The 55,187-nt window shown below is 63.1% G+C and carries 61 protein-coding genes and 1 riboswitch (2 of these 62 running past the window's edge); of the genes, 37 read left to right on the top strand and 24 right to left on the bottom strand.

Annotation, left to right across the window (positions count from 1 at the left end; all coding sequences use genetic code 11):
• From metK to SPISAL_RS01580, 17 genes are all read left to right on the top strand, one after another.
• Positions 1-463, top strand: partial view of a methionine adenosyltransferase gene (gene metK, locus SPISAL_RS01660; protein ID WP_016352738.1) — the 3' portion only. It extends 698 nt beyond the left edge of the window; the window shows 463 of its 1,161 coding nt (coding positions 699-1,161); its start codon lies off the left edge, out of view; it ends in the stop codon at positions 461-463.
• Positions 464-480: 17 nt separating this feature from the next.
• Positions 481-567, top strand: a riboswitch (S-adenosyl-L-homocysteine riboswitch).
• Positions 568-584: 17 nt separating this feature from the next.
• The gene (ahcY, locus tag SPISAL_RS01655; protein WP_016352737.1) at positions 585-1,997 is read left to right on the top strand and encodes an adenosylhomocysteinase; all 1,413 of its coding nucleotides are present in this window, start codon (positions 585-587) and stop codon (positions 1,995-1,997) included.
• Between the two features lie 19 nt (positions 1,998-2,016).
• Positions 2,017-2,721 carry a 16S rRNA (uracil(1498)-N(3))-methyltransferase gene (locus tag SPISAL_RS01650; RefSeq protein WP_041389127.1) on the top strand — a complete coding sequence of 235 codons (705 nt, stop codon included), beginning with the start codon at positions 2,017-2,019 and terminating at the stop codon, positions 2,719-2,721.
• Between the two features lie 8 nt (positions 2,722-2,729).
• A complete protein-coding gene (locus tag SPISAL_RS01645) occupies positions 2,730-3,914 on the top strand; it encodes an MFS transporter (protein WP_016352735.1) in 1,185 nt (394 codons plus the stop codon).
• Between the two features lie 33 nt (positions 3,915-3,947).
• Entirely contained in the window at positions 3,948-4,907 is a 960-nt protein-coding gene (gene gshB / locus SPISAL_RS01640; RefSeq protein ID WP_016352734.1) for a glutathione synthase, read from the top strand.
• Between the two features lie 52 nt (positions 4,908-4,959).
• Positions 4,960-5,376: a Holliday junction resolvase RuvX gene (gene ruvX, locus SPISAL_RS01635; RefSeq protein WP_016352733.1), complete on the top strand. Its 417-nt coding sequence runs from the start codon at positions 4,960-4,962 to the stop codon at positions 5,374-5,376.
• A complete protein-coding gene (pyrR, locus tag SPISAL_RS01630) occupies positions 5,373-5,885 on the top strand; it encodes a bifunctional pyr operon transcriptional regulator/uracil phosphoribosyltransferase PyrR (protein WP_016352732.1) in 513 nt (170 codons plus the stop codon). Before ruvX ends, pyrR begins: the two co-directional genes overlap by 4 nt.
• Positions 5,882-6,850 carry an aspartate carbamoyltransferase catalytic subunit gene (locus SPISAL_RS01625; RefSeq protein ID WP_016352731.1) on the top strand — a complete coding sequence of 323 codons (969 nt, stop codon included), beginning with the start codon at positions 5,882-5,884 and terminating at the stop codon, positions 6,848-6,850. Before pyrR ends, SPISAL_RS01625 begins: the two co-directional genes overlap by 4 nt.
• Entirely contained in the window at positions 6,847-8,130 is a 1,284-nt protein-coding gene (locus SPISAL_RS01620) for a dihydroorotase (protein ID WP_016352730.1), read from the top strand. Before SPISAL_RS01625 ends, SPISAL_RS01620 begins: the two co-directional genes overlap by 4 nt.
• Positions 8,127-8,834 carry a hypothetical protein gene (locus SPISAL_RS08640; RefSeq protein ID WP_144060358.1) on the top strand — a complete coding sequence of 236 codons (708 nt, stop codon included), beginning with the start codon at positions 8,127-8,129 and terminating at the stop codon, positions 8,832-8,834. The genes SPISAL_RS01620 and SPISAL_RS08640 overlap by 4 nt, the downstream gene beginning before the upstream one ends.
• A gap of 25 nt (positions 8,835-8,859) precedes the next feature.
• Positions 8,860-9,567 (top strand): YggS family pyridoxal phosphate-dependent enzyme, encoded by a 708-nt coding sequence (locus tag SPISAL_RS01610; RefSeq protein ID WP_016352728.1) that lies wholly within the window; start codon positions 8,860-8,862, stop codon positions 9,565-9,567.
• Entirely contained in the window at positions 9,564-10,391 is an 828-nt protein-coding gene (gene proC, locus SPISAL_RS01605; RefSeq protein WP_016352727.1) for a pyrroline-5-carboxylate reductase, read from the top strand. Before SPISAL_RS01610 ends, proC begins: the two co-directional genes overlap by 4 nt.
• Before the next feature lie 2 nt (positions 10,392-10,393).
• Complete coding sequence (locus tag SPISAL_RS01600) at positions 10,394-10,972, top strand: YggT family protein (protein WP_016352726.1); 579 nt, start codon at positions 10,394-10,396, stop codon at positions 10,970-10,972.
• Positions 10,973-10,974: 2 nt separating this feature from the next.
• Positions 10,975-12,129, top strand: coding sequence for a homoserine O-succinyltransferase MetX (gene metX / locus SPISAL_RS01595; protein WP_016352725.1), 1,155 nt, complete (start codon positions 10,975-10,977; stop codon positions 12,127-12,129).
• Positions 12,126-12,728 (top strand): methionine biosynthesis protein MetW, encoded by a 603-nt coding sequence (gene metW, locus SPISAL_RS01590; RefSeq protein ID WP_016352724.1) that lies wholly within the window; start codon positions 12,126-12,128, stop codon positions 12,726-12,728. Before metX ends, metW begins: the two co-directional genes overlap by 4 nt.
• A gap of 12 nt (positions 12,729-12,740) precedes the next feature.
• Positions 12,741-13,181, top strand: a complete 441-nt coding sequence (locus SPISAL_RS01585; protein WP_016352723.1) for a DUF4426 domain-containing protein — start codon at positions 12,741-12,743, stop codon at positions 13,179-13,181.
• 4 nt (positions 13,182-13,185) lie between these two features.
• Complete coding sequence (locus SPISAL_RS01580) at positions 13,186-14,109, top strand: histone deacetylase family protein (protein ID WP_016352722.1); 924 nt, start codon at positions 13,186-13,188, stop codon at positions 14,107-14,109.
• Between the two features lie 222 nt (positions 14,110-14,331).
• Here the strand turns inward: SPISAL_RS01580 and zapE are convergent, their stop codons facing one another.
• Complete coding sequence (gene zapE, locus SPISAL_RS01575; protein ID WP_016352721.1) at positions 14,332-15,432, bottom strand: cell division protein ZapE; 1,101 nt, start codon at positions 15,430-15,432, stop codon at positions 14,332-14,334.
• Positions 15,433-15,576: 144 nt separating this feature from the next.
• Between zapE and ilvD the strand changes: the two genes are divergently transcribed.
• Positions 15,577-17,268 (top strand): dihydroxy-acid dehydratase, encoded by a 1,692-nt coding sequence (ilvD, locus tag SPISAL_RS01570; RefSeq protein WP_016352720.1) that lies wholly within the window; start codon positions 15,577-15,579, stop codon positions 17,266-17,268.
• On the opposite strand, the gene SPISAL_RS01565 is transcribed toward ilvD, so the two are convergent.
• Genes SPISAL_RS01565 through SPISAL_RS01555 form a run of 3 tightly spaced genes read right to left on the bottom strand, consistent with a single transcriptional unit; the run spans position 17,265 to position 18,998 of the window.
• Positions 17,265-17,840, bottom strand: a complete 576-nt coding sequence (locus tag SPISAL_RS01565; protein WP_016352719.1) for an SCO family protein — start codon at positions 17,838-17,840, stop codon at positions 17,265-17,267. The two genes, ilvD and SPISAL_RS01565, sit on opposite strands and share 4 nt — an antisense overlap.
• 46 nt (positions 17,841-17,886) lie before the next feature.
• Positions 17,887-18,705: a cytochrome c oxidase assembly protein gene (locus tag SPISAL_RS01560; protein WP_016352718.1), complete on the bottom strand. Its 819-nt coding sequence runs from the start codon at positions 18,703-18,705 to the stop codon at positions 17,887-17,889.
• Positions 18,702-18,998 carry an ORF6N domain-containing protein gene (locus tag SPISAL_RS01555; RefSeq protein WP_016352717.1) on the bottom strand — a complete coding sequence of 99 codons (297 nt, stop codon included), beginning with the start codon at positions 18,996-18,998 and terminating at the stop codon, positions 18,702-18,704. Before SPISAL_RS01555 ends, SPISAL_RS01560 begins: the two co-directional genes overlap by 4 nt.
• Positions 18,999-19,068: 70 nt before the next feature.
• Here SPISAL_RS01555 and sohB point away from each other — a divergent pair, with 70 nt between their 5' ends.
• Positions 19,069-20,082: a protease SohB gene (sohB, locus tag SPISAL_RS01550; RefSeq protein WP_016352716.1), complete on the top strand. Its 1,014-nt coding sequence runs from the start codon at positions 19,069-19,071 to the stop codon at positions 20,080-20,082.
• Here sohB and SPISAL_RS01545 read toward each other — a convergent pair.
• On the bottom strand, positions 20,051-20,302 hold the full coding sequence (locus SPISAL_RS01545; RefSeq protein ID WP_016352715.1) for a sulfurtransferase TusA family protein: 252 nt from the start codon (positions 20,300-20,302) through the stop codon (positions 20,051-20,053). The two genes, sohB and SPISAL_RS01545, sit on opposite strands and share 32 nt — an antisense overlap.
• A gap of 64 nt (positions 20,303-20,366) precedes the next feature.
• Between SPISAL_RS01545 and SPISAL_RS01540 the strand changes: the two genes are divergently transcribed.
• Positions 20,367-20,552, top strand: coding sequence for a hypothetical protein (locus SPISAL_RS01540; protein ID WP_016352714.1), 186 nt, complete (start codon positions 20,367-20,369; stop codon positions 20,550-20,552).
• Positions 20,553-20,574: 22 nt separating this feature from the next.
• Positions 20,575-21,585: a lipoyl synthase gene (lipA, locus tag SPISAL_RS01535; protein WP_016352713.1), complete on the top strand. Its 1,011-nt coding sequence runs from the start codon at positions 20,575-20,577 to the stop codon at positions 21,583-21,585.
• A gap of 20 nt (positions 21,586-21,605) precedes the next feature.
• Here the strand turns inward: lipA and cyoE are convergent, their stop codons facing one another.
• Genes cyoE through SPISAL_RS01515 form a run of 4 tightly spaced genes read right to left on the bottom strand, consistent with a single transcriptional unit; the run spans position 21,606 to position 24,896 of the window.
• Positions 21,606-22,559: a heme o synthase gene (cyoE, locus tag SPISAL_RS01530; protein ID WP_016352712.1), complete on the bottom strand. Its 954-nt coding sequence runs from the start codon at positions 22,557-22,559 to the stop codon at positions 21,606-21,608.
• Entirely contained in the window at positions 22,556-23,566 is a 1,011-nt protein-coding gene (locus tag SPISAL_RS01525) for a COX15/CtaA family protein (RefSeq protein ID WP_016352711.1), read from the bottom strand. Before SPISAL_RS01525 ends, cyoE begins: the two co-directional genes overlap by 4 nt.
• Entirely contained in the window at positions 23,563-24,153 is a 591-nt protein-coding gene (locus SPISAL_RS01520) for a hypothetical protein (RefSeq protein ID WP_016352710.1), read from the bottom strand. Before SPISAL_RS01520 ends, SPISAL_RS01525 begins: the two co-directional genes overlap by 4 nt.
• Entirely contained in the window at positions 24,150-24,896 is a 747-nt protein-coding gene (locus SPISAL_RS01515; RefSeq protein ID WP_016352709.1) for an SURF1 family protein, read from the bottom strand. The genes SPISAL_RS01520 and SPISAL_RS01515 overlap by 4 nt, the downstream gene beginning before the upstream one ends.
• A gap of 78 nt (positions 24,897-24,974) precedes the next feature.
• Between SPISAL_RS01515 and SPISAL_RS01510 the strand changes: the two genes are divergently transcribed.
• On the top strand, positions 24,975-25,190 hold the full coding sequence (locus SPISAL_RS01510; protein ID WP_016352708.1) for a twin transmembrane helix small protein: 216 nt from the start codon (positions 24,975-24,977) through the stop codon (positions 25,188-25,190).
• A 2-nt stretch (positions 25,191-25,192) separates the two neighbouring features.
• Here the strand turns inward: SPISAL_RS01510 and SPISAL_RS01505 are convergent, their stop codons facing one another.
• The 5 genes from SPISAL_RS01505 to SPISAL_RS01485 all read right to left on the bottom strand — a co-directional run bounded on the left by SPISAL_RS01505 (position 25,193) and on the right by SPISAL_RS01485 (position 30,246).
• Positions 25,193-26,053 (bottom strand): cytochrome c oxidase subunit 3, encoded by an 861-nt coding sequence (locus tag SPISAL_RS01505; protein ID WP_016352707.1) that lies wholly within the window; start codon positions 26,051-26,053, stop codon positions 25,193-25,195.
• Between the two features lie 149 nt (positions 26,054-26,202).
• The gene (gene ctaD, locus SPISAL_RS01500) at positions 26,203-27,777 is read right to left on the bottom strand and encodes a cytochrome c oxidase subunit I (protein ID WP_016352706.1); all 1,575 of its coding nucleotides are present in this window, start codon (positions 27,775-27,777) and stop codon (positions 26,203-26,205) included.
• Positions 27,778-27,807: 30 nt separating this feature from the next.
• Positions 27,808-28,674 (bottom strand): cytochrome c oxidase subunit II, encoded by an 867-nt coding sequence (gene coxB / locus SPISAL_RS01495; RefSeq protein WP_016352705.1) that lies wholly within the window; start codon positions 28,672-28,674, stop codon positions 27,808-27,810.
• 5 nt (positions 28,675-28,679) lie between these two features.
• A complete protein-coding gene (locus tag SPISAL_RS08635) occupies positions 28,680-29,261 on the bottom strand; it encodes a DUF2244 domain-containing protein (protein ID WP_016352704.1) in 582 nt (193 codons plus the stop codon).
• 85 nt (positions 29,262-29,346) lie between these two features.
• On the bottom strand, positions 29,347-30,246 hold the full coding sequence (locus SPISAL_RS01485; RefSeq protein ID WP_016352703.1) for a methyltransferase domain-containing protein: 900 nt from the start codon (positions 30,244-30,246) through the stop codon (positions 29,347-29,349).
• Between the two features lie 74 nt (positions 30,247-30,320).
• Here SPISAL_RS01485 and SPISAL_RS01480 point away from each other — a divergent pair, with 74 nt between their 5' ends.
• Positions 30,321-31,043 (top strand): ComFC family protein, encoded by a 723-nt coding sequence (locus SPISAL_RS01480; protein ID WP_144060356.1) that lies wholly within the window; start codon positions 30,321-30,323, stop codon positions 31,041-31,043.
• Here SPISAL_RS01480 and ubiA read toward each other — a convergent pair.
• From ubiA to gmk, 7 genes are all read right to left on the bottom strand, one after another.
• On the bottom strand, positions 31,040-31,921 hold the full coding sequence (ubiA, locus tag SPISAL_RS01475; RefSeq protein WP_016352701.1) for a 4-hydroxybenzoate octaprenyltransferase: 882 nt from the start codon (positions 31,919-31,921) through the stop codon (positions 31,040-31,042). The two genes, SPISAL_RS01480 and ubiA, sit on opposite strands and share 4 nt — an antisense overlap.
• Complete coding sequence (locus SPISAL_RS01470; protein ID WP_016352700.1) at positions 31,902-32,468, bottom strand: chorismate--pyruvate lyase family protein; 567 nt, start codon at positions 32,466-32,468, stop codon at positions 31,902-31,904. The genes ubiA and SPISAL_RS01470 overlap by 20 nt, the downstream gene beginning before the upstream one ends.
• A 12-nt stretch (positions 32,469-32,480) precedes the next feature.
• Positions 32,481-34,556 (bottom strand): ATP-dependent DNA helicase RecG, encoded by a 2,076-nt coding sequence (recG, locus tag SPISAL_RS01465; RefSeq protein WP_016352699.1) that lies wholly within the window; start codon positions 34,554-34,556, stop codon positions 32,481-32,483.
• Positions 34,557-34,559: 3 nt separating this feature from the next.
• Positions 34,560-34,952 (bottom strand): RidA family protein, encoded by a 393-nt coding sequence (locus SPISAL_RS01460; protein ID WP_016352698.1) that lies wholly within the window; start codon positions 34,950-34,952, stop codon positions 34,560-34,562.
• Positions 34,953-34,991: 39 nt separating this feature from the next.
• Complete coding sequence (locus tag SPISAL_RS01455) at positions 34,992-37,160, bottom strand: RelA/SpoT family protein (protein ID WP_016352697.1); 2,169 nt, start codon at positions 37,158-37,160, stop codon at positions 34,992-34,994.
• A gap of 10 nt (positions 37,161-37,170) precedes the next feature.
• Positions 37,171-37,515, bottom strand: a complete 345-nt coding sequence (gene rpoZ / locus SPISAL_RS09040) for a DNA-directed RNA polymerase subunit omega (protein ID WP_016352696.1) — start codon at positions 37,513-37,515, stop codon at positions 37,171-37,173.
• Positions 37,516-37,628: 113 nt separating this feature from the next.
• Complete coding sequence (gene gmk / locus SPISAL_RS01445) at positions 37,629-38,240, bottom strand: guanylate kinase (protein ID WP_016352695.1); 612 nt, start codon at positions 38,238-38,240, stop codon at positions 37,629-37,631.
• A gap of 74 nt (positions 38,241-38,314) precedes the next feature.
• On the opposite strand from gmk, the gene rph reads away from it, so the two are divergent.
• Genes rph through SPISAL_RS01425 form a run of 4 tightly spaced genes read left to right on the top strand, consistent with a single transcriptional unit; the run spans position 38,315 to position 40,986 of the window.
• On the top strand, positions 38,315-39,043 hold the full coding sequence (gene rph, locus SPISAL_RS01440; RefSeq protein ID WP_016352694.1) for a ribonuclease PH: 729 nt from the start codon (positions 38,315-38,317) through the stop codon (positions 39,041-39,043).
• Positions 39,044-39,045: 2 nt separating this feature from the next.
• Positions 39,046-39,660 (top strand): RdgB/HAM1 family non-canonical purine NTP pyrophosphatase, encoded by a 615-nt coding sequence (gene rdgB, locus SPISAL_RS01435; protein WP_016352693.1) that lies wholly within the window; start codon positions 39,046-39,048, stop codon positions 39,658-39,660.
• Complete coding sequence (hemW, locus tag SPISAL_RS01430) at positions 39,645-40,814, top strand: radical SAM family heme chaperone HemW (protein WP_016352692.1); 1,170 nt, start codon at positions 39,645-39,647, stop codon at positions 40,812-40,814. Before rdgB ends, hemW begins: the two co-directional genes overlap by 16 nt.
• The gene (locus SPISAL_RS01425; protein WP_016352691.1) at positions 40,807-40,986 is read left to right on the top strand and encodes a CPXCG motif-containing cysteine-rich protein; all 180 of its coding nucleotides are present in this window, start codon (positions 40,807-40,809) and stop codon (positions 40,984-40,986) included. The genes hemW and SPISAL_RS01425 overlap by 8 nt, the downstream gene beginning before the upstream one ends.
• 30 nt (positions 40,987-41,016) lie before the next feature.
• Here SPISAL_RS01425 and SPISAL_RS01420 read toward each other — a convergent pair whose 3' ends face one another.
• Positions 41,017-41,394 (bottom strand): SirB2 family protein, encoded by a 378-nt coding sequence (locus SPISAL_RS01420; RefSeq protein WP_016352690.1) that lies wholly within the window; start codon positions 41,392-41,394, stop codon positions 41,017-41,019.
• A gap of 174 nt (positions 41,395-41,568) precedes the next feature.
• Here SPISAL_RS01420 and SPISAL_RS01415 point away from each other — a divergent pair, with 174 nt between their 5' ends.
• Positions 41,569-41,832, top strand: coding sequence for a type B 50S ribosomal protein L31 (locus tag SPISAL_RS01415; protein WP_016352689.1), 264 nt, complete (start codon positions 41,569-41,571; stop codon positions 41,830-41,832).
• Positions 41,833-41,939: 107 nt separating this feature from the next.
• Positions 41,940-43,238, top strand: a complete 1,299-nt coding sequence (locus SPISAL_RS01410; RefSeq protein ID WP_016352688.1) for a citrate synthase — start codon at positions 41,940-41,942, stop codon at positions 43,236-43,238.
• On the opposite strand, the gene SPISAL_RS01405 is transcribed toward SPISAL_RS01410, so the two are convergent.
• Together SPISAL_RS01405 and SPISAL_RS01400 are read right to left on the bottom strand one after the other, a co-directional pair.
• The gene (locus SPISAL_RS01405; RefSeq protein ID WP_041389403.1) at positions 43,235-43,846 is read right to left on the bottom strand and encodes a hypothetical protein; all 612 of its coding nucleotides are present in this window, start codon (positions 43,844-43,846) and stop codon (positions 43,235-43,237) included. The genes SPISAL_RS01410 and SPISAL_RS01405 overlap by 4 nt on opposite strands.
• Positions 43,847-43,862: 16 nt before the next feature.
• Complete coding sequence (locus SPISAL_RS01400; RefSeq protein ID WP_016352686.1) at positions 43,863-46,271, bottom strand: penicillin-binding protein 1A; 2,409 nt, start codon at positions 46,269-46,271, stop codon at positions 43,863-43,865.
• A 61-nt stretch (positions 46,272-46,332) separates the two neighbouring features.
• On the opposite strand from SPISAL_RS01400, the gene pilM reads away from it, so the two are divergent.
• From pilM to gltB, 8 genes are all read left to right on the top strand, one after another.
• Positions 46,333-47,292 (top strand): type IV pilus biogenesis protein PilM, encoded by a 960-nt coding sequence (pilM, locus tag SPISAL_RS08880; protein WP_016352685.1) that lies wholly within the window; start codon positions 46,333-46,335, stop codon positions 47,290-47,292.
• Positions 47,276-47,821, top strand: coding sequence for a PilN domain-containing protein (locus SPISAL_RS01390; protein ID WP_016352684.1), 546 nt, complete (start codon positions 47,276-47,278; stop codon positions 47,819-47,821). The genes pilM and SPISAL_RS01390 overlap by 17 nt, the downstream gene beginning before the upstream one ends.
• A complete protein-coding gene (gene pilO / locus SPISAL_RS01385) occupies positions 47,812-48,774 on the top strand; it encodes a type 4a pilus biogenesis protein PilO (protein ID WP_041389124.1) in 963 nt (320 codons plus the stop codon). The genes SPISAL_RS01390 and pilO overlap by 10 nt, the downstream gene beginning before the upstream one ends.
• Complete coding sequence (gene pilQ / locus SPISAL_RS01380; protein ID WP_016352682.1) at positions 48,753-49,877, top strand: type IV pilus secretin PilQ; 1,125 nt, start codon at positions 48,753-48,755, stop codon at positions 49,875-49,877. The genes pilO and pilQ overlap by 22 nt, the downstream gene beginning before the upstream one ends.
• Entirely contained in the window at positions 49,874-50,407 is a 534-nt protein-coding gene (gene aroK, locus SPISAL_RS01375; RefSeq protein ID WP_016352681.1) for a shikimate kinase AroK, read from the top strand. Before pilQ ends, aroK begins: the two co-directional genes overlap by 4 nt.
• A complete protein-coding gene (gene aroB / locus SPISAL_RS01370; RefSeq protein ID WP_016352680.1) occupies positions 50,400-51,494 on the top strand; it encodes a 3-dehydroquinate synthase in 1,095 nt (364 codons plus the stop codon). Before aroK ends, aroB begins: the two co-directional genes overlap by 8 nt.
• Positions 51,487-52,659, top strand: a complete 1,173-nt coding sequence (locus tag SPISAL_RS01365) for a deoxyguanosinetriphosphate triphosphohydrolase (RefSeq protein WP_016352679.1) — start codon at positions 51,487-51,489, stop codon at positions 52,657-52,659. The genes aroB and SPISAL_RS01365 overlap by 8 nt, the downstream gene beginning before the upstream one ends.
• A 183-nt stretch (positions 52,660-52,842) precedes the next feature.
• Positions 52,843-55,187: the 5' portion of a glutamate synthase large subunit gene (gene gltB, locus SPISAL_RS01360; protein WP_016352678.1), read on the top strand. 2,119 nt of this gene lie beyond the right edge of the window; only the first 2,345 of its 4,464 coding nucleotides appear in the window; the start codon lies at positions 52,843-52,845; its stop codon lies off the right edge, out of view.

Genomic DNA, 55,187 nt, shown 5'->3' with positions numbered 1-55,187 from the left:
GACCGGCGGGCCGGTGGGCGACTGCGGGCTGACCGGACGCAAGATCATTGTGGACACCTATGGAGGCATGGCCCGCCATGGGGGTGGCGCGTTCTCGGGCAAGGACCCGTCCAAGGTCGACCGCTCAGCGGCGTATGCCTGCCGGTACGTAGCCAAGAACATCGTGGCCGCCGGCCTCGCGGACAAGTGCGAGATCCAGGTGGCCTATGCCATCGGTGTCGCCGAGCCGATGTCGATTTTCGTCGACACCTTCGGCACCGGCCGCATCTCCGAATCCCGCCTCGTGGAACTGGTGCGGGATCACTTTGATCTACGCCCCTATGGCATCCTGAAGATGCTGGATTTGGTTCGCCCCATTTATCAGGCAACGGCCAGTTTTGGGCACTTTGGCCGTGAAGAGCCCACGTTTACCTGGGAGCGGACCGACAAGGCGGAAACCCTGCGCAGTGCCGCAGGACGCTAGCCCCTAATACCTGTCCAGGGTTCGAGGAGCGCTGCACCCCGCTGACATCCGTCGGTGGGGGAGGCTCGAACACCGGACTTAAATAACAACGGCGCTCGACTGCACCACATGGAGTGAAGCCATGAACGCTGTCGTTGAGACTAAGCTTTCTGGATCAATTATCGCCGACGCGAGCCTGGCCCCGTTTGGCCGTCGCGAAATGGATATTGCCGAAACCGAGATGCCCGGCCTGATGGCGCTGCGCGAGAAGTACGCCGATGAAAAGCCGCTGAAAGGCGCCCGCGTGGCGGGGTCGATTCATATGACCATTCAGACGGCGGTCCTGATTCAGACCCTCGAGGCGCTGGGCGCTGAGTGCCGCTGGGCAAGCTGCAACATCTACTCTACCCAGGATCATGCCGCCGCAGCGATCGCTGAGGCCGGCACGCCGGTATTCGCCTACAAGGGTGAATCGCTGGAGGACTACTGGGAGTTCACCCACCGCATCCTCGAATGGCCCAATGGTGAGCCGAACATGATCCTTGACGATGGGGGCGATGCCACCCTGGCCGTCACCCTTGGCGCCCAGGCCGAACAGGATCCCTCCGTGCTCGATAATCCGGACAGCGACGAGGAACGCGCCCTTTTCGCCGCGATCCGTCGGCGGCTGCAGGAAAAGCCCGGCTTCTATGCCCGCACTCAGGCTGCGATCAAAGGCGTCACTGAAGAGACCACGACCGGTGCCAAACGGCTCTATGAGATGCAGCAGACCGGCGAGCTGCCCTTCCCGGCCATGAACGTCAACGACTCGGTGACCAAGACCAAGTTCGACAACCTCTATGGCTGCCGCGAGTCGCTGGTGGATGGCCTCAAGCGCGCCACCGACGTCATGATCGCCGGCAAGATCGCGGTGGTGGCCGGTTACGGCGACGTCGGCAAGGGCTGTGCACAGAGTCTGAAGGCACTGGGTGCCAGCGTCTGGGTGACCGAAGTGGATCCGATCTGTGCCCTGCAGGCGGCGATGGAAGGCTACCGCGTGGTCACGATGGACGAGGCTGCCAGCCAGGCCGACATCTTCGTCAGCGCCACCGGCAACTACAATGTGATCAACCACGATCACATGAAGGCCATGAAGAACGAGGCCATCGTCTGCAACATCGGGCACTTCGACAACGAGATCGACGTGGCCGGCCTGCGTCAGTACGAGTGGGAGAACATCAAGCCGCAGGTCGATCACATTCGCTTCCCCGACGGCAAGAAGATCATTCTGCTCGCCGAGGGCCGCCTGATGAACCTGGGCTGCGCCACCGGTCATCCGAGTTTCGTGATGTCGGCGAGCTTCACCAATCAGGTGCTCGCCCAGATGGCACTGTTCAACAACGACGGCAGCTACCGCAACGAGGTGTATGTGCTGCCGAAGGATCTGGACGAGGAAGTGGCCCGTCTGCACCTCGAGAAGATCGGGGCGAAGCTCACGACCCTGGCTAGCGAGCAGGCTGACTACATCGGCGTCCCGGTGGAAGGCCCGTTCAAGCCCGAGCACTATCGCTACTGAGCCCACCACACGCCTGTTTGTGACAGGCCTTCCCCCGATCGGGGCGGTCATGGACCTCCCCGATTCGGCGGTTCGACATCTACAAGCCCGTCGACTGCGCAGCGGTGACGGGCTTGTGCTTTTTGATGGCACCGGTGGTGAGTACACCGCAACCCTCGTCGATCTTCAGCGCCGTCGGGCCCAGGCGCGCATCGACGCTCATACGCCACGCGAAGCCGAGGCGCCCGTCGCCGTCACCGTGCTGCAGGGCATCAGTAAGGGCGAGCGCATGGACTACGCCATGCAAAAGGCCACTGAGCTTGGCGTCGCCCGCATCATCCCAGTAATCAGCGAGCGCTGCGTGGTCCGGCTGGACAGCGAGCGCTGGGCGAAAAAGCAGCGCCACTGGCAGGCGGTGGCCATCGCGGCCTGTGAGCAATGTGGGCGCAATCGCATCCCCTCGATTGATTCGCCGTGCTCTCTTGAGGCAGGGCTTGCCGAGGTGGACAGCCTCCCCGGTGTGATCTTTGACACCGAGGGTGACCGAGCCGCCCGCGACCTGAAGCCCACCGAACAGCTCGCCACGCTGATCGGGCCCGAGGGCGGCCTCGCCCCCGAAGAAATCCAGCGGGTCGCGGATCTTGGCTGGCAGCGTATTCGCCTGGGCCCCCGCATACTGCGCAGCGATACCGCCCCGGTCGCCGCGCTTGCGGTCATCCAGACCGTCATCGGCGATCTCGGATAGAGCCGACGATGACAGGACTGAGGCGCCGGCCGCTCGCCGTGATTGTGGTCGCTCAGCTTTTCGGCACCGCTTTGTGGTTCAGCATCAATGGGGTCTGGTTCTCATTGGCCGGGGAGTTAGGGCTGGGCGAGAGCGATCTTGGCCGGCTGACGCTGAGCGTCCAGGCGGGATTCATCGTCGGCACACTTGTCCTTGCGACCACCGGCCTCGCTGATCGATTTTCCGCCAGTCGGATTTTCGCCACGGCGAGCCTGCTCGGCGCGCTCACCAACGCGGGCTTCATCCTGACGGCGGCTCATGCCCCATGGGATAGCCTGCTCCGCTTCCTGACCGGGCTCTGCCTGGCCGGGATCTACCCCCTTGGCATGAAAATGGTGATCGCCTGGACGCCCGCCCACGCGGGCGCTGCTTTGGCCTGGCTGGTCGGCATGCTCACGCTTGGCACAGCCACACCCCATCTCATGCGGGGACTGACACTCGGCCTGCCCTGGGAGGGGGTCCTCCTGGGGGCATCCGGCCTCGCGATCGTAGGCGGCGGCCTCGTTCTGCGCCTGGGAGACGGCCCGCATCTCCCACCCACGGCCGGGCCACTGGCACTGCGGAGTGGGCTGGAAGCCCTGAGCGTGCCGGGCTTTCGGGCAGCGGCCGGAGGCTACTTCGGGCACATGTGGGAGGTTTATGCGGTCTGGATGCTGGTCCCGCTGTTCGTGGCCCGAGAAGTTGAGCGTCTCGGAGCGCCCGCCGAAGCCGTGCCGATCCTTTCCTGGATGATCATCGGAATCGGGCTCCTCGGCTGTGTCATCGGTGGCCGGCTCAGTCGCGACCGGGGGAGTGGCTGGGTGGCCAGCCGGGCGCTGGCCATCTCGGGCGGGCTCTGCCTGCTTTACCCAATATTCACCGCCCTTGGCATACCCCCGGTGCTGCTGATCGGTCTGCTACTGGTCTGGGGCCTGACGGTTAGCGCTGACTCACCACAGTTCTCGGCACTCGCTTCCGCAAGCGCGCCCACGCACCGCGTCGGCGCCTCGCTCGCCATCATGAACGCCATCGGCTTTGGCCTGACCATCCCCGCGATCGCCCTGACCAGTCATCTTTGGAGCGTGCAGGGACCCTGGGTGGCGCTTTGGCTTCTGCCCGGTCCAGTGCTGGGGCTCTGGGCGCTCAACCACAAAGCTGCGCGTCCGTTACACTGACGCGATTATTAACATCCGCGAGAGGAGCCACCCATGGCCTACCGCCTCGGGGTCGTCATGGACCCCATCGAAGGGATCACGCCGTACAAAGACACCACGCTGTCGATGCTGCTGGAGGCACAGCGCCGTGGCTGGGAGATCCGTTATCTGACCCTCGCTGATTTGTCCCTAAGAGACGGCATTGCGTATGGCAATGGTGCCCGGCTGGCAGTGCGCGACGACAACCATGACTGGTTTACCCTCGATGAGCGCGAGGATGAGCCCCTGGCCAACCTGGACGCGATCCTGATGCGCAAGGATCCGCCGGTGGACAGTGCCTATGTCTACGCCACGCACATTCTTGAGGTGGCGGAGCGCGCCGGTGCGCTGGTCGTCAACCGCCCCAGCGGGTTGCGCGATGTCCAGGAGAAACTCGCCATCGCCCATTTCCCCCAATGCTGCACACCCACGGTTGTTGAAATGCAGGCCGAACCACTCAAGGCCTTCATCAACGCCCAGGAGCGCGCCGTACTGAAGCCCCTCCACGGCATGGGCGGCGAGGCGATCTTCGTGGTTTACGCAGGCGACCCCAACACGAGCGTGATCATCGAGCAGCTCTCAGAGCGCGGCACCCGCTATGTCATGGCGCAACGCTACCTGCCGGAAATCAGCGACGGCGATCGCCGCATTCTGGTCATCGATGGGGAACCAGCGCCTTTCGCGCTGGCCCGGATGCCCGCGGCCGGCGAGAGCCGCGGCAACCTGGCCGCCGGCGGGCGTGGCGTTGCCTCGCCATTGACCGAGCGTGAGCAGTGGATCGTCGAACAGGTCAAACCCCTGCTCGCCGAGCATGGGATTCTCTTTGCCGGCCTCGATGTGATCGGGGGCTACCTGACCGAGGTGAACGTCACCAGCCCCACGTGCGTGCGGGAGATCGATGCCCAGCAGGGAACCAACCTCTCCGGTGACCTCTTTGCCGCGATCGAGCGCCGTCTGGTGGGACACCGCCGCTGAGCCCGATGGCCATGCTTGTCCCGCCACGGGTGCTGACGGATACTGCTCGCCCATGAGCAGCGCCAGTGCGACCTACCTGGGTTTTGACGCCGGCCAGCGGCGCCTCGGCGTGGCGGTCGGCGAGACAATCACGGGCCATGCCCGCGCCCTGACTGTACTGCCATGTCAGCACGGACAACCGGACTGGACGGCGGTGGATGAACTGATCCATGCATGGAAGCCCCACGCCCTGATTGTGGGCATGCCTTACCACGACGATGGCAGTGCCTCGGATAGCACCCGTCTCGCTGAGCGGTTTGCAGGCGAATTGGCGCGGCGAAGCGGCTGCAGTGTCCATCGCATTGACGAGCGCCTATCCAGCCATGCTGCGGCACAAGCCCTTGAAGCGCGAGGGGAGCGCACCGACGTGCTCGATGCCGAGGCAGCGCGTATTATTCTTGAGACTTGGATAAGTGAGCGGTCGTTGTGAACAACTCCCTCCCCGACATCGAACCCTTGCTGGCCAATCTGACCGATCAGGTGGGCGCCCTGATTGAGACTGAGGGCCGCGAGCGATGCGCACTCGTCGGTATTCATCAGGGCGGCGCCTGGCTTGCAGACGCCTTGCAACAGCGACTGGGCCTCCCGGGTGAGCCTGGCGCGGTGGATATCGCCTTTTACCGGGATGACCTCGCCCGCGGCGGCCTTCAAAGTGAAGTACGACCCACGCGCATGCCGCTCGATATCGACGATCGGATCATCATCCTTGTCGACGACATTCTCTACACAGGCCGGACCATCCGCGCCGCACTCAACGAGATTTTCGACTACGGCCGGCCCGCGGCCGTCCGCCTCGCCGTGCTGCTTGAGCGACCGGGTCGGGAGCTACCGATCGAGCCCGACATCAGCGCGCACCCTATCGAGTTGCCGCCCCGTCAGCGCGTCAAACTGCGAGGCCCGGATCCGCTACACCTCGTCATCGAGGAGGCGACGGCATGAGCGTGCAACTCGACGATCAGGGGCGGTTGCGGCATTTTCTGACAACGGAAGGGGTCGATCCGCAACTGCTCACGCAGATACTGGATACAGCCGAGTCCTTCTCGGGCGTGATCGGCAAGTCGGTGAAGACCGTTCCACTGCTGCGCGGCCGCACCGTCATCAACCTGTTCTTTGAATCGAGCACGCGCACGCGGACCACCTTCGAACTCGCCGCCAAGCGACTGTCTGCTGACGTACTGAACGTCAGCGTGGATACCACAACGACCAAGGGCGAAAGCCTGCTCGACATGCTCCGCAACCTCCAGGCCATGCAGGCCGATATGTTCGTGGTCCGGCATAGCGAGAGCGGAGCCGCCGAGTACTTCGCGCGTCATGTCGACCCGGGCGTTGCGGTTCTTAATGCCGGTGACGGCTGGCACGCACACCCCACACAGGCCATGCTGGATGCCTTTACCATTCGCCAGCACAAAGGCGCGTTTGAGCCCCTGCGGATCGCCATTGTGGGCGACATTCGGCACTCCCGCGTTGCACGCTCCCAGATTCATGCCCTCAACGGCCTCGGTGCCGGCGAGATTCGCGTGGTCGCGCCCAAGACGCTGCTGCCCGCCGACGTCGAAGCACTGGGGGTGCAGGTCTACACCGACCTGAGCGCCGGGCTGCGCGACGCGGATGTCGTGATCGCGCTGCGGCTTCAACGCGAGCGCATGCAGGGGGCCCTCCTACCCGGTGAGTCGGAATACTTCCGGCATTACGGACTGACCGAATCCCGGCTGGCCGTCGCACATCCAGAGGCGATCGTCATGCACCCGGGGCCGATTAATCGTGGCGTGGAGATCGATTCCGCCCTGGCTGATGGGCCACGGTCAGTCATCCTGGATCAGGTGACCAATGGCATCGCGGTGCGCATGGCGGTGATGACCATGGTGCTGGGCGTTGCCCCGGATAACGCGCGGGAGACGACATGAGCCGAATCCTGATTCGCGGTGGGCGACTGATCGACCCGGCGACAGAACGCGATGAAGTAGGGGATGTGGCGATTGCCGACGGGCGCGTCGTTGCGCTCGGCAACGAGGCGAACGACTTCTCGCCAGAGCGCACCCTGGATGCTGCCGGCCACTGGGTTATCCCGGGACTGATCGATCTGTGCGCGCGCCTGCGCGAGCCTGGCGCCACCCGCAAAGCCGATATTGCCAGTGAGGCCCGTGCGGCCGTGGCCGGTGGCATCACCACCCTGGCCATGCCCCCCGACACCAACCCGGTCATGGACACTCCCTCGGTCGTGGACCTCGTGAACCACCGGGCAGACATGGCGGGTGCCGCACGCATTGCACCCTTGGGCGCCTTAACCCAGGGGCTGGGTGGCGAGCAACTCTCTGGAATGGCCGCGCTTGCCGCCGCTGGATGTCCAGCACTAAGCGATGGTGGGCAGCCCGTCACCGACTCTCTGGTTCTGCGCCGTGCGCTCGACTACGCCAGCACTTTCTCCCTACCCGGCCTGCTCACTCCGGTCGATCCGGAGCTGGCCCAGGGCTGCCTCAGCGAAGGACCAACCGCCACGCGACTGGGCCTGCCAGGCATTCCCGCCGCGGCGGAGACGGCGGGGCTCGGCCGCCAGCTGGCCGTGGCCGGCGCGACGGGTGCCCGGGTGCATTTTGGCCGGATCTCCAGCGCAGACGGCGTGCGTCTGCTGGCCGGCGCGCTCCGCGAAAACCGGGCGCTGAGCGCCGATGCGGCCATTCATCAGCTCTTCCTGACCGAGCAGGACGCCATGGACTACGACCCGCGCTTCCATCTGGCGCCACCGCTGCGGGACATCGTTGATCGGGAAGCACTGCGTAGCGCGGTCGCTGAGGGCGTCATCAGCATCCTGTGCTCTGATCATCAGCCCCATGATCGCGATGCCAAGGATGGGCCGTTCTCAAGCACCGCGCCCGGTGCCTCTGGCCTTGATACGCTACTGGCGCTCGTGCTCCGGCTCGTCGAGGACCGGGTCCTCTCCCTGCATCAGGCACTGGCGACCGTGACCATCGCGCCGTCCCGGCTGCTTGGCCTGGAGGCAGGGCGTCTAACCGAGGGTGCGCCCGCCGACATCGCCGTGGTCGACCCGAACAAGCCGTGGTTCTGCAGCACAGAAACCCTGCGCAGCCGCGGCAAAAACTCGCCTTTCCTTGGCTGGGAATTCTCCGCACAGGTCCGCCATACCCTGGTGGGCGGCCGGCTTGTCCATTCGATTGCGGAGGCATGACCCCCGTCCGACTGATTGACGCAACGCCCGTAGCCGACGACTGGCGACTCATACGCCTTGAATGGCACGGAGCAGCGCCATCGCCAGGTCAATGGCTATGGCTGGACGCAGGGGGCGACCGACACTGTCTACCGGTGCGGGATGCCGACCCGCGGGAAGGCTGGCTGGCGGGCATTGTCCCAGGGGCCTTATCGCCCGAACGCCTGGGACCAGGCGTCATCGCGAACGTCTCAGCCATCCAGGGCGAGGCCATTCAGGTGTCAGGCGATGGCCCATTGATCATTCTGGGCGAGGACCTGGGGATTGGGCCTGCCCTTGCCTTTGCCGAGCGCCATGCCGAGCGAACACGACTGGCCTTGCTCGGCGGCCAATACGGTGTGCCAGCACGATTGGTGCCCTCCCGCTTTTATGTGCCCGCCCTTGCGGACGGGGCGATCGCGGGCATTGCGCCGCTGGAGCGCCAGGGTGTGGCCGCACGCGTCGCCCTTGGCCGTGATGACCGCCCGGGCGTCTACGAGGGCAGCGTTTTCGAGCTGCTAGGGCGTTATCTCAGTGAAACACCAGCTGAGTTTCGCCAGTCGCTGCAAATCATTGCCTGCGGGCCATGGAGCGCACTGGGTCAGCACCGCGCCGACCTGGCAGCCAGCGTGAGGCAGCTGCAGGTGGTCGAACTGCCCAGCGCTGTTCGAGATTCGACGCCGTGAACACTCCAGCCGTATCATTCCGGCAATGACTGATTTATCCGAACCCATTGCGACTCGCCTGGATGCCGTTCGCCAGCGGCTTCGTGCGGCCGAAGCGCAGTATGGTCGTCAGCCAGGGAGCGTGGCGCTGCTGGCCGTGAGCAAACGACAGCCGGTGGATGCCATTCGCGTCGCCCTGAGCCTCGGACAGCAGGCCTTCGGCGAAAACTATCTGCAGGAGGCCGTGGAAAAGCGGGCCCAGCTCGCCGATGAGACGATCGAATGGCATTTTGTCGGCGCCTTGCAGTCGAACAAAACCCGGGCCGCAGCCGAGGGCTTTGACTGGGTGCATGCCGTTGACCGGCTCAAGATCGCCCGGCGCCTCTCCGAACAGCGCCCCCAGCACCTTGCGCCGCTGCAGTGCTGCATTCAGGTTAATGTCAGCGGCGAGGCCAGTAAGGCGGGGGTTAAACCGAACGCGGTCAGCGAGCTCGCCCACGCGGTTGCCGCGCTACCGGGACTGCGGCTGCGTGGTCTCATGACGCTGCCTGAAGCGGTCGAATCGTTTGCCGAGCAGCGCTCGGCTTTTCGGCAACTGCGCGTGTTGCAGGAGCAGCTGATTGACGAGGGATTAACACTCGATACGCTATCCATGGGTATGTCTAACGATCTGGAGGCCGCCGTGGCCGAGGGTGCCACGCTGGTGCGCCTGGGCACCGCGGTTTTCGGACCCCGACCGGAGAAGTCATCGTGAGCGAGACGACCATTGCGTTTATTGGCGGGGGCAACATGGCCCGTAGCCTGATCGGGGGCCTGATCGCGGACGGTCACCCGCCGGCCGCCTTGCGGGTTGCTGAACCCGATACCGACCGCCGGGAACAGATGATCAGTGATTTCGGCATCCAGGGCTTTGAAGACAACGCCACCGCAGCGCGGGGCGCCGATGCTGTCATCCTCGCCGTTAAACCCCACACGATGGCTGATGTGGCCCGGGATCTGGGCAATCAGCTGCGTGACGCTGGCAGCGTCGTTATCTCCATTGCCGCTGGCGTCCGGACCACGGACATCGCCGACTGGCTGGGCGGTGACGTGCCCGTGATACGCGCCATGCCGAACACACCAGCGCTGGTGCAGACCGGTGCAACGGCGCTTTTCGCAATGCCAATGGCCACCGCTGACCAGCGCGACCTTGCCGAGACCACGATGCGCGCCGTCGGCCTGGTTGTCTGGCTGCCCGATGAACAGCAAATGGATGCGGTCACCGCGCTGTCGGGCAGTGGCCCCGCGTATTTCTTCATGACCATGGAGGTCATGCAGGCGGCCGCTGAACGGCTCGGTTTGACCGAAGAGACGGCCCGGCTCCTGACACTTGAAACGGCCCTTGGCGCAGCGCGAATGGCGCTGGAGAGTGCCGAAGATCCCGCCACGCTTCGGCGCCGGGTCACCTCACCCGGTGGCACGACCGCAGCCGCCCTAGAGCAGCTCGAACACGCCGATCTGGCAGCGGTCTATCAACGCACGCTTGACGCAGCAGCGGCCCGAGCCGCCGAGCTCGGCGATGAACTAGGGGCACAGTAACCATGGGATCCGGCTACCTCGCGACGCCACTGGCGTTTCTCGTTGATACGATCTTTAGCCTGTACATCATGGCGGTCATGCTGCGTTTCCTGCTCCAGTGGGCACGCGCGGATTTCTACAACCCGCTCTCCCAGTTCCTCGTTCGCATCACCCAACCGCTGCTCGCACCGTTCCGGCGGCTGATCCCGGGCTGGGGCGGCATCGATCTGTCTGCCGTTGTCCTGATGATTCTGCTGCAGATGCTGGGGCTTGCCGCGTTGATGGTGATCGCCGGCGTGACGCCACGGGTGGACTACCTTTTGCTGCGCACACCCGCAGAACTGATCAGCCTGCTGCTTAACCTCTACCTGGTGGCCATTGTTGTCCGGGCGATCCTCTCCTGGGTCAGCCCCAATGATTACAACCCGGCGACCACGGTTTTGCTCAGCCTGACCGAACCGGTGATCCGGCCGATCCGCTCGGTGCTGCCCCCGGTTGCCGGCGTTGACCTCTCGCCGTTGGCCGCGATCATCGCCATCCAGGTGGTGAAAATGCTGGTGCTCCCGCCGCTTGATCGAATCGCCCCCGGGCTGATGATGTAGCGATGGCGGCGACTCTGCCTGCAGACTCCGTCGGACGCGTCAGTCCACAGTCCGTCCGCTTCGACGAGCCGCTCCTGCTCGAATGCGGCCGCGAGCTGCCCGGCTATACGCTCGCCTACGAGACCTACGGGGTCCTCAACGCCGACGCCACGAATGCCATCCTGGTCTGTCATGCCCTGTCCGGTAACCATCATGCCGCGGGCTATGACAGCGAAGATGCGCGCAAGCCGGGTTGGTGGGAGGCGTGCATCGGTCCCGGCAAGCCACTCGATACCAACCGCTTTTTTGTGGTGTGCAGCAACAACCTCGGTGGCTGTCACGGCTCCACCGGGCCCACCAGTGAAGACCCTGCGACCGGACAAGCCTACGGTGCCGACTTCCCCCTCGTCACCGTGGGCGACTGGGTGCGCACCCAGGCACGCCTTGCCGATCACCTGGGCATCGAGCGCTGGGCCGCGGTGGCGGGTGGCAGTCTGGGCGGTATGCAGGCGCTGCAGTGGGCGATCGATCTGCCAGAGCGCATCGGGCACGCGATCGTCATCGCTGCCGCGCCGCGTCTGTCCGCCCAGAACATCGCCTTTAACGAAGTCGCGCGCCAAGCCATCCGCTCTGACCCCGATTTTCATGAAGGCCGCTACGCACTGACCGGTGACCGGCCGCGCACGGGGCTCATGCTTGCCCGCATGCTCGGGCATATAACCTATCTCTCCGAAGCCGCCATGGGAGAGAAATTTGGCCGCGAGCGTCGCGACGAACGCGGCGCGTTCGGATTTCACTACGGCGTTGAATTCGAGGTCGAGAGCTATCTGCGCCACCAGGGAGAGTCCTTTGTGGACCGCTTTGATGCCAACACCTATTTGCTTATGACCAAGGCGCTGGATTACTTCGATCCAGCCGCTGCCACCGGCGGTGATCTGTCGAAAGCACTCGCACGAACGACCGCACCCTTTTTCGTGGCCTCGTTTACCAGCGACTGGCGCTTTCCACCGGCTGCCTCTCACGAGATTGTTCGCGCCCTGCTCGATATCAACAAACGCGTCAGTTACGCGGAAATCGAGGCGGACCATGGTCATGATGCCTTCCTCATGCCGGTGCCGCGCTATCAAGAGGTCTTTGGCGCGTACATGAACCGCGTGGCCGAGGAGGTGGGGGCATGAGTCCACTGCGTGCCGACCTCGAAATCGTGGCCAACTGGGTCGAAGAGGGGCAGCGGGTGCTTGACCTTGGCTGCGGTGATGGCCTGCTACTGCGGCATCTGTTCGAGCAGCGCCGTGCCACCGGCTACGGCCTGGAAATTGACCCTGAAGGGATCAGCCAGAGCATTGCCAATGGCATTAACGTCATTGAGAGCGATCTCGATAAGGGCCTGGCTGATTTTGAAGACGATGCGTTCGATCAGGTCATCATGACCCAGACCCTCCAGGCGGTGCAGCGGCCTGATCAGCTTTTAAGCGAGATGATGCGGGTTGGGCGCACGGGCATCGTGACGTTTCCGAACTTTGCCCATTACCGGCTGCGCTGGCATATCGCCGTACGCGGGCGCATGCCCATGAGCGAGGCCCTGTCCTACGCTTGGTACGAAACGCCCAACATCCACTTCTGCACCATTCGTGACTTCGAAGCGCTCTGCGAGGCGCTGGGTATTCACATTATTGAGCGGCGCGTGTTATCTCATGATCTAAAGCGGCCTCTGATCGGCGGGTTCATGCCCAATCTGTTCGGGGAAATCGCGCTCTACCGAATCTGTCGTGCCTGATGGGAGGTGGCCATGACAACCATGCACCGGTTTCTGGTTCGATCGACTGCGCTGATGCTCCTCGCACTGGCGATCACGGCCAGTGCCCAGCGGGCAGAGACCTTTGATGACTACGAGGTGCACTACAACGCGATACCCACCGGATCGCTGAATCCGAGCGTTGCGGAAAGCTATGGAATACTGCGTAGCCGCACGAAGGCGCTGGTCATGATCACCGTATTGCAGGATGGCCAACCGGTGCCGGCCAGTGTCGAGATCGGGGTTCGCGACGATCGTGAAGACCTCCGTGATATCCCGGCGCAACGGGTCCGCGAGGACGATTGGGTCTCCTACATTGGCACCTTCGATTACGAACCTGATGAAAGCCTCAATTTCGAGCTCATGGTGAACCCGCATGGCCCGGGCGGACCCTACGCGGTGCGTTTTCGTCAGGCCGTGCCGGGCGTCGACTGAATCGATGTCCACCTGGTTGCTAACTCATGACGCGTGCCTGACTCATGACACCGGTCCAGGGCACCCCGAGCGTATCGAGCGTCTAAAAACCGTACTGGACAGCCTGGATGACCCGACCTTTGCCGACCTCCAGCGCCACGAAGCGGCGCTTGCCCAACCAGAGGCCCTCGCCCGGGTGCACGAGATCGACTACATCCAGACCATTCTGGACTGCGTCCCGCTTGAGGGGCGGGCACAGCTGAACGCTGACACCGTGGTTTCACCCGGCTCTGCTGAAGCGGCGCTGCGTGCCGCAGGCGCGGGTATCCAGGCGGTTGATGCCATCCAGACCGGCGAGGCGCGGCGGGTTTTCTGTGCGGTCCGTCCACCCGGGCATCACGCCGAGCCTGGTGAATCAATGGGGTTTTGTCTGTTCAATAACGTGGCCATTGCCGCCCGTCATGCGCAGGTCAACCATGGTGTTCAGCGCGTCGCCGTGGTCGATTTTGATGTCCATCACGGCAATGGCACACAGGCGATGTTCGCCAACATGCCTGGGTTGTTCTACCTTTCCCTGCACCAATACCCCCTCTTCCCCGGAACGGGCAGTCGCCAGGACAATCTGCCCGGCAACATCCTCAACCTCCCGTTGGCCGAAGGCACGGATTCGGCAGCCTACCGCCAGCAGTTTCATGGCGAGGCCATCGCAGCCTTGATCGACTTCGATCCGGAGTTGCTGATTATTTCCGCCGGTTTTGATGCGGCGGCCGAGGACCCGCTCGCCGGCCTGTCCCTGGGGGCCGACGATTTTGGCTGGATCACCGACGAATTGGTCGCGGTGGCAAATTATTGTTGCGGGGGGCACATCTGCTCAATGCTAGAGGGCGGCTATGACCTCGGAGCGTTGTCCCGTGGGGTCTCACAGCACGTCGCCGCGCTCTTACGGTAGGGCTTGACAGACGCGGTTATGCACATCTTTCAGCCAAAGAATCTTGCATGTGTGCGCTAACTTATTGATTGCTCACGTATGTTAGTAAATGACTGTTTTTATTGGCTTTTATGCTTTGGTTAAGAATTAGCCGATCTAACAGCACCCTTGTCATAACAACGCTTGCAGCGTTCATCCCCCCGATAGTCCACAGAGTTATCCACAGGCTTTGGGGACAAATGCTCAGGGTCGGTGCGGACTGCCCAGGTATTCGTATGACTGCATCTCCTGCAGGCGCGACACCGTGCGACGAAACTCGAATCGCAGGTGATACCCGCGATATAGCCAGTCGACATCCGCCGTCGCTGAGAGAATGAGTTTGACGCCGTGATCATAGAACTCATCGACCAGGGCAATGAAGCGCCGGGCCGCGTCCTCGCACTCCCGGTCCAGGATCGGCACCCCGGAAATCAGGACAGTATGAAACTGCCGGGCGATTTCCACGTAATCATCGGTATTGCGGGGGCCCTCACAAAGCGCCTCAAACCCGGCCCACAGCACGCCATCGCCCAAACCGCGAGCCGGGATCTGGCGATGGTTGATCGTTAAAACGGGCTCGGCATGCTCGCGCTCAGGGCAGAGCTGCTCGAAGCTATTGGCCATGGCCGCTTCTGCCCGGGCGTCTGCTGGCACATGGTAGATCGGCGCACGGCTGAGTAGACGCAAACGGTAGTCCGTGCCCCCGTCGACATTCAGCACCCGGGTCGTGCGCTCAAGCAAATCGATGGCCGGGAGAAACCGCTCCCGCTGCAAACCGCCTTCGTAGAGCCCGGATGGACTAACATTCGAGGTCGCCACCAGGGTGACGCCCGCCTCCACCAGGCCATGCAACAACCCGGAGAGAATCATTGCATCGGCGATATCACTGACAAAAAACTCGTCAAAGCACAGGACGCGGACTTCCTGTGACCATTCATCGGCCAGACGGCGCAAGGGATCCGGCTGTTCGCGAAGCACCCGAAGACGCTCGTGGGCGGACTGCATAAATCGGTGGAAATGCGCCCGACGCTTGCCGATGGAGGCCGGCAAACACTCGTAGAAGGTATCCATGAGATAGGTCTTGCCGCGGCCAACGCCACCCCAGAGATAAAGCCCCGGAACGACCGCGGGCTGACGCGATCGGCGAGAGAATAGGCCCTTGAGCCCATGGGACGACTTGCCGCGCTCGGCCAATAGCTGATGGTAGAGCTGATCCAGCGCCACCACGGCAGCCTGTTGCGCCGAGTCCTCAAGGAACCCCCCGTCAGTCAGGTCAGCAGCGTAGCGGGCACTCGGCGTGGTCACAGCAACCGTTCACGAAAAGCAGGCGTCTGCGGGAGAGTATGCCATGACTGGTGCTTGATCCGGACCCGCAATGATTGCCAGCGCGCCAGGAGTTTCGTATTTTGCCCGTTTGAACCGAACACCCATCCAGCCCGAGGAAAGACCATGGCCGACAATCGCCGCAGCCGCGTGACCACCGAGGGCCTCGCCCGCACTCCCAACCGCGCGATGATGCGGGCCGCCGGCTTTGGCGATGAGGACTTCTCCAAACCGATCGTCGGTGTCGGCAACGCGCACAGCACGATCACGCCCTGCAACCTCGGCATTGGTGCTCAGGCCGAGCGCGCCAGCGACGCACTGCGCAGCGCCGGGGCCATGCCGGTGATGTTCGGCACGATCACGATCTCGGATGGCATCTCGATGGGCACCGAGGGCATGAAGTACTCCCTGGTTTCCCGGGAGGTGATTGCCGACTCCATCGAGACGGTCTGCAATGGCCAGAGCCTGGATGGCGTGCTCGCCACCGGTGGCTGCGACAAGAACATGCCCGGTGCGATGATTGCGATCGCGCGCCTCAATATCCCAGCGATCTTTGTCTACGGCGGCACGATCAAGCCGGGGCACTACAAAGGCAAGGATCTCACCATCGTGAGTGCCTTTGAGGCGGTGGGTGAGGCGGCTGCCGGTCGGCTATCCGATGACGATCTCAAGGGCGTCGAAATGAATGCCTGCCCCGGCGCCGGCTCCTGTGGCGGGATGTATACCGCCAACACCATGTCGAGCGCCTTCGAGGCCATGGGCATGAGCCTGATGGGCTCCAGCACCGTATCGGCTGTCGATGAGGAGTCGCATACGGTCGCGGCACGATCGGCCGAGGTGCTGGTCGATGCGATCCACCATCAGCGGCTGCCCCGGGACATCATGACCCGCAAGGCCTTCGAGAATGGTCTGAGCCTGTTGATGGCCGTGGGCGGCTCAACCAACGCTGTGCTGCATTTCCTGGCCATCGCCAATGCCTGCGAGGTGGACCTGTCCATTGATGACATCGAGCGCATTCGGCGCCAGGTGCCGGTGCTTTGCGATCTCAAACCCTCCGGGCGCTATGTCACCAGCGAGTTCCATGATGTCGGTGGCACCCCTCAGGTCATGAAAATGCTGCTGGCCAAAGGCCTCCTTCATGGCGAGTGCATGACCATCACCGGCCAAACCATCGAGGAACTCCTCGCCGAGGTGCCCGAGACGCCGCCGGCTGATCAAGACATCATCCGAGGCTTTGACAACCCGATGTACCCCGAAGGCCATCTGGCCATCCTGCGGGGCAATCTGGCAGAAGGCGGAGCCGTCGCAAAAATCAGCGGCATTAAAAATCGGCGCATCGAGGGCCCCGCGCGGGTATTCGACTCTGAAGAGCTTGCGATGGAGGCCATCCTGGATGATCAGATTCGGGCCGGTGACGTCCTGATCATTCGCTATGAGGGTCCCGTGGGCGGCCCCGGTATGCGCGAGATGCTGGCCCCCACCTCGGCGATTATCGGCCGTGGGCTGGGTGACTCGGTGGGCCTGATCACCGATGGGCGGTTCTCCGGCGGCACCTACGGCATGGTGGTTGGCCATGTCGCCCCAGAAGCCGCAACGGGTGGCAATATCGGGCTGGTAGAGGAAGGCGACACCGTTGTGATCGACGCCGATCAGAATCTGCTGGAGGTGAAGGTGGACACGGCCACGCTGGATGCGCGGCGGGCCCAATGGACCCCCCGGCCACCGAACTACCGCCGGGGCGTGCTCGGCAAGTTTGCCAAACTCGTCAGCTCAGCCTCTTACGGCGCAGTGACTGACAAGGATCTCTTCGACCACTAGGAGCGGTCCCGCTGCTGGCCGATGCGCCGCAAATCAGCGGCCATTGCGGCCACGCTGTCCGAGGGACGGAACAGGGCGCGCGCTTCGCCTTTGGCGTCAAACACGTACATCGCACTGGCGTGCGACACGTTGTAGTCACCGAACTCGTTGGGCTCGTCATAACCAAAGGTGGCGCGATAGCGCTTCGTCAGCGTCTTGAGCGTCGGCACATCAGCCGTGGCGCCGGTCACCCGGTCACTGAAGAAATCGGTATAGCGGGCCAGCCGCTCCGGGTCGTCTCGGCCGGGGTCCACAGACACGAACAACACCTGCAACTCGCCATCCAGTGACGCACCCGCGGCCTCAGTGGCTGCCGCAATGCGGGCCATGGCCGTGGGGCAGACATCCGGGCAGTTGGTAAACCCGAAAAACACCACCGTCGGTGCGCCAGCAAAATCGGCCTCCGTAATGGTCTCGCCCGTCTCGCTTTGCAGCTCGAACGCCAGGGTGGGCAGCAGCCCCTCAATACCCTTGGTTTCGTAGTCTTCACCGCCACAGCCCGCCAACACCAGTGCCGCCAGCACCACAAACATACAGGCCCTGGCCCACGCGCGGCGGGGACGACAGGGGAACATCGAATCAGCGTCTCTCATCATCTCTCTCCAGGCGGAAGGCGAGGACAATCACCGCTGCGATAACACTCATCATGGCCGCAGGAATCCAGGTAATCAGCCCACCTATCTGCTGATCAAGCATCGGCGAGATGGGAAAGGCCCGACCGCAGACGTCATAAATCTCGAAGAGGTTCTGATCGCTAAAGGTGATGTAGGCGCCCAGCGCGATCTGCGGCGGCATGATAAGCGCCAGCACCAAAATCCGCTTGCCCGGTGACAGCCGCGGCGTCACGCCTTGGCCGCCGCGCTCGAAGATGAGCCACCAGAACAGCAGCCCATCCACCGCCATCGTCCAGTTCATGAACCAGTAGCGATCCACACTCAGCATGGCGTCGAAGTGGATCTCCGGAGTCAGCCAGAAGTAGATCAGCCCAACAAACAGGAACCCCGCGATGAACGGCTGCTGCAGCATCCGGTAGCCTAGCTTCAGCACGTGGAAAACCGGGGCAAGCCGGCCAGCCGGCCAGCGCCGCCAGGCGACGGGCATGGCGGTGGCGAACACGCTCGTTGGCATCGCCAGCGCAATCAGAAACGGACCCAGGTGATGCAAAATCAAATGCTGTAGGCGGTGAGCCGAAAACAGATACTGCGAGTAGTAATCGTAGTGCGTCTGGGTCACGAGATAGATAAGCCCGACGCCCACGAAATACGACAGCGCCGACCAGAACCCCGGGGTTGCACCGCGCAGCATGCCAGTGACGTAGATCACCACGGCAAGGACACAGGCGATAAATACCGGCGCAGAAGGCTCCCACGGCCTCAGCCATTCAATCAGCGTCATCATGATCGGGGAAGATTAGCAGTGGCCCGCATGCGGGCATAGGCCGTCTGCGTGAGGAGCACGATGACCTGACTACTGGCGTAGACGGCATCACCCGCGTGGAGCGCCGCCAGGATAGGCTCGTCTCCATGGGCGTCGAGTACAAAATAGTCCTGACCTTCCACCAGCTCGCCCCGTACCCGCTTAAACACCCGAAACGCCGTGCCCTTAACCGTGTCGTTCATGCGGTCGATCTGCCGCAGGGTGAGCACATCACAGCCACGATAGGAAAACGGTGTCGAAATGCACGGGTTCATGGATGACTCTAAGGCTTACCCCAGTGGCTGGCTCGCGTAGACTGTTGGGTTCGACGCAAGGAGACCACGAATGGAATTCATCCAGGATTATGCCCTTTTCCTCGCTCGGGTGCTTACCCTGCTGGTGGCGTTTGCCGTGGTGCTGGGCATGCTCGGCGGTATGGCGGGTAAGGGCCGCAACCGCCAGCGCGAGCGCCTGGAAGTCGAGCCGCTCAACCGCCGCTACAAAGACATGGCTGAGCGCATCGATCAGGGCGCGCGCAAGAGCGGCAAAGGGCTGCTGAAGCGCCTGCGCGACCGGCGCCAGCAAAAAACCCAGCGGGCCGGCGAGGGTCGGCTACCGCGCTTATTCGTGCTGACCTTCGAGGGCGATATTCGCGCCAGCGCAACGGAAGCCCTGCGCGAAGAGGTCAGCGCAGTCATCGCGAGTGCAAAGCGCGATGACGAGGTCCTCCTGCGGCTCGAGAGCCCAGGCGGCATGGTGCCGGGTTATGGCCTTGCCGCGAGTCAACTGGCCCGGCTGCGCGAAAAAGGCATCCGCCTCACCATTGCGGTGGATCGCGTCGCGGCCAGCGGCGGTTATCTGATGGCCTGCGTGGCCGATCGCATCGTCGCCGCGCCGTTCGCAATCATTGGCTCGATCGGTGTCGTGGGACAGCTACCGAACTTCCATGGCCTGCTCAAGCGCCACGACGTCGAATTTGAGCTACACACCGCCGGCGAGCACAAGCGCGATCTCACGGTCTTTGGTGAGAACACCGACGAGGGGCGAGCGCACTTTCGCCAGTCGTTGCAGGAAGTCCATAGCTTGTTCCGCAATCACATTGCGCGCTATCGCCCCCGCCTCGACGTCGATCAGGTCGCCACAGGCGAGCACTGGCTGGGAGAGCGGGCGCTGGAACTGGGACTGGTCGATGACCTCGGCACGAGCGATGACCTGCTGCTCGAGCGCCGCGAGCGCATGGAGCTGATTAGCCTTACCTATCACCCCAGTGTGTCGTTCCGCCGGCGCATGGCCATCGTATTCGAGTCGGTACTGGGGCGACTGGGTGTTAGCCCGGGCCTTTTCGAAGCCAGAAAGTAAATACGCCCTCAGCCTCGTCATAAGCGACGAGCTCATGCGCGCTACGATCGCAGAAGCCCTGAAAGTCGATCAGGGCATGCGGGTCTGTGGCACGGACGCGCAGTGACTCACCCTCGGTCATGTCGCGAAGCATTTGTTTTGTACGCAAAATCGGTAACGGACAGTTGAGCCCTCGGGCATCCAGATCCTGGTCGTAATCGACTTGTGACTCTGCGGCCATGGAGCGTGCCCCGCGTCGGTGCGTATACTGATCATTATACGGATTTGCACCCGGGAGAGGTGTAATGAGCGACGATCGCGACAAAGCACAAGGCAAGCAGAACGAGGACGGTTTTGATCCCCGGCCGGTCAGTGATGCCCAACTGCGCGAGGAGGTCTCGCGCGAGGAAGTTGAAGGCTACAAAGAAACCGCGGACAAGGCGCACTCGAACTGGTTTTCCGTAATGAACAATCCCTACGGCAAGGACTGAATTCCAGCAATGGGAGCCTCGCATGAGTGAACTCAAGGGCATCCCCGTCGTCGTCAGCAGCGGCCAGAAGGTCAGCAAGCCCAACGGCGTCCGGGCCATCAAAAACGGCATTAAAACGCAGCGTAATGCGGAACCGAGCGTCCGCGGGGACAAACCCGACTGGCTGCGGGTGAAAGTTCCGACGGGAGAGACCTACCAGAAGGTTCGCAAGACTGTCCGCGAGCACAAGCTGGCCACGGTCTGCGAGGAATCCATGTGCCCCAACATGGGCGAGTGCTGGAGTGCTGGCACCGCCACCATCATGCTGATGGGCGATGTCTGCACGCGGGCGTGCCGGTTCTGCTCAGTCGACACGGGCAATCCCCGCGGCTGGCTGGATGAGAACGAGCCCGCCGGTGCCGCCGAAACCGTCGAGCTCATGGGGCTGAAGTACGTGGTGCTGACCTCCGTGGACCGCGACGACCTGCCGGACGGGGGCGCGGGGCACTATGCCGCGTGCATCCGTGAAATCCAGCGCCGCAATCCCGGCACCGCCGTCGAGGCCCTCACCCCCGATTTCGACGGCCGCACCGAGGCGATCAATACGGTCGTCGACACGGGCCTGGAGGTCTTTGCCCAGAACGTCGAGACGGTGAAGCGCCTGACCCACCCGGTCCGCGATCCCCGCGCCGGCTATCAGCAAACACTTGATGTCCTGGCCCATGCCAAGGCCCGTCGGCCTGACATCCTGACCAAGACCAGTCTGATGCTCGGCCTCGGCGAGACCGACGAGGAGATTATCGAGACGATGGATGACCTGCGCGCCATCGGCGTCGACATCGTCACCTTCGGTCAGTATCTGCGCCCGACCATCAACCACCTGCCGGTGGATCGGTACGTGACCCCGGCGCAGTTCGAGCGCTTCCGCGAAATCGGTCTTGGCAAGGGATTCCTCGAGGTGGTCTCCGGCCCGCTGGTGCGCTCCAGCTATCGCGCTGACCGGGTCCTCGAGAAAAACAATGTCGGCCTCGACCGGGCCGCCGGCGAGGGCTGAGTACCCAGAAGGGTGCCCCGCTACCCGATGAACGGGCCGATGACGATCGGCAGGTAGGCATCAACCAGCAGGACGGCGAACAGCGCCATCAGATAGACAATGCTAAAGCCGAAGGAGCGCATCGGCAGCGACGGATCTTCCGGCCGCCGCAGCATGGCGATGCCGTAGTACAGATACCGGGCGCCGAGCACGAGCGCCCCGGCCAGATAGATCAGTCCGCTCATGCCCGTCGCAAACGGCAGCAACGTCACGCCCACCAGCAGCAGCGTGTAGAACAGGATCTGCCAGCGCGTGTACCGATCCCCATGGGTCACCGGCAGCATGGGGATGTCCACGCTGGCGTATTCTTCGCGCCGATGGATCGCCAGCGCCCAGAAATGGGGCGGGGTCCACACAAAGATAATCAGGAACAGCAACAGCGCGTGGGGATCGATGGTCCCTGTGACCGCCACCCAGCCGAGCACAGGCGGTGCCGCCCCGGCTGCCCCGCCGATCACGATGTTCTGCGGCGTCGCTCGCTTCAGATACAGCGTGTAGATGAAGGCATACCCGATCAGCGAGCCGAATGTCAGGTAGGCGGTGAGCGGGTTCACCGCGAAGAAGAGCAGGCCAAGCCCGGCGATTCCGAGCGTGCCGGCAAATGCCACGGCATGGGTGGTTCTCAGATGCCCTGTGGGCAAAGGACGGCCTTGGGTGCGCTTCATCCGCGCATCGACCCGCCAGTCGACCAGGTGATTAATTGCCGCCGCCGAGCCCGCCGCCAGCGCGATACCGAGATTCCCCACGATCAGCGCGTTCCAGGGCAGTGTGCCCGGACTCGCGAGCAGCTGACCGACAATGGCCGTAAAGACCATCAAAGCCACCACACCGGGCTTGGTCAGCTCGTAATAATCCCGCCAATGCTGGAGCAAATGCTGCAGCGGTGGGGCCTGATCGGCCGTCGGGTTGGAACCGGCTTCCAGCGTTCGACTCATGTTCGTCCAAGCGGTCGACTGAAGTGGGTAACGGTGACCAGCACCAGCATCAGCACTGCTGCCCCGGCATTGTGCGCGACCGCCAATGTTAGTGGCAAATTGTAAATCACGTTGCCAATACCAATGAGCACCTGCAGGGTCAGTGCGCCCACCACCGCCAGGCTGGCTCCGCGACCGACGCCACCCGCGCGCCACAACCCCCATGCCAGCAGCCCGAGCACGACCGTCGTCACAATGGCTCCGACACGGTGCACAAAGTGGATGGCCATGCGGGCCGGATGGTCCAGCACGCCGAACTCGTAGTTCTCCCCGAGGCCGCGCCACAACACAAACCCTTCCGCAAAGTCGATATTGTCAGGGAGATACTCACCCTGACTGCAGGCTGGGAAGTCGTTACACGCCAGCGCCGCGTAGTTGGTGCTGGTCCAGCCGCCTAGCGTGATCTGGGCAATCGCCACGACAAGCCCCGCCGCGAGCAGGGCGCTCAGACCACGCTTGCCAGCGAGCACGCCAGCCCCGGGCAGGTGATTACTTCGCAGGGTCACCCACCAGAGCAACGAGAGCGTGGCTAGACCGCCCAGCAGATGCGCGGTGACGACCGCCGGCTTGAGCTGCCAGGTGACAGTCCACATGCCCAGCGTGGCCTGAAATGTCACCAACGCCACCAGAAACAGCGGGAGCTTCCAGGGCTGGCCTGGGCGCCTGCGCTGCCGCCAGGCGAAGATGCCCAGCCCGCCGATCAGCAAGCCCAGCACACCGGCCACGTAGCGGTGAATCATCTCGCGCCAGCCCTTGCCGACATCCACCGGGGTATCCGGGAATGCGGCATTGGCGGCGGCAATCGCTTCGCTGGTGTTCGGGACATCCAGATGCCCGTAGCAGCCCGGCCAGTCCGGACAACCCAGGCCGGCATCAGTGAGCCTGACCCAGGCACCCAAGACGACGACACACAGCGTCACCGCGGTCGTGAACAGGCTCATGCGATAGAACCAGGGATGGGCGCTCATTCGGCGGTTGCCTCCTCTTGTGCACGACGCTCGGCCTCTTCCTTGGACAGGCGGAGCAGTTTCTCGAGATCATCCAGCAGCCCCGCACCATCGAGGGGCGCGGCATAGCGCATGACATGATAACCGCGGTAATCCACGATGTGCGCGGCCATCGCCGCGCCCTGATGGACATTCAGATCCGCCACGGTATCCGCGTCAGCCTCCATCACCCGGATGCCTTCGGGAATGGCGGCCGGATCAACCGGCCCGTCGGCCGGCTGCAGCAAGAGCAGCTGCACGCGATCGATGTCACGATCGAGGGCGATCCGGGCGCGCGACAACGTGTCCAGCCGCTGCTCGCAGTCATCACCGCAGGCGCTCGTTTGCGGCACGACGACAAGCCAGTCCCCAGCAAACTGCAACGGCTCGCCGCGCGCCGAGCGCCACTGGCCCGGCGAGAGCTGTTCCGCGGGCTGGACCAGGTCACCGTTGTTCGTAAACCCCGCGGGGCGCCAGTCCGTAAAGACCAGCACCATAGCCGCCAGCGTCGGGACGACAAACAGGGCTAACAGGACGGGGAGCTGCCAGCGCCCCTTGATCATCGTCATCCGTTTTTACCTCTTCTCGGCGCCCGTCGTGTATTCACGACAACCCAAATCGTGGTGAGCGCGAACGCCAGCGCAAACCACTGAAACGCATAGCCATCATGGCGCTCCGGGCCAAACCGCCAGGCATCGCGCACATCCCGACGCGCCACCGTGTCGGTTTTGAGTGACCCTTCAATGAGCAGATAATCATCAAGCGGATAATCCAACTGCTCATCCATGTAGTCCATGTCCATGTACTGAATCCGCCGAGGCCACTCACCGGGGTTATCAGAGGGCGCCCCTAGACGAATGCCCACGGATGGCCCACGACCAACACGACCCGTCACTGCATCCTCAGACTCAACCGGCGGCGGCGTCGGCAACGAATCCCGACTGCCGACGATGGGAATAAACCCGCGATCCACCAGCACAGCCCCGTCACGACCCTCAAGCTTGAGTGGTGTTAGCACCCGATATCCGACCTGGTCGTCTTTAACCCGATTATCCAGATAAAACTGGTGTTCCGTATCATATTCACCGGTCGCGCGAACCCGCCGGTATTCGTCGGCATCGAGTGTTGGTTTCACCGCACCCAGTTCGAGGACCGGCGCCCGGAAGGCCTCAGCCCGCTCTGCCAGTGATGTCCGCTTTTGCTCTGCTCGATCCATTTGCCAGAAACCCAGCGTCAGGAGCAGCGGCAATAACAGCGCATAAGCCAGTGTTGGCCAAAGCCTGGGAGCGAACACAAAGCCGGCAACACGCATCGTTTATTGGACCCTCGAATCGACTGAGCGTGCCGCCATTTTGTTTTACAATCGCTCAACGCCTACAAGGAAACTGACATGGACCTCGCCATTCGAATCGCCATTCTCGCCACGCTGCTCGTCATCCTCGCGAGTCTGGGCTCGGGGCTGTTCTATCTGATGAAAGACCGAGGTGAGTCACGCCGCACGCTCAACGCACTCACCCTGCGCATCGCCCTGTCGATCATTCTGTTTTTGCTGATCCTCCTCGGCTACTTCACCGGCGTGATCACACCCAATCAGGGCCCGATCTAGCGCTAGAGGATGTAGACGAAGATATACAGGCCAAGCCAGACCACATCAACAAAGTGCCAATACCAGGCAGCGCCCTCGAATCCGAAATGAGACGCGGGGGTGAAGTGGCCTTTCATGCAACGCAGGGTAATGACCAGCAGCATGATGGTCCCGATCACCACGTGCATGCCGTGAAAGCCGGTGAGCATGAAGAACGTGGAGCCGTAGATTCCCGTATCCATACGCAGGTTCAGATGCGCGTAAGCCTCGTAGTACTCATAGCCCTGAAAACCGGTAAAGATCACACCTAATGCCACGGTGAGCCACATGAAGGTGATCAACCGGGCGCGGTTGCCCTCTTTCAAGGCGTGATGGGCCACGGTGAGCGTCATGCCTGAGGTAAGCAGGATCAGGGTGTTGATCGTTGGCAGTGGCCAAGGCCCCATCGGCTGCCAGTCTGTCGCGGTGCTTCCCGGGCCCGCTGTCGGCCACTGCAGCGCGACCGAGTCCCAGAGCACCCGACTGGTGGCAGGATCTTCGCCTGAGAGCCAGGGAACCGACAGTGTCCGGGCGTAGAATAGCGCGCCAAAAAAAGCGGCAAAAAACATGATCTCGGAGAAGATGAACCAGATCATGCCCCAGCGCAGGGAGCGGTCGACCTGCGCGCTGTAAAGCCCCTTAACGCCCTCACGAATGACGTCGCCAAACCAGCCAACCACCATGGTGATCATGATGAGCGCGCCGGCGGTAAGGACCCATAGGCCGGTACCCATGCCCTCGAGATACATCGCAATGCCCACCACGAGGGTGGTGATGCCCACGCTACCTACAATGGGCCAGTTACTGCCGTGCGGGACGTAGTAGCTACCTTCTGCCTGCGCCATGCGCTGTGCCCTCTCTCCTCGCCCTGGCGCTAAAAGCGCTCCAGGAACACACCCAAGTAAATCCCTAAGACCACCAGCGCCAGCAGGAACACCGTCCAGCGGATCCGCCGCCGCGTTCGCCGATCAACATCACGATTGACGACCATTGATCACCGAACGACGGGCGGCGTATCGAAGGTGTGATGCGGCGCCGGCGAGGGCACTTCCCACTCAAGCCCTTCCGCGCCTTCCCAGGCCCGCGCTTCCGCTTTCTCGCCCCCGCGGATGCACTTAATGAGCAACCACACGAAGATGAGCTGGGCAAAACCAAAGCCGAAGCCACCGATGCTGGAAATCATGTTCCAGTCCGCAAACTGCACCGAGTAATCCGGAATTCGCCGGGGCATACCCGCCAATCCAAGGAAGTGCTGCGGGAAGAAAAGCACGTTCACAAAGATCACCGACAACCAGAAATGCCACTGGCCCAGCCGCTCACTGTACATATGCCCGGTCCACTTCGGCAGCCAGTAATAGGCCGCCGCCAGAATGGCAAACACCGCGCCAGTCACCAGCACGTAGTGGAAGTGGGCCACCACGAAATAGGTGTCGTGGTACTGGAAGTCGGCCGGGGCGATCGCGAGCATGAGCCCAGAAAACCCACCGATGGTGAACAGAAACACGAAAGCGAGCGCAAAAAGCATGGGCGTCTCGAACGTCATCGCGCCGCGCCACATCGTCGCCACCCAGTTAAACACCTTCACACCGGTCGGGACGGCAATGAGCATCGTGGCGTACATGAAGAACAGCTGGCCCGCCAACGGCATGCCCACCGTGAACATGTGATGCGCCCACACAATGAACGAGAGGAACGCGATCGAGGCGGTGGCATACACCATCGAGCTGTAGCCAAAGAGGGGCTTGCGCGCGAAGGCCGGGATGATTGTGGAGATAATCCCGAACGCCGGCAAAATGAGGATATACACCTCAGGATGCCCGAAGAACCAGAAGATGTGCTGGTAGAGCACCGGGTCGCCACCGCCCGCCGCGCTAAAGAACGTTGTCCCGAAGTACTGATCGGTGAGCAGCATGGTGATGGCGCCAGCGAGCACCGGCATCACCGCGATCATGAGATAGGCCGTGATCAGCCAGGTCCAGACGAAAAGCGGCATCTTCATCAAAGACATGCCGGGTGCGCGCATATTCAGAATGGTCGCGACGACATTGATCGAGCCCATGATCGAACTGATGCCCAGCACGTGAATCGCAAAAATCACGAACGGGAACGCGGTGCCTGTCTGCAGCATCAGTGGCGGATACATCGTCCAGCCGCCGGCCGGGCCACCCCCCGGCATAAACAGCGTGGAAAGGAGGATCGCGAAGCCAAAAGGCAGCAACCAGAAGCTCCAGTTGTTCATTCGGGGTAGCGCCATGTCCGGTGCGCCGACCATCAGGGGGATCATCCAGTTGGCCAGGCCAGTGAAGGCCGGCATGACCGCTCCAAAGATCATGACCAGGGCATGCATCGTGGTCATCTGGTTGAAGAAGTACGGATCGACAAGCTGGAGACCCGGCTGAAAGAGCTCTGCCCGGATAACCAGTGCCATCGCGCCGCCCACCAGGAACATGGCGAGCGAGAAGAGCAGGTACATCGAGCCGATGTCCTTGTGATTCGTTGTCACCAGCCAGCGTGTCCAGCCAGTGGCCTCTTCCGAATGATGTGCCTGTTCATGCGTTGTCGTGGTCATTGCACCCTTCTCCCCTTGGGAATGCTCTATCTACCGCGCTGCGAGCTGATCGCCCGCCTCGGCGTCCGTGTCTTCGGCATCAGCCGTCGTGGCCGCGGCGTCCTCACCGCCGTGGCGTTCAGCGAGCCAGCGGTCAAATTCATCCGGCTCAACGGCCTCAATCACGATTGGCATAAAGCCATGATCGCGGCCGCAAAGCTCTGCACACCGGCCGCGATACACGCCCGGCTCTTTAATTTCGGTCCAGGTTTCATTCACGAAGCCGGGAATGGCATCGCGCTTCCAGCCAAGGTCCGGCACCCACCACGAGTGAATGACATCCGCGCCGGTAATCTGGAACTTAATGCGGGTGTCGACTGGCAGGACCAGGCGCTGGTCAACATTCTGGAGGTAGTCGGGCACCGACGCGGGCTGGATCTCGGAGCCCAGCTGCCGGGCCCGGTCACTGTCCTGATCGAGCCGACTGAGGAACTGGACGTCCTCATCCATGTACTCGTAACCCCAGAACCACTGATAACCCGTCACCTTGACCGTCATCTCGGTATCTGAGGTGTCCTCAAAGTCGACCAGCACCATGGTGGCCGGAACAGCCATCGCGACGAGGATGCCGAGCGGGATGACCGTCCAGACAATCTCCACCGCGGTGCTGTGGTGGAATGTGGCCGGCTTGACGCCGCGGGATTTCCGATGCCGGAAGATGGAGTAGAACATGGCACCGAATACGCCAATGCCAATGACCACCGTGATAGTAAAGATGGTCATGTGCAGACCGAAGATCTGCTCACTGGACTCGGTCACGCCCCGGGTCATGTTGATCAGACTGTAGTCGGCAGCTGCCGGCAGTGGCATCGCCATCAATGCGGCCGCGAGCGTTATCAGTCCTCTCCATCCGGTCATCTTATTCATCCTGTTCTGTCCCCCAGACTATGCGAGGCCCTGATAACGGGCGCTATGACCGCATCCGATTCGTGAGTCGCCGGCGCCGCGTCGTCCCGTCCCCAACTGGCCATTGGCCCGATACAGCGACTGAGCTCGCGCGCCAGGCTACGGCGCTCCTCCGGCTCCAGAAACTCGCCCAGTGTAACCTGTTGGTCCCGCGAGCGCAGCACCAGCTGGGTGTGCTCCCAGCGCCGGGGCAGACGCTTCAGAACCACCTCGGTCCAGGCGCGATCCAGCTCCCACTGATGCTCGGCCCGACCTCGGCCTTTTTCAATTCGGATGGCACCGCCATCCACCTGAATGACCTCGCGATCCAGTGATCGGCGCGCGGACACGTATAACCCGGCCCACAGTGCCAGCAGCTCAATGCCAGCAAATGGCAGCACAGGCCAAAACCCAAACCAGGTGCAGGTCAGCGCAATGGCTAAGCAGACAAAACTGATGCCGGCGAATACCCGCATTGTCTGCGACCAATCGGGGGCGACGTTGGGCGCCAGTACAAAACGGCGCCCATGGCCAGTCTCGGTCGTTGACTGCGTTGTCATGTCAGCGCTCCGGTGGCTGGGCAAAATTGATTCGACTCAATTCTAGATAACTCCACGCTCGGAGGAAAGCGCCCGCTGACGGGATTTATTCGCGTTGGCGGCGAGGCACTGACAAACTATCAAGGGGGACCCGTACCTCGCCGCGATCACCCACCACCTGCTGCTGGGCATCCGTGCCCCAGGCATGCCCGTAGGCAATTTCCCAAGTTGCCGGCAGCCGACCGTCCGCATCCCGTTGGCGCTCATAAGCAGACACCATGGCCTGCCACTGACGGGGGGTTGTCAGTCCGCCGCGCCGGCCAGCAAGCGCATTCCGCAGTCCAAGCGCCTGCAGATCGTCCACCAGCGCCCGGACATCCGGGTAGGTCAGCGTGAAGTGCTCCATATCCATCACTGGATCAGCCAACCGCGCGCCCACCAGGGCGTCTCCGATGTCGTGCATATCCACAAAGCCATGCACATGGGGCGTGGCATCCACGTGCGCCCAGGCCGCTCGCAGCTCACCGAGGGTATCGGGACCAAAGGTGGAGAACATCAATACCCCGTCCGGGCGCAACACGCGTTGCAGCTCCCGAGCCGTCACCTTGAGATCCGGCACGCGGTGCAGAGCGAGATTGGAGAAAACCAGATCAAAGGTGTCATTGCCAAAGGGCAGGCGATCCAGCCCGCCACAGACGCCCGGCGACCGACGCCAGCGACCGCTGCGCTGCCGTGCCTGCGCGACGAGCGCCGCCGACAGATCCATCGCGATGTGGCGAGCCTTGGGGTAACGGGCTCGCAACGCCGGCCCGCTTATCCCGCTTGCGCAGCCCAGATCAAGCACTGACGTAGGCTGGACGCGCACGTAATCGAGCCGCTCCACCAGGCGTCGGCTCACCTCACGATGCAATATGGCCGCCTCATCGAAGCTTGCAGCCGCGTGTTCGAGCCGCCGGCGCAGCACGTGCCCATCAAGGGCCAGAGGGTCATCAGTTACTGCGTTCATCCCTGCATGCTGCCATATTGCCCGCCTGTCAGCCGACTGGCGTTTCGCAAACTTGCGCCAACGATAATGCGCGGGTGTCAAACCAACGACCAAGCCAAGACAACGCGCTGTTCTGGAAAGCGACGCCACGCTGGGCAACCTGGCTTGACCAGCTCTACAGCGGCCGCTGCCGTTTCTGCTCGGCCCCGGCAGCCAATCCTGATCTGTGCCCGGGCTGCCGCGAGGATTTACCCTGGATTACCGCCGCTTGTGAAACCTGCGCAATGCCGCTGGCTTCTGGCGCCCCACGGTGTGCTGGTTGTCTCACACAACCGCCGCCGTTTGATCGAGCGCTTGCCCTCTGGCGCTACAAACAGGGTATCGACACGCTGATCCGGCAATTCAAGCTCAACGGTGATTTGTCAGCCGGACGGATGCTGACGGGGCTCGCCGCGATGTCACTGGCGCGCCGCAATGTGCGATGCGCCGAGCCCTTGGTGCCGATGCCACTTCACCCGAAACGCCGTCGGACCCGCGGATTCAATCAGTCGGCGTTCATTGCCGAGCGACTGGGGCCCACCGTTGCCGACACACTCGCCCGACGTCAGCGCAACAGCCCGCCCCAGCGCGGCCTCATGGCTGCGGCACGCCAGCGCAATCTCCGCGATGCATTCGCGGTGCAGGGAGAACCACCCACCTGTGTCACGATCATCGATGATGTGCTGACCACCGGCGCAAGTGCTGGCGCCCTGGCGCGCTGTCTGAAAGACGCTGGCGTCAGCCGGGTCGAAGTCCTGGTACTGGCCCGGGCGATTTAAGCGGTCAGGGCGTAATGGGCCGCAAGCCCGGCGAAAACAACGCCGCCGTAGACATTGTTATTCAGAAACGCCCGAAAGCAGCCATCCCGGCTGCGGTCTCGAATGAGCCACTGTTGCTGGACAAACAGCAGCGAGGCCAATCCCAGCGCCAAGTAATAAATCACGCCAACCCCGGCAAGCCAGCCAATCAAGGCGAGCAACACAGTGAGCAACACCTGCAACAGGGCAATCACGACCCGGTCATAAACGCCGAACAGCACCGCCGTCGATTTGATCCCGATTTTGAGATCGTCATCCCGATCCACCATGGCGTATTGCGTGTCATAGATCGTGGCCCAGACGACCGCGGCGGCAAAGATGAACCAGGCGATCGGCGGCACCGTCTGGGTTTGCGCGGCGAAGGCCATTGGGGCCGCCCAACCAAAGGCCGCGCCCAGATGCACCTGGGGCAGATGCGTGTGCCGCTTCATGAACGGATACGTCGCCGCCAGCGCCACGGCCACCAACGACAGCCAGATGGTGAGCTGATTGAGCATCAGCACAAGCGCAAAGGCCACCAGACAAAGCAATACAAACAGCCCCAGCGCCTCGCGCTCGGTGACCTGGCCTGTCGTCAGCGGCCGGTGTCGGGTGCGCTTCACGTGGCGGTCAAAATCCCGATCCGCATAGTCATTAATGACGCAGCCAGCCGCCCGCATGACCAGTACACCGGCAACAAAAATCGCCAGTACGCCCAACCGTGGCACACCCTCAGCGGCAATCCATAACGCCCAGAGCGTTGGCCAGAGCAGCAGGAAGTTGCCGATGGGCCGATCCAGGCGAGCCAGCCGCGCATACAAGGCGAGTCGGTTCCTCCAGTCAGCGGTGGCTGTTGCCATCACCCAGCTCCTCCAGCAGTTCAGACAGAAACACCTCCGTGACCAGCAGCGGGCGCCCAGCGATACGAAAGACCGAGCGACGAGCCCAGACCGGTGTTCCACCACAATTAGCGGCACGGCGCCCCAATCGGCTGTGCAAGCCCACCGGCGCAATCTCAATCGCACCGCGGCGCACCGGGTAGCGCCCGAAAAGCAGGCTGCCGAGCGGCTGCCGACCGAGGCTGCGCAAGCGCCGCAACGGCCCCCTCAGGCTGGTCGCCGGAATGACACTGCGCGCATAAATCAGCGGCTGATTCGCCCCGCAGAGCAGGACCTCTCGAAGCCAGAGCGCGCCGCGCGAACCCGACTGCAGCCGCAGACGCTCATCTGGCCAGCCCCGGCTCCAGTCCTCGCGTATCACGCGCACGGCAAAGCCCTCACCCGCCAGATCGCGCAGCCGTCGGGTCAAAGACCCTGGCTCATCAATCCATGGCTTGAGTCGTCGCGGCACCGGTGTCGCCGTCGGAACGCCCCGTGGGCGCCAATGCCGCGCACCCGGCTCACTCATCCAGTTGTTCCTTCATACCTGTGCGTAACGCTCGCCGCCACCCACCCAGCGCTGGATCAGTTCCGTGGTCGCCTCGGGGTACTCGGCAAGCAATACCGGCGCAGCGGCCTGCACGTCGTCCAGCAGATCCCCGTCGCGAATCAGGTCCGCAATTCGATAGGCCAGCGCCCCAGTCTGCCGGGTGCCAAGTAGCTCACCCGGCCCGCGGATCTCAAGATCGCGGCGGGCGATGCGAAAACCATCATTGCTCTCACGCAGGATAGCGAGCCGCGATCGCGCCGTTTCACCCAGCGGGCCATGATACAGAAGCACGCAACTGCTCTGGGTCTCACCCCGTCCGACGCGGCCGCGTAGCTGATGCAACTGGGCAAGCCCCAGGCGTTCTGCATTCTCGATGATCATGAGTGAGGCATTGGGAACGTTGACGCCCACTTCGATGACCGTGGTGGCAACCAGCAGGTCAACGTCTCCGGCCTCAAACCGAGCCATCACGGCCTCTTTCTGGGCTGCGCCAACCCGGCCATGGACCAGCCCGACCCTCAGTTCCGGCAGCCATTCACCCAGGCGCTCAGCCGTTGCTTCGGCAGCCTCCGCCTCGAGCACTTCTGACTCCTCCACCAGCGTGCAGACCCAGTAGGCCTGCCGGCCCTCGCGACAGGCGAGCCGAATGCGCTCGATGACGTCCTCGCGCCGGGCATCGGGCAGGGCAACCGTGGTCACTGGCGTCCGCCCCGGCGGTAACTCGTCGATGACAGAGGTGTCCAGGTCAGCATAAGCCGTCATCGCCAGCGTCCGCGGGATGGGTGTCGCGGTCATGACCAGCTGATGCGGCTGCGTCTCGCCGCCCCCCTTATCACGCAAGGCAAGACGCTGATGGACGCCAAAGCGATGCTGTTCATCAATCACCACCAGGCCAAGCGCATGAAAGGCCACATTGTCCTGAAATAGGGCATGCGTCCCGATCACCACCTGAATCTCTCCGGCCGCGAGGGCGCTAAGGGTCTCCCGACGATGCGCCGCGCCGGCTCGCCCGGCCACCCAGCCCACGGTCATGCCCAGTGGCTCGAGCCAGGCCCGAAAACTTCGCAGGTGCTGCTCTGCCAATAACTCGGTTGGCGCCATGATGGCCGCCTGGTGGCCTCCTTCCACGGCCAGAAGGGCGGCCAGCGCGGCGATCACCGTCTTGCCGGAGCCCACGTCACCCTGTACCAGTCGCAACATCGGCCGGGGTGCTGCCATATCCCGACAGACCTCGCTGTACACCCGCTGCTGGGCCTGTGTAAGGGCAAACCCCAGATTATTCAGAAGCCTGGCGGGCAGGCCGCCATCCGCCGTCAGTCTGGGGGCTGGCGCGTGATCACGCTGCTCGGCGCGGAGACGCAACAAACTCAGCCGATGCGCGAGCAGCTCCTCAAAGGCCAGTCGGCAAACGGCTGGATGGTCACCGTCCAGCAGGGCCTGGGTGTCCGTATCGGCCGGTGGGGCATGGACCAGCCGCAAGGCGGTCTCCAGGGTAGGTAACCCCAGCGGATCACGCACGGATGCCGGCAGCCACTCGGCAATCAGCTCACTGCGCTCCAGCGAGCCCAGGATCGCCCGGCGCAGTGGTTGCTGATTAAGCCCTTCGGTCGTGGGGTACACCGGAACGAACCCGCCATCGGGAGGTGGCGCGTCCTCGGCAACGATTTCCCAGTCAGGATGGACAATCTGCAGCGTCACGGGGCCGGGACGGGCCTCACCGAACACCCGCAATCTCGTGCCACGGGCGAGTTGGCGCTGCTGATTGCCGTAGAAGTGAAAGAACACCAGCTCGAGACTGCCACTGCCATCACTGATACGGCAGACCAGACGTCGTCGCCGCCCGCCGGTGACTTCGCTCGCCGTGATGGTGCCCTCCACCAGCGCGCGGGCACCCGGGGTCAGCTCGCCCAGTCGCAGAACCCGCGTGCGATCCTCGTAACGCAACGGCAAGTGAAACGGCAGGTCTTCGACCCGACTGATGCCCAGTCGCTCGAGACGCTCCGCGAGACGCGGGCCAATTCCCTGCAGCCGGGTCAGCGGCGTGCCGGCAACCGCGGTGCTCGCCATCAACTAGCCGCGGTCAGCGAAGCTCATGATCGCCTCGATTTCCACCATGGCGGCTTTGGGCAACTCGCGGACACCGACCGCGGCGCGCGCCGGCGTGGCGCCCTGGAAGTACTCCGTCATGATCGCGTTGACCGTGGCGAAGTGCCCCAGATCGGTCAGAAAGATCGTCAACTTGCAGATATCTTCGAGATCACCGCCAGCGGCCAGGCAGACCTGGCGCAAGTTATCGAAGACCCGTCGCGTCTGGGTGTCGATATCCGCGGGCACCAGCTCCATGGTGATCGGGTCGAGAGGGATCTGACCGGAGATGAAGACCAGATCGCCAGCGTGAACGGCCTGAGCATACGGTCCAATGGCGGCCGGTGCCTGATCGGTCTGGATGATACGGCGGGGCATGACAACTCCTTGTGACTGACTTGCGGGTGCGGGGCGGCGTTAGCCGCGGCGGCGATTGATGCGCAACACGGCTGACAGCCCCCGCAGCCGGCGCATGAGCCGGGCGAGATGAACACGCCCACGCACACTCAGCACCAACCGCATGATCGCAATCATGCCTTCCTTTTCCTCGATTTCAACGGCGTCGATATTCGAGTCCAGATCCGAGATCACGGCCGCGACGTTGGCCAGCACACCCCGGCGGTTCATGACCTCCATATCCACCGCTACCGGATACTCACCCTCGGCAATGGCATCCCACTGAACATCCAGCCATTTCTCTGGGTGATTACGGTATTCGCGAATGTTGTTACAGGTCTGATGATGGATCACGACGCCACGGCCAGCGCTGGCAAAGCCCACGATGGGGTCACCGGGAATGGGCCGGCAACATCGGGCAAAGGTGACGACGGCGCCTTCATTGCCGCGGATGGCCAGTGCACCTGGCCGACCATCCTGTCCCGGCGCCGAGCGCTCCGGGCTGATCCCGGCAAGCCGCCGAGCCACCAGCCAGGGCATGCGCTGACCCAGCCCGACCTCGGTGAAGACCGCGTCCATATCATTCATGCCCAGCGCCTCGAGCCCGGCATTCGCCTGCGACGTGGGAATGCCGTCGAGGGTGAGATCAATCGCGCCCAGCGCCTCTTCGACCATGCGCTGGCCCAGCTCGGTGGCTTCCCGGCCACGCAAGCGCTTAAGGCTGTGACGGATCGCGGTGCGCGCCTTCGCGGTCACGGCAAAATCCAGCCAGGCAGGATTCGGCCGGGCCACCGGCGCGGTAATAATCTCGACGGTCTGCCCCGTCTCGAGGGGGCTTCGCAGTGGTGCCAGCCGGTGGTCGATGTTCGCCGCGATACAGGCATCGCCGATGTCCGAGTGCACGGCATAGGCAAAGTCCACGACGGTGGCGCCCTTCGGCAGCTCCATGATGTCGCCCCCCGGCGTGAAGACGTAGACCTCGTCGGGCAGCAGATCGATTTTCACATTCTCGATGAACTCGAGGGAGTTACCGGCGTTCTCCTGCATCTCCATGAGCCCATGCACCCACTCCCGCGCACGGCTCTGCGCCACATTGGTCGCTGCACTCGCGTCCTTGTACAACCAGTGAGCAGCAATGCCGGCCTCAGCCACCCGATCCATCTCGGCCGTGCGAATCTGTACTTCGACCTGAATGCGCCGTGGACCAATGAGCGTGGTATGCAGGCTTTGATAGCCATTCACCTTGGGAATGGCAATGTAGTCCTTGATGCGCCCCGGCAACGGCTTGAACAGCCCGTGGCAGTGCCCGAGCACGCGATAGCAGGTATCCACGTCAGACACGACAATCCGAAAGCCATAGACATCGAAAATGTCATCGAAGCCAGCCTGTTTGGCGCGCATCTTCTGGTAGATGCTCCAGAGATGTTTCTCACGGCTGATAATGCGGGCATCCAGCCCGGCCTCGTCCAGGCTCTCGAGCAGCGACTCCCGCACCGTGTCGAGAAGCTCGCGCCGAGAACCGCGCTGACGTTGCACCCGCTCTTTGAGCACGCGATAGCGCATCGGAAAGAGTGCGGCAAAGCCAAGATCCTCGAGCTCAATGCGAATGGCATTGATACCCAGGCGCTGGGCGATCGGTGCATAGATCTCCAGCGTCTCCCGGGCGATGCGACCCCGCTTGCTCCGCGGCATCACCCAGATGGTGCGCATGTTATGAAGGCGATCGGCGAGTTTGATCAGGATGACGCGAATGTCCTGGGACATCGCCAGGACCATCTTGCGGAAGTTTTCCGCCTGCGCTTCCGCTTTGCTGCGGAAGTTAATCTGCGTGAGCTTGGACACCCCATCCACCAGCTGCGCAACCTCAGGCCCAAAGGCCTCGGCAATCTCTGCCTTTGCGGTCGGGGTGTCTTCAATCACGTCATGGAGAATGGCAGCGCAGAGACTTTCCGCATCCAGCCCCATCTCACCCAGGGTTCGGGCGACGGCAAGGGGGTGCGTAATATAGGGCTCGCCGGAGAGGCGGCGCTGTCCCGAATGGGCCTCAGCGCCGAATTGGTAGGCCTTGTAGACCTGCTGGACCTGGCGTGGCTCCAGATAATTTTCGAGCAGTGAGCACAGTTCGGCGGCGCGGGCCGCCGAATCGGCACCGGTGGTGTCCGGTAGGGCTACGGCGTCACTGCTTGCCATGAATGCCGGTTCACTCCGCCGGCTTCTCCTCGTCGGATGCTGTGTCGTCGGCCGCTGGGGCGTTGTCAGCAGGCGCCAGCTCGTCCGTGGGGGCCTCGGCCTCCTCGGCTTCCTCGGATGCCCGATCCAGCGCACCCAGTGCCTCGGCCGCCTCGGCCTCAACATTCAGGATCTCGGAGGTGACATGCCCTTCCGCGATTTCCCGCAGGGCAACCACCGTCGGCTTGTCATTCTCAAGATCAACGTACGGCTGACTGCCCCGGGCAACCTGACGCGAGCGCCGTGTGGCCGCAAGCACAAGCTCGAAGCGGTTATCGATGGTCTCGAGGCAATCCTCAACGGTCACGCGTGCCATGCAGGCATCCTCCGGAATTCTTTCACTAACGATATTGACTTTGCAGTCTAGCGTGAAATTCCCGCACAGAGAAAGCTTTACGCACCTTTTCTGGGCATCGGGCCTTGAAGGCGCTACCCCGTCAGATCACTGAGGACCGGGGCATGTTGCTGCATCTGACGCGCACGCCGCAGTCGACGCGCACGGACGATGGCCTCGAGATCCGCCAGGGCGGTCTCGAAATCGTCATTCCAGACGAGGTAGTCGTACTCACCACAGTGGCTCATTTCGCTGACTGCCGCCTGCATGCGATCGTGAATCACGGCGTCGCTATCCTGGGCGCGGGCTCTCAGGCGCTGCTCAAGCGCGGCTCGAGAGGGCGGCAGGATGAAGACCGACACCGTGTCTTCGAGCTGGGCACGAATCTGACGTGCGCCCTGCCAGTCAATCTCGACCAGCACATCACGGCCAGCAGCAAGATCCGCCTCCACGGCGGCGTAGGTCGTGCCGTAGCGTCGGTCGAAGACATGGGCGTGCTCAAGAAACGCCCCTGAGGTGATCAAATGCAGGAAAGCGGTCTCGTCAACGAAGTGGTAATCACGGCCATCCACTTCGCTGGGACGCGGCGTCCGGGTCGTATGAGACACCGAGATCACCACCTGATCATCGCGCGCCATCAGGCCGCGCAGCAGCGAGGTTTTCCCCGCACCCGAGGCGGCGGAAACGATATAGAGTGTACCGGTCATGCCCGACTTCATCCGGATAATGCTACCCTCTTCGCCCTTTTTGCGCACCGATCCAACTTACGCAGGAGACCGCCATGCGCCCAAGCGGCCGAAGCCCCGACTCGTTACGACCCATCCGATTTACCCGTGGCTTCACTCGGCATGCCGAGGGATCTGTGCTCGTCGAGTTCGGTGAGACCCGCGTGTTGTGCACCGCCTCCGTGGAAAATCGCGTCCCGCCCTGGCTGCGGAACAGCAACCGCGGCTGGGTAACCGCTGAGTACGGCATGCTGCCTCGGGCAACCGGCAGCCGCACGGACCGTGAAGCTGCCCGCGGGCGCCAGCAGGGGCGCACGGTGGAGATTCAGCGGTTGATCGGCCGATCCCTGCGCGCCGTTGTTGACCTTGAGGCGCTGGGAGAGCGCCGCATCGTCGTCGACTGCGATGTCCTGCAGGCCGATGGCGGGACGCGAACGGCCTCGATCACCGGGGGTTACGTGGCGCTGGCCGATGCCGTGAGCCGCCTCCTGGAGACCGGTAAAATCCGCCGCAACCCCTTGCATGGCCATGTCGCGGCGATCTCCGTCGGAATCTATCAGGGCACGCCCGTGCTCGATCTCGACTACGCCGAAGACTCCGAGGCGGAAACCGACATGAACGTGGTCATGAACGATGCCGGACACTTCATCGAAGTGCAGGGCACCGCCGAGGGTCACGCCTTTCGTCGCGCTGAACTCGACGCCATGCTGGACCTCGCAAGCAGTGGCATCGATACCCTGGTCAATGAACAGCGCACCGCCCTTGCGCTGGCGCTCGACACCTGAGCATGCCTGCGGTCGATCGACTCGTACTGGCCACGGGCAACCCCGGCAAGGTCAGCGAACTCCAGCAGCTGCTGGCCGGACTGGTTGAAACGATCCGCCCGCAATCCTTTTATTACGTGCCTGAGGCGGAGGAAACGGGAACCACGTTCATTGAAAACGCCATCATCAAGGCACGGCATGCCGCCGCGCACACGGGTCTGCCTGCGATCGCTGACGACTCCGGGCTCGAGATCCCCGCGCTGGATGGCGCCCCAGGGGTCGTTTCCGCGCGCTGGGCGGGAGAGGGGGCTGACGATGCAGCCAACTGCGCGCGCTTGCGCGACGAACTGCTCGATCTCGGCCCGAATGAGCGCGCTGCCCACTACCGATGTGTTGTTGCCTACATGGCGCACGCGGCGGATCCCGCACCGGTGATCGCACAGGGCATCTGGACTGGTGTCCTGACAGAAGCCCCGCGCGGGACGGGCGGTTTTGGCTATGACCCGCATTTCTACCTGCCGGCGCTGGACTGCACGGCCGCAGAGCTCGATGCCACCACCAAAAACCGGCTCAGCCATCGCGGCCAGGCGCTTGTCCGGCTGCGCGAGCAGCTGGAGGCGCGATGGATGGCACCCTGACCCCACCGCCACTCGGCCTGTATATCCACCTGCCGTGGTGCGTTCAGAAATGCCCTTACTGCGATTTCAACTCGCATGCACTTCGCGGCGAACTGCCGGAAGGCAACTACATCACGGCCCTGCTCCGGGATGCCGCGCAGGCTGCGCCAGAGGCATCTGGCCGGCCGGTAGACACCGTGTTCATCGGCGGGGGCACACCGAGTCTATTCAGTGCCGCCGCCATTGATCGGCTGCTGCGCGGTCTGGAAGAGACCCTCAACCTGCACCCCGAGGCCGAAATCACCCTGGAGGCCAACCCCGGCACGCTGGATGCCGACCGATTCGAGGGATTTCTCAAGGCGGGCGTCAACCGGCTGTCCATTGGTGTGCAGAGCTTTGGTGATGACCATCTCCGGCGCCTTGGCCGCATCCATGGCGCCCGAGAGGCCATCGAGGCGATCGAACTGGCGCAGCGCGCGGGTTTTCAGCGAATCAATGCTGATCTGATGCACGGACTGCCCCACCAAACGCTCACTCAGGCAGTCCGTGACGTTGACCAGGCGCTTGCGCTGGGCATTCGGCATGTTTCTCATTATCAGCTCACCCTTGAACCGGGCACGGCATTTCACCATCGCCCCCCGGCGCTGCCGGACGACGACGCGCTCGCTGACATTGAGGCGGCCTGCGCCACGCGCCTCGCCGAGGCCGGGCTCATCCGCTATGAGGTCTCTGCGTGGTCAACACCCGGGGAGGCGTGTCAACACAATCTCAACTACTGGCAGTTCGGGGATTACCTGGGCATCGGCGCTGGCGCCCATGCCAAAATGACTGAGCAGGACGGACGGATCACGCGCACCCAGCGCGTCGCTATGCCCCGGCACTACCAGGCGGTGGCCGGCACACCCGCGGCAATCGCCGAAGCGCACGAAGTGCCCGTCGATGAGCGCTTGCTGGAATACCTGATGAATGCCCTGCGCCTGACCGAGGGCACGACGGTTAAAGAGGCGCTAGAGCGCACGGGCCTGACAGCAGAGACATTGCAGCCGGGTGTCGACACGGCTGTCAAGGAGGGGTGGCTTGCTGACGACCCAGAACGACTCCAGCCCACTCCGCAAGGCCAACGTTTTCTGAACGATCTACTGGGCGTTTTCATGACGATGTCAACGGATGGATGAGCTGACGATCACCTGCCCGTACTGCGGCGAGGCATTCACCACGCTGGTTGACACCTCGGCGGGCGATCAGGACTACATCGAGGATTGCATCGTCTGCTGCCGGCCCATCGAGTGCCATCTTGAAGTCACCACCGACGGTCCGGTTCTGACCCCCCGGCGGGATGATGACTAGCACCGCGGCCAACGGCGATCCGGTGACCAGTCAGACCGGGAGGGGCTGCTTCCAGAGTGCCACCATAACGATGTAGCCGTAGACGGCCACGGCACCCGCAAAGGCCAGAACCCGCACCGCGACCGGGCGCCCCGGTTTGACGGCAATAATGCCAAGCGCAATGTAGGCCACCAATGCAATCGCCTTGGCGGTAATCCAGCCGTGTGGCACAAGCGGCCAGTTCCAACCAATCCACGCCGTCCCCAGTGCCGTAATCAGCAGCAGGCCATTGACAACATGGGGCGCGATCTTCGCCCAGCGCTTTTCAAGCATGGCCGACCCGGTCACCAGCCAGAACCCTTTGAGCAGGAACAGCAGGATGGTGAGTGTCGCTACGGTGGTGTGGAGATGTTTGAGGCCGGTGTACATCGATCGATCCCGTTCGGTAAGCCCGCGAAAGTCGTGATCCTACCGCTCGCGAGCAACGTGCACCAGCCTCACAGCAACCGTCCGCGCCGGCACGCATTGCAACAAGTCACTTGTACAGATCGCGGCGACGCCCTATGATACCGCGCTCTGATTTCCAGTCTGTCGGGAAGCATCATGAAAAAAGACATCCACCCCGAATATCGTCCGGTTGTGTTTCAGGACATCTCCTCGGACTTCTCCTTTCTGACGCGGTCGACCGTGCAGACGGGAGAGACCATTAAATGGGAAGACGGCAAAGAGTATCCGCTTGTAAAAGTTGAGATCTCGAGCGCCAGTCACCCGTTCTACACCGGCAAACAGCGCGTCCTCTCGAGTGGCGGCCGGGTGGATCAGTTCCGGCGTCGTTACGGCGCAATGGCGAAGGGCGGCAAGGGCTGAAGCCCTGCCCAGCCTGAGACGGGCCCTGGAGCGGTAACTCCGCCCGTCACCGTGTTAAGCGATGCCCCACAGTCCGCCAGTCTCTGGCGCCACCAGGGAGTCGAGCCATGGCCGACAAAACTGTCACCATTAACGATAACGCAACTGGCAAGCAGGCCGAGATGCCCGTCCGCAGCGGCACACATGGCCCCGATCTGATCGACATTCGCACGCTGCACTCGGAGCTTGGCTACTTCACCTATGACCCGGGCTACAGCACGTCCGGCAGCTGCCAGAGTGACATCACCTTCATCGATGGTGATCAGGGTATTCTGCTCTACCGTGGCTACCCCATCGAACAGCTCGCTGAGCAGAGCTCGTTTCTCGAGGTCGCCCGCCTGCTCATTCACGGTGATTTGCCGACCAAAACCGAGCTGGCGCATTTCGAAACGTCCATCACCCACCACACCATGGTGAATGAAAGCCTGCGGATCTTTTTCAATGGCTTTCACTACAACGCCCATCCGATGGCTATGCTCACCGGCGTTGTCGGCTCCCTGTCGGCGTTCTATCACGACACGATCGATATCAATGATCCGGATAACCGGCTGCTGTGCGCCTATCGGATTATCGCCAAGATGCCCACGATTGCTGCGGCCGCGTTCAAGCACATGGTCGGCGAGCCCTTTGTGCATCCGCTCAACCGACTGTCGTACACGGGCAACCTCCTGAACATGCTCTTCGCACGGCCGAGCGAAGACTTTGAAATCAATCCAGTCGCTGAACGGGCGCTTGATCAGCTGCTGATCCTGCATGCCGACCATGAACAGAACGCCAGCACCTCGACTGTGCGATTGGCGGGCAGCACGGGCGCCAACCCGTTTGCCGCCATCAGCTCAGGGTGTGCTGCACTGTGGGGGCCGGCTCACGGCGGCGCCAATGAGGCGGTGCTGAACATGCTCAGCGAAATCGGCACCGTGGATCAGGTACCGAAATACATTGAGAAAGCCAAAGACAAGAACGACCCGTTCCGTCTGATGGGCTTCGGGCATCGGGTTTATAAAAACTACGACCCTCGCGCTACGATCATTCGCAAGACCTGCCACGAAGTTCTGGACGAACTCGGCGTCGGTAACGACCCACAGCTCGAGCTCGCCATGCGGCTCGAGGAAATTGCCCTGGCTGATGACTACTTCGTCGAGCGCAAGCTCTACCCGAATGTGGACTTCTACTCCGGGATTATTTACCGGGCACTCGGGATCCCGAAAGAATTCTTCACGGTCCTCTTCGCCATTGGCCGCACACCGGGCTGGATCGCGCAGTGGATGGAGATGCTTTCCGACCCGGAACAGCGTATCGGCCGGCCGCGCCAGCTTTATACCGGCCCGGCCCGACGCGATTACGTTCCGCTTCACCGTCGCCGCTAGGCGTCGCCGTCCATCAACGCCTCCACCGCGCCACGACTGGCCCGGCGCATCGGCCGGCCGTCGACCGGGCTGCGCGGTGGATGGCGCAATGCCAGCTCATCAAACACGGTTAATTTGATCTCAATGTCGCCGGCCATGAACCGGTGCATGGGCACGAAGGCGTACTCATCGTCGAAACGCATCCGGCGCTCTTCAGTCTCGAACGGGATCTCCTGATCAAGCAAAAAGAGCACGACGTCCTCGGGGATATCGGCAAAACAGTGCAGGTCGACCGCACTTTCCGGGCCAGCTGTGCCATCCAGCACGGATCCAGCCAGGCGCGGTCTGAATGGCGCAAAGAAAGTCATCGCCTCCAGCGCAGCCTCCCGTAGGGTCTGCAGCGCCGATTGCTGGCGCACCCCGCCAAACAGGCGCTGGTAGTCCTGCAGCGCCGCCTGAATCTCACGATTCTGGGGCAAATTCGTCGTCCCCGGCGCCCCAAGGTGGAAGGCCGCCTTGCGCTTGGCGAGCGAAAAATCCTCAACGCCCTCGGTCGCCATGATTTTGGCTGCTTCCTGAATGAGCCGCTCGCGCATGCGCGAGTCACGACTCGCCTTACCCCGTGCCATGGTCATTGCACTCCTGTTAGAAGATCGGTGTGCCATCACCACCGCTGCGGCCATCCGAGACATCCTCTTCATCGGCCTCGGTGCCACGCTTGGGCAGATTCTCCTCTCGGAAGGTCTCAAAGATGGCCTGCTCATCGTCGCTATCGGTGCGCTGGCCGGTCTCAGGATCAATCCGCACGGTAACGAGGCCTGCTGGCCGGGACCATTCGGTCTCTGGCCGGCCTTTCAGCGCGGCGCCCATGAAATGGATCCAGACCGGCAGTGCGGCCCGCCCACCCGTTTCATACCGACCAAGCGTCTGCAGCTCGTCAAAACCGACCCAGGCCGTCGTGACCAGGTCACCGCCGAACCCGGAGAACCAGGCATCTTGCTGGTCATTCGTCGTCCCCGTCTTGCCCGCCAGATCCGCGCGTCCCAATTGAAGGGCCGAGCGCCCCGTCCCCTCACGCACCACGTCCTGAAGCATCGAGCGCATCTGCCAGGCTGTGCGCTCATCGATGACACGCTCTGCGGGCCGCGCATCCGGGCGCTGTGGACCAACCTCAGAAGGCCGCGCCGGTGCCATCTCGGAGGCAGAGATTGCGCGATCCGGATACGCCCGATAGATGACCCCCTCGCCGTTCTCAACCACCCGATCGATGAAATACGGGGTCACGCCATACCCGCCGTTCGCAAAGGCGGTGTAGGCCCCGGCCAGCTCTACGGGGGTTACCTCCCCCGAACCAAGGGCAAGCGAGAGATTGCGTGGCAGCTGATCGCCCGGTATTCCGAGCTTTTCGATATGACGGATCGCGTCCTGCACCCCGATCTGTCGAAGCACTCGAATCGAGACAAGGTTACGAGAGTTAATCAGCGCCTCGCGCAGCCGGGTCGGGCCAAAGACACGGCCACTGTAATTTTCCGGACGCCAGACATCCTCCAGCGAGACATCAGCAAACACCACCGGCGAGTCGTTGATTAAGGTCGCCGGCGTTAGTCCGTTCTCAAGCGCCGCGGAGTAGACCAACGGCTTGAAGGCAGACCCAGGCTGGCGCTCCGCCTGCAGCGCCCGATTGAATTTACTCAACGAAAAATCATAGCCGCCCACGATCGCCTCGATACGGCCATCCTGTGGCGACAGAGAGACCAGGCCGGCCTGCGGCTCTGGCACTTGGGCAAGGCGCCAGTCACCACCCGCCTGACGTAGATAGACCACGTCGCCCTCGCTCAGAATGTCATCCGCCGTCTCAGGATTGGGGCCCATCGCGTTGCGGCCCAGCTGCTCCCGAGCCCAGCGCATACCCGACCAGCTGAGCTCGATCGTCTGACCGGTGGCGGTCAGGATCGTCGCGCTCTGCTCGCCAACGCCGCTGACATAGCCCACTTCAAGCGCGCCCGGGCTCGGGTATTCACTCAGCCGTTCAAATAGCGGCTCCGCTTCCTCATCTAGCGCTGGGACGTCGAGGCGATCCAACGGCCCGCGATAGCCGTGTCGCTCGTCATATTCATGCAGGCCCCGCCGTACCGCCTTGCGGGCATCCGCCTGCCGCTCCGCGGTCATCGTGGTAAACACCTGATAGCCACCGGTGTACGCCTCCTCCCGTCCGTATCGGTCGGTTGCCCAGTCCCGAGCCATCTCGGCGACATAGGGTGCAGAGGCCTCACGCTCACGACGATGGCGCTCAGCCGTCAGCGGCGCGGCCATGGCCAGGTCATAGCGGGCCTGATCGATATAGCCGGTATCCAGCATGCGCTCGAGCACATAGGCACGACGCTCCCTGGCGCGTTCCGCATCGGCAATCGGATTCCAGGCCGACGGTGCCTTGGGCAGTCCCGCAATCATCGCCTGCTGCGCCAGGGTCAGCTCGGCGAGCGGTCGTCCGTAATAGACATCGGCTGCCGCCGCCACACCATAGGCGCGCTGGCCCAGATAGATCTTATTCAGGTAGAGCTCGAGGATCGTATCCTTGTCGAGCTGCCGCTCGATGCGCAGGGCGAGAAAGATCTCGCGCAGCTTGCGCAGATAGGTCCGCTCCGAAGTGAGAAAGAGATTGCGGGCGAGCTGCATCGTGATTGTGCTGCCGCCAGGGCCTTTTTCACCAGTGCGAACCAGGTACCAAACCGCCCGCGTCAGCCCTTGATAATCTACCCCTGGGTGTTCCCGATAGCGCCGATCTTCGGCCGCAATAAAGGCCTGCTTAAGGGTCTCCGGGACCGCTTCGAGCTCAACCGGGGTCCGCCACATCTCACCGAACTCATCGATGAGCTGGCCATCGGCGGTGTAAACGCGCAACGGCACCTGAAGCTCAACGTTACGGACCTCTTCGACGCTCGGCAGCGTCGGCGCGAGGGCAATGTAAGCCACGATAAGTCCGCCGAATCCGAGAAGGGCAAGCGCCGCGAGGCCGGTCAGAAACTGCAGGAAGCGCCTGATGATACGTGACATTAAAGCCCTTGCTCATGGGAAACCGATACCCCGGCAGTATACCACCGGCCCGCTTCGTTGGATGCCGAAATTACCTCACTGGGGCCAGCGCCGCGTTGTCGGTGTCGACCTGGGTGCGACGGCCATCAAGGCCGTCGCGCTTGACCCCTCCCATCAGCCTCCGCGGCTGACTGGATTCAGTCTGGTGCCTCTGCCAGCCGCGGCGATCCGGGAGGGCGAGCTCACGGACCCGAAAGCGCTGGCGCCCAGCCTGCGCAAAGCCGTGCGCCAGGCGAGCCCGCACACTCGCCAAATCGCGCTGGCCATTCCTGCCGCCGCAGCGATCTCACGGTATCTGCGTGTCCCAGCCGGTCTCACTGACCGGGCCATGGCTGGGCATGTTGCTTTGGCGCTGGATGAGCTGCTCCATCAACCTCGCCACACCCTCTACACCGATTTTCGAGTCGCGTCCGACCCAGCCACGGTCAACAGCGAGGTCGATGTACTGCTGGTGGCCACACGCCGGAAGCTCATCGATCAGCGCCTGGCCCTGCTGCGCGCGGCAGGCCTGCACGGCACGCTCGTGGATATCGAAGACCATGCACTGGCACGCCTTCACCGTCGTCTACCGCAGGCACCGGCATCGCAAACCATTGGCCTGCTCGATGCCGGTCAGCAGTCCTTACGCTTTAGTGTAATCGCCGATGAGGAGCCCGTTCATCGACAATCGCAGGCATTCGACGATATCACCGACGCCGAGCAGTGGATCGTCGCCTGTAGACGCGCCGTTGCTGTCTATCAAGGCAGCCACGATGCGCGGCCGCTGGATGGCCTGCACATCACAGGGGGCCGGGCTCACTCGTCACTGTGCGAGACCCTCACCGACTCCCTGAAGCTCGCCGTTACCATGCTCGACCCACTCACTCGGGTGACGCCGTCGCAACACGTGGATCACGCCGCATTGAATCGCGCCAGCAATCGGCTGAGCACCGCGACAGGTCTTGCCCTCCACGCCGGAGATCCCGATGCCCACTGGCGTTAACCTGCTCGATTGGCGGGCGCGCCAGGACCGTCGACTGAAGCGGCGTTTTCTGATGCAGATGGGGACACTGGCTGGGATCGGCCTGGCCGTGATGTTCATGGCGACCCGAGCCCTTGAGGGGCAGATCAATGCCGAGCGTGCGCGACACAACCCGCTGGCGAGGGAAATTGACGCGGGTGCCACTGCGCTGGTCGAGCTGGATCGGCTGGAGATCGCCGTGAGCGCCCTTGAGGACCATCTCGCTGCCATCGAAACGCTGGAAGCCACCCGTCACGCGCGCTTCTCCGCCATCGAAACGGCGCTCTCAGCACGACCCGGTCCCGTTAGCCTGGATCGTCTCTCCAGCACCGACAAGGGCCTCACCATCGCCGGCAAGACAGGATCATCGGACGCCTTGACCGCCTACACCAGGGCCCTCGCGGCATCGAAAACCTTCACCTCAGCCCGCATCACAACGCTCCATAGCGGACCGGCCCGCTCCACCACACGCCGGCATTTCGAACTGGTCGCTGAGGCACAATGGCGATAACACAGCCGCAACCCCCGCGAAGCCGTCTCACGATGGCGCTGTGTGGACTGGGCGCACTGGCCGCCGGGCTGCTGGCTGGATCCTGGTGGCTATTCGAACCCGCACGCACGACTCTGGCCGATGCCCGCCTCCAGACCCGTGATCTCACCGAAACGCTGGAGGCTCAGCGTGACCGCCTCGCCAGCGGCCCAACCCTGAACGAGACCTATGCGCAGCTGCAGGCACGTCTGGCCGACAGCCCGGTCTTTTTGCCCGGCGAGCCAGACCCGTCGGCAACATTGGCCGCCCTCGCCACAGAGGCCCGTGAGGCGGAGCTCGTCATCGAACGCTTCGCGCCCAACATCGCCGTCACAAACGCTGAAGATCCGTACGTACCGATCAGCGCCACGCTCCAGGGGAGCTGGGCCGGCATCGTGGATTTTTTGCTGCAACTCTCCCATCAACCGCGCCTTATCACTCTCAGGCGATTCGATCTAGAGCCCGTCAATCAACAGGACGTGCATGAAGGGGTGCGCTTGCGCGCTGACCTCGCCGCGCACTGGCGACCAATCGACACGACAGTGCCCTCACTAATCCAACCACCGGTGCCGGATCAGCAGAAAGTCACTCGCTCGGACGCCCTTGCGCAAAACCCCTTTGCGAGCGCTGAGGACCAAAACACGCCCCAGGCGGCGTCATGGCCGCATTATCTGGGCCGGATCACTCACGGCAGCCGCATCTGGGCACTGATCCGCGACCTCAATGGCCAGATCCACCGGCTACAGACCGGTGACCGGATCACGCCAACAACGCCGAATGCCCCACGCCTGCAGGTCGATCAGATCGGGGCGACGTCGCTGAGACTCACAGCGGTTCGCTCAGCCGGCGCCGAACCGGGCACTTCACCCATCAACCTTCCGCTTAGGAAGCGCCAGTCCTCAGGAGCATGCCCATGGCCCTGCCCAGATCGCTGACCCAACGGATGGCCGGCTACCTGCTCGTGCTGATGAGCCTTGTCGGGGTATCGACTGCCCTGGCGGATGAGCCCATGCGCATTGATGTCCGTGACATGGCACTCGAGGAGCTCCTAGAGCAAATCGAGGCCCTGGAGAACACGCCAGACACCGGCGCGGCCGACACCCCAGCCCCTGTGGGCAACGACGCCCTCACCCGCTTTATTCCGCTGAAATACGCGCAGGGCGACAGCCTGCTCCCGTTGATCGACGCCGAGAGCGCCCGCGTCGACACCCGAACCAACACCCTGGTGGTCACCGGCAGTCCAGCACAGCTTGCCGCGGCGCAGGCCCTGATCAAGCGCCTGGATATTCCAGTCCGTCAGGTGTTGATCGAGGCCCGAATCGTGATTGCCAGCGACGATTTCAGCGATGAACTGGGCGTGCGCTTCGGCGCCCGCCGCGAGAAAAGTTTCGGTGACATCACCTTCCAGCTGGGTGGCACGCGCGATGCCGACGGCCTACTGGTGGATCTACCTGCCGGCAACGCCGCCGGCTCAGCCGGTATCGCCATTGGCAAGGTTGGCAGCTATCTCTTGCAACTCGAGCTCTCCGCCATGGAGAGCGAGAACCGGGGAGAAATTGTCTCCAGTCCGCGGGTGGTAACCGCGAGCCATCAACGCGCCGAAATCAAGCAGGGTGTCCAGATCCCGTTTGAACAGGCGACCTCCAGCGGAGCGACCAGCATCGCGTTTCGCGAGGCGGTGCTGGGCCTGGTCGTTACACCACAGATCACGCCGGATAACCACATCCAGCTCGCCCTCGCCGTTAATCAGGATAGCCGCGGTGAGGAGACGCCCGACGGCCCGGCGATCAATACCCAGTCGGTGCGCACCAACGTTTTGGTCGCCGATGGTGAGACCGTTGTCCTCGGCGGCGTTTTTGAACAAACCCGGCGTACGGGCCTGCGGCGGGTACCCATCCTCGCTGATCTGCCCGGTGTGGGTGGGCTATTCCAGCGCCGCGTGCGCGTGGACGACCGCAGCGAGCTGCTGGTCTTTGTGACACCCCGCATTCTCGAGAACCCGGCAGCGATGGCAAACGCGGTAGAATCATCCCCATGAGTCATGTGGATCGAATCTTCCTGATCGGGCCGATGGGCGCGGGGAAAAGCACCATCGGCCGACGCCTGGCAGAACAACTGGGCCTGAGCTTTGTGGATTTGGATGCCGCGCTTGAAGCTCGGACCGGTGTCGATATCCCGCGTATTTTCGACATCGAAGGCGAAGCGGGATTTCGTCGCCGTGAGGCCGATCTGCTGGCCGAGCTGACCGAACAGCCACGCATTTGTCTCGCCACCGGCGGCGGCGCGGTACTCAATGAGACCAGTCAGCTCAACCTGTCCGCGCGCGGTGTGGTGATCTATCTGCGCGCTCGGGTGGATACCCAGCTTGCCCGGACACGCCAGAGTGACCGCCCTCTCTTGCAGGGTAACGACCCACGGGGCCGCCTGGAGGCGCTTCTGACCGAACGTGGGCCCATCTATGAAGCGCTTGCCGACATCACCATCGACACGGAAGATGGCAACCCGGATCGACTCGCGCGCCTTCTGGCCGAGCGCGTGCAAGACACAGGACTGACAGACAATGGCTGAGGCAACCCGACAGGTCACCGTCGCGCTGGGTGAGCGGCAGTACACCATCGACATCGGTCGAGGCCTGCTCGCACAACCCGCTCGGTTACAGGCGGCCATTAAGGCGCGGCAGGTCGTTGTGATCAGCAATGAAGTCGTCGCACCACTGTATCTGGCACACCTCCAGGCGGCTCTGAAGGATCGCCAGTTCGCAGCGGTCACGCTCCGCGATGGCGAACAGGAAAAGCGCCTCGAGTCGATGCTGCCGGTGTTCGATGAAATGCTGGTCAATGGCTTTGACCGGGACTGCCAGGTCGTCGCCCTCGGTGGGGGTGTGATTGGCGATCTGGCAGGATTTGTCGCGGCAACCTACCAACGCGGCGTTGATTTCATCCAGATCCCGACCACGTTGCTGGCCATGGTGGACTCATCCGTCGGCGGCAAGACCGGGGTCAATCACCCCCGCGGCAAGAACATGATCGGTGCCTTCCATCAACCACGGGCTGTCCTCGCTGACCTCGATGTGCTTGAAACGCTGCCGGATCGTGAATTCCTAGCGGGCATGGCCGAGGTCATCAAATACGCCCTGTTGGGCGATCGCGAATTCCTTGACTGGCTGGAGGCCAATCTCGAGGCCGTCATGGCCCGGGACCCGGAAGCGCTGAGTTTCGTCGTGGAGCGCGCGTGTCAGAACAAGGCCGCCATTGTCGCCGCCGATGAGCGGGAATCTGGCCAGCGTGCCCTGCTCAACCTGGGGCATACCTTCGGCCATGCCATCGAGGCGGCGCTGGGCTATGGCGAGTGGCTGCATGGCGAAGCGATTGGCGCTGGCCTGTGCATGGCCGCTGCGCTCTCCGAGCGCGCCGGATGGCTCAGCCCAGACGAGCGCCAGCGCGCCGAGACCTTAGTTGAGCGCACGGGGCTGCCCACGCGCGCCCCGGGCGGGATTGGGTCAGCGCGCTTTCGCGAGTTCATGGCACGCGACAAGAAAAACCGCGGCGGCGCCCTGCGTCTGGTCCTTCTGCGTGGCCTGGGTGATGCCATTGTCACGGCGGATTACCCTGCCGCTGCCCTAGAGGCCACACTGGCGAGCACGGATCATGGTTAGCGCCGGCGGCGACCCATTGGGCCTGGCGCCCTTCGCTTCCCGCCCCTCACAAGGGCGCGGCCGACGCGTGCCGGAAGACGCGTCCGATTTGCGTAACGATTTCCAGCGCGATCGCGACCGGATCATCCACAGTGCCGCGTTTCGGCGCCTCGAATACAAAACGCAAGTTTTCGTTAACCACGAGGGGGATTTGTTTCGAACCCGGCTGACGCACAGCCTGGAGGTGGCACAAGTTGCCCGCACCCTCGCCCGCGCAATGGGCCTGAACGAAGATCTAACCGAAGCGATTGCCCTTGCCCACGATCTCGGCCATACCCCATTTGGCCACGCTGGTCAGGAGGCCCTCGATGCCTGCATGACCCCGTATGGTGGCTTTGAGCACAACCTCCAGTCGCTGCGTGTCGTTGACCTGTTGGAAGGACGCTATCCGAACTTTGACGGGCTCAATCTGACGTTCGAAGCACGCGAGGGTCTGGTGAAACGCTGCCCGACCGAGCAGGCCAAACGCCTGGGTGATGTTGGGCGGCGTTTCCTGGACGGTACACAGCCTTCACTGGAGGCCCAGCTCACCAATATCGCCGATGAAATTGCCTATAACAGCCACGACGTGGACGACGGACTGCGCGCGGGGTTGCTTGACCTCGACGAACTGCTGGCGCTGGACTGGATTGCCGGCCTGCATCACCGCGCCAGCACGAGCCACCCTGGACTGAGGGGTCGTCGCCTGGTCTATCGCATCGTGCGCGACCTCATCGCTGACCAGGTCCATGACCTGATCGAAACCAGCCAGGCAAACATTGACGCGGCCAGCCCCGAAGATCCGGACGCCGCTCGAGCATTGAGCCACCCCCTGATCGGTTTCAGCGAGGCAATGCATGCCCAGCACTGGACGCTGAAGCAACACCTCCACGAGCGCCTGTATCGGCACTACCGGGTCCATCGCATGACCACCAAGGCCGCCCGCGTCATCGAGGCCCTGTTCGAAACATTGATGAGTGATACCCAGTTGCTTCCCCCGCAGTTTCGGGAGGCCGCCGAGGCCCGCGAGTCCGCGCGCGGGCTGCGGGGGCGTGCCCGCGTTGTGGCCGATTACATTGCCGGCATGACGGATCGCTTCGCACTGGATGAACACGAGCGCCTTCTCAGCCCGAAACGCCTCACCTGAAGTTGCCGAAAAAACCCATGGCCGCTATATTAGTCGGCCATTTGCCCTATGAAACGGGAGCGGGCCAACCGAGGGCCTGACCCCCGGGATTCCCGCACCAGTTCAGGAGAGAAGGCACTGTCGATTCGACGGCGCCTGGCTGGCGTGACCCGCTCCCCGAACCCAACCAGAGAGGCCGTTCGCGTGAGGCAGCTACCGTTTACCCGTCCGACGCTTTACCGACCCGAGTTCGAGCGTGACAACTGCGGCTTCGGCCTGATCGCGCACATGGACGGCCAACCCAGTCACTGGCTGCTGGATACGGCCATCTCGGCGCTCGCCCGGCTGACGCACCGGGGTGCGGTTGCCGCCGACGGCAAGAGCGGTGATGGCTGCGGATTGCTGATCAAACCACCCGTCGATTTCCTGCGCGCAGCGGCCGCCGAGCAGGGCATCACCCTCGCGGATCACTTCGCGACCGGCTGCGTCTTCCTGGCCCACGACGAGGCAACCGCGCAGGCCACACGGGGCGCGATTGAGGCGGCTCTGGCGCACTACGAAGTGCCCGCTGCCGGGTGGCGGGCTGTGCCGGTGGATACCAGCGCCTGCGGCGCGCAGGCACTGGCCACGCTGCCCGCGATCGAACAAGTCTTTGTCAACGCGCCTGCCGACATGGAAGAGGCGGAATTCGAGCGGCGCCTGTTCATGGCGCGCCGTCAGGCCGAAAAGGCCCGCGAGGGCGTGGACGAGGACTTCTATATACCGAGCCTCTCCAGCCGTGTCCTGTCCTACAAGGGGCTGGTCATGCCGGAGAACCTGCCGGTGTTCTACCAGGACCTGCAGGACGAGCGGCTCGAGACGTCACTTGCCGTCTTCCATCAGCGCTTCTCCACGAACACGCTGCCGCAGTGGCGACTGGCCCAGCCATTCCGCTATCTCGCGCACAACGGCGAGATCAACACGATCCAGGGCAATCGGAACTGGGCCATGGCCCGGGCGTACCGTTTCAATACGCCACTGCTGCCCGACATCGAGGCCATTCAGCCGTTGGTTAATCTCACCGGCTCCGACTCTTCGAGTCTCGACAACATGCTGGATGTGCTCATCACTGGCGGCATGGACATCTTCCGAGCACTGCGGCTGCTCATTCCGCCGGCCTGGCAGAACGTGGAAACCATGGATGCCGACCTGCGGGCGTTCTATGAATTCCACTCCCAGCACATCGAGCCCTGGGATGGCCCTGCGGGCATCGTGCTCACTGACGGCCGCCATGCCGCCTGTGCACTGGATCGCAACGGGCTGCGCCCGGCTCGCTGGGTCATCACCGACGACCGGCACATCACGCTCGCATCCGAAGTGGGTGTATGGGATTACGACCCGGCCCGGGTCGTTGAAAAGGGTCGGTTGCGGCCGGGCGAAATGCTCGCTGCCGACACCCAGACCGGGGAACTCCTGCTGCCCGAGACCATCGATGAGCGACTGAAAACCCGCGCGCCCTACAAGCGCTGGCTCACCCAGCACTCGCGCGCCGTCCCCTCCAGCCTGGGGCCACAGAGTGAGCGCGAGCCGGTTGAGCCCAATCAGCTCGACATCTACCAAAAGCAGTTCGGCGTCACCTTTGAGGAGCGCGACATTGTGACGCGGGCCCTCGCCCAGGGCGGTCAGGAAGCCGTCGGTTCGATGGGCGATGACACGCCCATGCCTGTCCTCTCTCAGCAGGTCAGGCCGCTGTATGACTATTTTCGCCAGCAGTTCGCCCAGGTCACCAATCCGGCGATCGACCCGCTGCGCGAGCAGATTGTCATGTCACTCGAGACCGTCTTCGGCTCCGAGAAGAATCTGTTCGAGGAAGTCGAGGACCATGCGAAACGACTGGTCCTGGACTCACCCATCCTCTCCGATGGCAAGTTCATGGGGCTTCTCGCCGAGCACGAGCAGGACAACCTGATCCACCGGATCGATTTGAGCTACGCCGCCGAGGGCGATCTGCACAGCGCCGTGCGGGCGATTCGTGAAGAGGCCGCCACCGCGGTGCGCAACGGTGCCACGCTACTGGTGCTCTCCGACCGCGAACTGAGCCGCGAGCGCATCCCAGTACACGCAGCGCTGGCCACAGGCGCGGTGCATCATCATCTGGTGCGCACTGGTCTGCGCTGTGACGCCAACCTGGTCGTTGAAACCGGTACCGCCCGTAACAGCCACGAATGCGCCGTGCTGATCGGCTATGGCGCCACGGCCATCTACCCGTACCTGGCCTATGACGTGGTCCAGGATCAGCTGCGCACCGGCGAGATCAAGGGCGCGGAGCTCTCCGACCTGCTGCGCAACTATCGCAAAGGTCTCAACAAGGGGCTGTACAAGATCCTCTCGAAGATGGGGATTTCGACGATCACCAGCTATCGGGGTGCGCAGCTCTACGAAATCGTCGGCTTTCACGACGAGGTGGTTGATCTGTGCTTTACCGGCACGACATCCCGCATCCAGGGCGCGAATTTCAGCGACCTCGAAGGCGATCAGCGCACCCTGCACGAGGGCGCCTGGCGGCGGAG

This window comes from Spiribacter salinus M19-40 (assembly GCF_000319575.2).
Classification (GTDB): domain Bacteria; phylum Pseudomonadota; class Gammaproteobacteria; order Nitrococcales; family Nitrococcaceae; genus Spiribacter; species Spiribacter salinus.
Note: the sequence above shows the minus strand (reverse complement) of the source record. Positions and strands in the feature narration are given on the sequence as shown.

Excerpts from the sequence above, each read along its gene's own strand:
- SPISAL_RS01400 (WP_016352686.1), bottom strand. The coding sequence starts at position 46,271 with ATGTCACGTATCATCAGGCGCTTCCTGCAGTTTCTGACCGGCCTCGCG.
- SPISAL_RS01645 (WP_016352735.1), top strand. The coding sequence starts at position 2,730 with ATGACAGGACTGAGGCGCCGGCCGCTCGCCGTGATTGTGGTCGCTCAG.
- metW (WP_016352724.1), top strand. The coding sequence starts at position 12,126 with ATGAGTCCACTGCGTGCCGACCTCGAAATCGTGGCCAACTGGGTCGAA.
- SPISAL_RS01425 (WP_016352691.1), top strand. The coding sequence starts at position 40,807 with ATGGATGAGCTGACGATCACCTGCCCGTACTGCGGCGAGGCATTCACC.
- SPISAL_RS01390 (WP_016352684.1), top strand. The coding sequence starts at position 47,276 with ATGCCCACTGGCGTTAACCTGCTCGATTGGCGGGCGCGCCAGGACCGT.
- SPISAL_RS01460 (WP_016352698.1), bottom strand. The coding sequence starts at position 34,952 with ATGCCCCGCCGTATCATCCAGACCGATCAGGCACCGGCCGCCATTGGA.
- SPISAL_RS01485 (WP_016352703.1), bottom strand. The coding sequence starts at position 30,246 with ATGAACGCAGTAACTGATGACCCTCTGGCCCTTGATGGGCACGTGCTG.
- SPISAL_RS08635 (WP_016352704.1), bottom strand. The coding sequence starts at position 29,261 with ATGACAACGCAGTCAACGACCGAGACTGGCCATGGGCGCCGTTTTGTA.
- SPISAL_RS01560 (WP_016352718.1), bottom strand. The coding sequence starts at position 18,705 with ATGATGACGCTGATTGAATGGCTGAGGCCGTGGGAGCCTTCTGCGCCG.
- ilvD (WP_016352720.1), top strand. The coding sequence starts at position 15,577 with ATGGCCGACAATCGCCGCAGCCGCGTGACCACCGAGGGCCTCGCCCGC.
- pilQ (WP_016352682.1), top strand. The coding sequence starts at position 48,753 with ATGGCCCTGCCCAGATCGCTGACCCAACGGATGGCCGGCTACCTGCTC.
- SPISAL_RS01580 (WP_016352722.1), top strand. The coding sequence starts at position 13,186 with ATGTCCACCTGGTTGCTAACTCATGACGCGTGCCTGACTCATGACACC.
- SPISAL_RS01525 (WP_016352711.1), bottom strand. The coding sequence starts at position 23,566 with ATGAGCGCCCATCCCTGGTTCTATCGCATGAGCCTGTTCACGACCGCG.
- SPISAL_RS01620 (WP_016352730.1), top strand. The coding sequence starts at position 6,847 with ATGAGCCGAATCCTGATTCGCGGTGGGCGACTGATCGACCCGGCGACA.
- SPISAL_RS01555 (WP_016352717.1), bottom strand. The coding sequence starts at position 18,998 with ATGAACCCGTGCATTTCGACACCGTTTTCCTATCGTGGCTGTGATGTG.
- aroB (WP_016352680.1), top strand. The coding sequence starts at position 50,400 with ATGGCTGAGGCAACCCGACAGGTCACCGTCGCGCTGGGTGAGCGGCAG.
- gmk (WP_016352695.1), bottom strand. The coding sequence starts at position 38,240 with ATGACCGGTACACTCTATATCGTTTCCGCCGCCTCGGGTGCGGGGAAA.
- ubiA (WP_016352701.1), bottom strand. The coding sequence starts at position 31,921 with ATGGCAACAGCCACCGCTGACTGGAGGAACCGACTCGCCTTGTATGCG.
- SPISAL_RS01600 (WP_016352726.1), top strand. The coding sequence starts at position 10,394 with ATGGGATCCGGCTACCTCGCGACGCCACTGGCGTTTCTCGTTGATACG.
- lipA (WP_016352713.1), top strand. The coding sequence starts at position 20,575 with ATGAGTGAACTCAAGGGCATCCCCGTCGTCGTCAGCAGCGGCCAGAAG.
- SPISAL_RS08640 (WP_144060358.1), top strand. The coding sequence starts at position 8,127 with ATGACCCCCGTCCGACTGATTGACGCAACGCCCGTAGCCGACGACTGG.
- SPISAL_RS01625 (WP_016352731.1), top strand. The coding sequence starts at position 5,882 with ATGAGCGTGCAACTCGACGATCAGGGGCGGTTGCGGCATTTTCTGACA.
- SPISAL_RS01515 (WP_016352709.1), bottom strand. The coding sequence starts at position 24,896 with ATGCGTGTTGCCGGCTTTGTGTTCGCTCCCAGGCTTTGGCCAACACTG.
- metX (WP_016352725.1), top strand. The coding sequence starts at position 10,975 with ATGGCGGCGACTCTGCCTGCAGACTCCGTCGGACGCGTCAGTCCACAG.
- aroK (WP_016352681.1), top strand. The coding sequence starts at position 49,874 with ATGAGTCATGTGGATCGAATCTTCCTGATCGGGCCGATGGGCGCGGGG.
- ctaD (WP_016352706.1), bottom strand. The coding sequence starts at position 27,777 with ATGACCACGACAACGCATGAACAGGCACATCATTCGGAAGAGGCCACT.
- SPISAL_RS01585 (WP_016352723.1), top strand. The coding sequence starts at position 12,741 with ATGACAACCATGCACCGGTTTCTGGTTCGATCGACTGCGCTGATGCTC.
- SPISAL_RS01415 (WP_016352689.1), top strand. The coding sequence starts at position 41,569 with ATGAAAAAAGACATCCACCCCGAATATCGTCCGGTTGTGTTTCAGGAC.
- SPISAL_RS01505 (WP_016352707.1), bottom strand. The coding sequence starts at position 26,053 with ATGGCGCAGGCAGAAGGTAGCTACTACGTCCCGCACGGCAGTAACTGG.
- ahcY (WP_016352737.1), top strand. The coding sequence starts at position 585 with ATGAACGCTGTCGTTGAGACTAAGCTTTCTGGATCAATTATCGCCGAC.
- SPISAL_RS01540 (WP_016352714.1), top strand. The coding sequence starts at position 20,367 with ATGAGCGACGATCGCGACAAAGCACAAGGCAAGCAGAACGAGGACGGT.
- ruvX (WP_016352733.1), top strand. The coding sequence starts at position 4,960 with ATGAGCAGCGCCAGTGCGACCTACCTGGGTTTTGACGCCGGCCAGCGG.
- pilO (WP_041389124.1), top strand. The coding sequence starts at position 47,812 with ATGGCGATAACACAGCCGCAACCCCCGCGAAGCCGTCTCACGATGGCG.
- rph (WP_016352694.1), top strand. The coding sequence starts at position 38,315 with ATGCGCCCAAGCGGCCGAAGCCCCGACTCGTTACGACCCATCCGATTT.
- gshB (WP_016352734.1), top strand. The coding sequence starts at position 3,948 with ATGGCCTACCGCCTCGGGGTCGTCATGGACCCCATCGAAGGGATCACG.
- SPISAL_RS01470 (WP_016352700.1), bottom strand. The coding sequence starts at position 32,468 with ATGAGTGAGCCGGGTGCGCGGCATTGGCGCCCACGGGGCGTTCCGACG.
- SPISAL_RS01565 (WP_016352719.1), bottom strand. The coding sequence starts at position 17,840 with ATGTTTGTGGTGCTGGCGGCACTGGTGTTGGCGGGCTGTGGCGGTGAA.
- SPISAL_RS01365 (WP_016352679.1), top strand. The coding sequence starts at position 51,487 with ATGGTTAGCGCCGGCGGCGACCCATTGGGCCTGGCGCCCTTCGCTTCC.
- SPISAL_RS01510 (WP_016352708.1), top strand. The coding sequence starts at position 24,975 with ATGGACCTCGCCATTCGAATCGCCATTCTCGCCACGCTGCTCGTCATC.
- rdgB (WP_016352693.1), top strand. The coding sequence starts at position 39,046 with ATGCCTGCGGTCGATCGACTCGTACTGGCCACGGGCAACCCCGGCAAG.
- SPISAL_RS01455 (WP_016352697.1), bottom strand. The coding sequence starts at position 37,160 with ATGGCAAGCAGTGACGCCGTAGCCCTACCGGACACCACCGGTGCCGAT.
- rpoZ (WP_016352696.1), bottom strand. The coding sequence starts at position 37,515 with ATGGCACGCGTGACCGTTGAGGATTGCCTCGAGACCATCGATAACCGC.
- SPISAL_RS01405 (WP_041389403.1), bottom strand. The coding sequence starts at position 43,846 with ATGGCACGGGGTAAGGCGAGTCGTGACTCGCGCATGCGCGAGCGGCTC.
- recG (WP_016352699.1), bottom strand. The coding sequence starts at position 34,556 with ATGGCGAGCACCGCGGTTGCCGGCACGCCGCTGACCCGGCTGCAGGGA.
- pilM (WP_016352685.1), top strand. The coding sequence starts at position 46,333 with ATGCCGAAATTACCTCACTGGGGCCAGCGCCGCGTTGTCGGTGTCGAC.
- SPISAL_RS01610 (WP_016352728.1), top strand. The coding sequence starts at position 8,860 with ATGACTGATTTATCCGAACCCATTGCGACTCGCCTGGATGCCGTTCGC.
- coxB (WP_016352705.1), bottom strand. The coding sequence starts at position 28,674 with ATGACCGGATGGAGAGGACTGATAACGCTCGCGGCCGCATTGATGGCG.
- cyoE (WP_016352712.1), bottom strand. The coding sequence starts at position 22,559 with ATGAGTCGAACGCTGGAAGCCGGTTCCAACCCGACGGCCGATCAGGCC.
- SPISAL_RS01420 (WP_016352690.1), bottom strand. The coding sequence starts at position 41,394 with ATGTACACCGGCCTCAAACATCTCCACACCACCGTAGCGACACTCACC.
- SPISAL_RS01410 (WP_016352688.1), top strand. The coding sequence starts at position 41,940 with ATGGCCGACAAAACTGTCACCATTAACGATAACGCAACTGGCAAGCAG.
- hemW (WP_016352692.1), top strand. The coding sequence starts at position 39,645 with ATGGATGGCACCCTGACCCCACCGCCACTCGGCCTGTATATCCACCTG.
- SPISAL_RS01545 (WP_016352715.1), bottom strand. The coding sequence starts at position 20,302 with ATGGCCGCAGAGTCACAAGTCGATTACGACCAGGATCTGGATGCCCGA.
- sohB (WP_016352716.1), top strand. The coding sequence starts at position 19,069 with ATGGAATTCATCCAGGATTATGCCCTTTTCCTCGCTCGGGTGCTTACC.
- SPISAL_RS01520 (WP_016352710.1), bottom strand. The coding sequence starts at position 24,153 with ATGACGATGATCAAGGGGCGCTGGCAGCTCCCCGTCCTGTTAGCCCTG.